The organism is Methylobacterium sp. HJ2 (genome assembly GCF_056431005.1).
The window spans coordinates 330201-385378 of record NZ_JBWJYM010000004.1 but is presented as its reverse complement, the minus strand read 5'-3'; the positions used below and the strand labels follow the sequence as shown (position 1 = coordinate 385378).

General features: G+C 70.5%; 49 protein-coding genes (2 of these 49 cut by a window edge). 23 read left to right on the top strand and 26 right to left on the bottom strand.

The window, feature by feature from the left end; genetic code table 11:
- Together ACS5RC_RS12995 and ACS5RC_RS12990 are read right to left on the bottom strand one after the other, a co-directional pair.
- Window positions 1-2293, bottom strand: partial view of a circularly permuted type 2 ATP-grasp protein gene (locus tag ACS5RC_RS12995; RefSeq protein WP_478344277.1) — the 5' portion only. 230 nt of this gene lie to the left of the window's left edge; only the first 2293 of its 2523 coding nucleotides appear in the window; it begins with the start codon at window positions 2291-2293; the stop codon falls past the left edge of the window.
- Window positions 2290-5673: a transglutaminase family protein gene (locus ACS5RC_RS12990; protein WP_478344276.1), complete on the bottom strand. Its 3384-nt coding sequence runs from the start codon at window positions 5671-5673 to the stop codon at window positions 2290-2292. The genes ACS5RC_RS12995 and ACS5RC_RS12990 overlap by 4 nt, the downstream gene beginning before the upstream one ends.
- A 277-nt stretch (window positions 5674-5950) precedes the next feature.
- Here ACS5RC_RS12990 and ACS5RC_RS12985 point away from each other — a divergent pair, with 277 nt between their 5' ends.
- Window positions 5951-7138 (top strand): zinc-binding metallopeptidase family protein, encoded by a 1188-nt coding sequence (locus ACS5RC_RS12985; protein WP_478344275.1) that lies wholly within the window; start codon window positions 5951-5953, stop codon window positions 7136-7138.
- Between the two features lie 16 nt (window positions 7139-7154).
- Here the strand turns inward: ACS5RC_RS12985 and ACS5RC_RS12980 are convergent, their stop codons facing one another.
- Window positions 7155-8828, bottom strand: coding sequence for a lysine--tRNA ligase (locus tag ACS5RC_RS12980; RefSeq protein ID WP_478344274.1), 1674 nt, complete (start codon window positions 8826-8828; stop codon window positions 7155-7157).
- Between the two features lie 119 nt (window positions 8829-8947).
- The gene (locus ACS5RC_RS12975; RefSeq protein WP_478344273.1) at window positions 8948-9805 is read right to left on the bottom strand and encodes a transporter substrate-binding domain-containing protein; all 858 of its coding nucleotides are present in this window, start codon (window positions 9803-9805) and stop codon (window positions 8948-8950) included.
- 108 nt (window positions 9806-9913) lie between these two features.
- Here ACS5RC_RS12975 and ACS5RC_RS12970 point away from each other — a divergent pair, with 108 nt between their 5' ends.
- Window positions 9914-11164, top strand: coding sequence for a glycosyltransferase (locus ACS5RC_RS12970; protein WP_478344272.1), 1251 nt, complete (start codon window positions 9914-9916; stop codon window positions 11162-11164).
- A 33-nt stretch (window positions 11165-11197) separates the two neighbouring features.
- The gene (locus tag ACS5RC_RS12965) at window positions 11198-11650 is read left to right on the top strand and encodes a hypothetical protein (protein ID WP_478344271.1); all 453 of its coding nucleotides are present in this window, start codon (window positions 11198-11200) and stop codon (window positions 11648-11650) included.
- On the opposite strand, the gene ACS5RC_RS12960 is transcribed toward ACS5RC_RS12965, so the two are convergent.
- Together ACS5RC_RS12960 and ACS5RC_RS12955 are read right to left on the bottom strand one after the other, a co-directional pair.
- On the bottom strand, window positions 11640-12275 hold the full coding sequence (locus ACS5RC_RS12960; protein WP_478344270.1) for an NYN domain-containing protein: 636 nt from the start codon (window positions 12273-12275) through the stop codon (window positions 11640-11642). The genes ACS5RC_RS12965 and ACS5RC_RS12960 overlap by 11 nt on opposite strands.
- 211 nt (window positions 12276-12486) lie before the next feature.
- Window positions 12487-13458, bottom strand: coding sequence for an IS1595 family transposase (locus tag ACS5RC_RS12955; RefSeq protein WP_478344269.1), 972 nt, complete (start codon window positions 13456-13458; stop codon window positions 12487-12489).
- A gap of 107 nt (window positions 13459-13565) precedes the next feature.
- Here ACS5RC_RS12955 and ACS5RC_RS12950 point away from each other — a divergent pair, with 107 nt between their 5' ends.
- Window positions 13566-13796, top strand: a complete 231-nt coding sequence (locus ACS5RC_RS12950) for a DUF6471 domain-containing protein (RefSeq protein WP_478344268.1) — start codon at window positions 13566-13568, stop codon at window positions 13794-13796.
- Window positions 13797-13807: 11 nt separating this feature from the next.
- On the opposite strand, the gene ACS5RC_RS12945 is transcribed toward ACS5RC_RS12950, so the two are convergent.
- The gene (locus tag ACS5RC_RS12945) at window positions 13808-14878 is read right to left on the bottom strand and encodes a hypothetical protein (RefSeq protein WP_478344267.1); all 1071 of its coding nucleotides are present in this window, start codon (window positions 14876-14878) and stop codon (window positions 13808-13810) included.
- A 197-nt stretch (window positions 14879-15075) separates the two neighbouring features.
- On the opposite strand from ACS5RC_RS12945, the gene ACS5RC_RS12940 reads away from it, so the two are divergent.
- A complete protein-coding gene (locus ACS5RC_RS12940; protein WP_478344266.1) occupies window positions 15076-15708 on the top strand; it encodes a glycosyltransferase family 2 protein in 633 nt (210 codons plus the stop codon).
- A gap of 54 nt (window positions 15709-15762) precedes the next feature.
- Here the strand turns inward: ACS5RC_RS12940 and ACS5RC_RS12935 are convergent, their stop codons facing one another.
- On the bottom strand, window positions 15763-16344 hold the full coding sequence (locus ACS5RC_RS12935) for an SCO family protein (protein WP_478344265.1): 582 nt from the start codon (window positions 16342-16344) through the stop codon (window positions 15763-15765).
- 223 nt (window positions 16345-16567) lie between these two features.
- A complete protein-coding gene (locus tag ACS5RC_RS12930; RefSeq protein WP_478344264.1) occupies window positions 16568-16978 on the bottom strand; it encodes a phosphomannose isomerase type II C-terminal cupin domain in 411 nt (136 codons plus the stop codon).
- Between the two features lie 177 nt (window positions 16979-17155).
- On the opposite strand from ACS5RC_RS12930, the gene ACS5RC_RS12925 reads away from it, so the two are divergent.
- The 4 genes from ACS5RC_RS12925 to ACS5RC_RS12910 all read left to right on the top strand — a co-directional run bounded on the left by ACS5RC_RS12925 (window position 17156) and on the right by ACS5RC_RS12910 (window position 20488).
- Window positions 17156-17350: a hypothetical protein gene (locus ACS5RC_RS12925; RefSeq protein ID WP_478344263.1), complete on the top strand. Its 195-nt coding sequence runs from the start codon at window positions 17156-17158 to the stop codon at window positions 17348-17350.
- 345 nt (window positions 17351-17695) lie between these two features.
- A complete protein-coding gene (gene hslU / locus ACS5RC_RS12920; protein WP_478344262.1) occupies window positions 17696-19009 on the top strand; it encodes an ATP-dependent protease ATPase subunit HslU in 1314 nt (437 codons plus the stop codon).
- Window positions 19010-19070: 61 nt separating this feature from the next.
- Complete coding sequence (locus tag ACS5RC_RS12915; protein WP_478344362.1) at window positions 19071-19895, top strand: EamA family transporter; 825 nt, start codon at window positions 19071-19073, stop codon at window positions 19893-19895.
- Window positions 19896-20191: 296 nt separating this feature from the next.
- Window positions 20192-20488 carry a hypothetical protein gene (locus tag ACS5RC_RS12910; protein WP_478344261.1) on the top strand — a complete coding sequence of 99 codons (297 nt, stop codon included), beginning with the start codon at window positions 20192-20194 and terminating at the stop codon, window positions 20486-20488.
- A 185-nt stretch (window positions 20489-20673) separates the two neighbouring features.
- Here the strand turns inward: ACS5RC_RS12910 and ACS5RC_RS12905 are convergent, their stop codons facing one another.
- Complete coding sequence (locus tag ACS5RC_RS12905) at window positions 20674-20859, bottom strand: hypothetical protein (RefSeq protein WP_478344260.1); 186 nt, start codon at window positions 20857-20859, stop codon at window positions 20674-20676.
- Window positions 20860-21293: 434 nt separating this feature from the next.
- Here ACS5RC_RS12905 and parE point away from each other — a divergent pair, with 434 nt between their 5' ends.
- Window positions 21294-23357 carry a DNA topoisomerase IV subunit B gene (gene parE / locus ACS5RC_RS12900; RefSeq protein WP_478344259.1) on the top strand — a complete coding sequence of 688 codons (2064 nt, stop codon included), beginning with the start codon at window positions 21294-21296 and terminating at the stop codon, window positions 23355-23357.
- A gap of 450 nt (window positions 23358-23807) precedes the next feature.
- On the opposite strand, the gene ACS5RC_RS12895 is transcribed toward parE, so the two are convergent.
- On the bottom strand, window positions 23808-24689 hold the full coding sequence (locus ACS5RC_RS12895; protein ID WP_478344258.1) for an outer membrane protein: 882 nt from the start codon (window positions 24687-24689) through the stop codon (window positions 23808-23810).
- Between the two features lie 397 nt (window positions 24690-25086).
- Between ACS5RC_RS12895 and ACS5RC_RS12890 the strand changes: the two genes are divergently transcribed.
- From ACS5RC_RS12890 to ACS5RC_RS12880, 3 genes are all read left to right on the top strand, one after another.
- A complete protein-coding gene (locus ACS5RC_RS12890) occupies window positions 25087-25410 on the top strand; it encodes a hypothetical protein (RefSeq protein ID WP_478344257.1) in 324 nt (107 codons plus the stop codon).
- Window positions 25411-25651: 241 nt separating this feature from the next.
- Window positions 25652-27319, top strand: a complete 1668-nt coding sequence (locus ACS5RC_RS12885; RefSeq protein ID WP_478344256.1) for a DEAD/DEAH box helicase — start codon at window positions 25652-25654, stop codon at window positions 27317-27319.
- 231 nt (window positions 27320-27550) lie between these two features.
- On the top strand, window positions 27551-28615 hold the full coding sequence (locus tag ACS5RC_RS12880; protein WP_478344255.1) for a GGDEF domain-containing protein: 1065 nt from the start codon (window positions 27551-27553) through the stop codon (window positions 28613-28615).
- Window positions 28616-28660: 45 nt separating this feature from the next.
- Here the strand turns inward: ACS5RC_RS12880 and ACS5RC_RS12875 are convergent, their stop codons facing one another.
- The 7 genes from ACS5RC_RS12875 to ACS5RC_RS12845 form a co-directional block, all read right to left on the bottom strand.
- A complete protein-coding gene (locus tag ACS5RC_RS12875; RefSeq protein ID WP_478344254.1) occupies window positions 28661-29035 on the bottom strand; it encodes a HesB/IscA family protein in 375 nt (124 codons plus the stop codon).
- A gap of 209 nt (window positions 29036-29244) precedes the next feature.
- Window positions 29245-29628 carry an SUF system Fe-S cluster assembly protein gene (locus ACS5RC_RS12870; protein WP_478344253.1) on the bottom strand — a complete coding sequence of 128 codons (384 nt, stop codon included), beginning with the start codon at window positions 29626-29628 and terminating at the stop codon, window positions 29245-29247.
- A 52-nt stretch (window positions 29629-29680) separates the two neighbouring features.
- Window positions 29681-30925 (bottom strand): cysteine desulfurase, encoded by a 1245-nt coding sequence (locus ACS5RC_RS12865; RefSeq protein WP_478344252.1) that lies wholly within the window; start codon window positions 30923-30925, stop codon window positions 29681-29683.
- A gap of 216 nt (window positions 30926-31141) precedes the next feature.
- Entirely contained in the window at window positions 31142-32464 is a 1323-nt protein-coding gene (locus ACS5RC_RS12860) for a SufB/SufD family protein (RefSeq protein WP_478344251.1), read from the bottom strand.
- 3 nt (window positions 32465-32467) lie between these two features.
- On the bottom strand, window positions 32468-33220 hold the full coding sequence (sufC, locus tag ACS5RC_RS12855) for a Fe-S cluster assembly ATPase SufC (RefSeq protein ID WP_478344250.1): 753 nt from the start codon (window positions 33218-33220) through the stop codon (window positions 32468-32470).
- Window positions 33221-33438: 218 nt separating this feature from the next.
- Window positions 33439-34908: a Fe-S cluster assembly protein SufB gene (gene sufB / locus ACS5RC_RS12850; RefSeq protein WP_478344249.1), complete on the bottom strand. Its 1470-nt coding sequence runs from the start codon at window positions 34906-34908 to the stop codon at window positions 33439-33441.
- Window positions 34909-34976: 68 nt separating this feature from the next.
- Complete coding sequence (locus tag ACS5RC_RS12845) at window positions 34977-36146, bottom strand: cysteine desulfurase family protein (RefSeq protein ID WP_478344248.1); 1170 nt, start codon at window positions 36144-36146, stop codon at window positions 34977-34979.
- Window positions 36147-36454: 308 nt separating this feature from the next.
- On the opposite strand from ACS5RC_RS12845, the gene ACS5RC_RS12840 reads away from it, so the two are divergent.
- Window positions 36455-37111: an alpha/beta hydrolase gene (locus tag ACS5RC_RS12840; protein WP_478344247.1), complete on the top strand. Its 657-nt coding sequence runs from the start codon at window positions 36455-36457 to the stop codon at window positions 37109-37111.
- 64 nt (window positions 37112-37175) lie between these two features.
- Here ACS5RC_RS12840 and ACS5RC_RS12835 read toward each other — a convergent pair whose 3' ends face one another.
- A complete protein-coding gene (locus ACS5RC_RS12835; protein WP_478344246.1) occupies window positions 37176-41240 on the bottom strand; it encodes a Pls/PosA family non-ribosomal peptide synthetase in 4065 nt (1354 codons plus the stop codon).
- Between the two features lie 154 nt (window positions 41241-41394).
- Window positions 41395-42000, bottom strand: coding sequence for a histidine phosphatase family protein (locus tag ACS5RC_RS12830; protein ID WP_478344245.1), 606 nt, complete (start codon window positions 41998-42000; stop codon window positions 41395-41397).
- A 113-nt stretch (window positions 42001-42113) separates the two neighbouring features.
- Between ACS5RC_RS12830 and ACS5RC_RS12825 the strand changes: the two genes are divergently transcribed.
- Window positions 42114-43100, top strand: coding sequence for a polyphosphate kinase 2 family protein (locus tag ACS5RC_RS12825; RefSeq protein WP_478344244.1), 987 nt, complete (start codon window positions 42114-42116; stop codon window positions 43098-43100).
- A gap of 112 nt (window positions 43101-43212) precedes the next feature.
- Window positions 43213-44379: an AAA family ATPase gene (locus ACS5RC_RS12820; RefSeq protein WP_478344243.1), complete on the top strand. Its 1167-nt coding sequence runs from the start codon at window positions 43213-43215 to the stop codon at window positions 44377-44379.
- 6 nt (window positions 44380-44385) lie between these two features.
- Here the strand turns inward: ACS5RC_RS12820 and fabI are convergent, their stop codons facing one another.
- The 3 genes from fabI to ACS5RC_RS12805 form a co-directional block, all read right to left on the bottom strand.
- Entirely contained in the window at window positions 44386-45243 is an 858-nt protein-coding gene (fabI, locus tag ACS5RC_RS12815; protein ID WP_478344242.1) for an enoyl-ACP reductase FabI, read from the bottom strand.
- Between the two features lie 157 nt (window positions 45244-45400).
- Window positions 45401-46321, bottom strand: coding sequence for a DnaJ C-terminal domain-containing protein (locus ACS5RC_RS12810; RefSeq protein WP_478344241.1), 921 nt, complete (start codon window positions 46319-46321; stop codon window positions 45401-45403).
- 139 nt (window positions 46322-46460) lie between these two features.
- Window positions 46461-46970 (bottom strand): RT0821/Lpp0805 family surface protein, encoded by a 510-nt coding sequence (locus ACS5RC_RS12805; RefSeq protein WP_478344240.1) that lies wholly within the window; start codon window positions 46968-46970, stop codon window positions 46461-46463.
- Window positions 46971-47058: 88 nt separating this feature from the next.
- Between ACS5RC_RS12805 and pdxH the strand changes: the two genes are divergently transcribed.
- On the top strand, window positions 47059-47691 hold the full coding sequence (pdxH, locus tag ACS5RC_RS12800) for a pyridoxamine 5'-phosphate oxidase (protein ID WP_478344239.1): 633 nt from the start codon (window positions 47059-47061) through the stop codon (window positions 47689-47691).
- Window positions 47692-47782: 91 nt separating this feature from the next.
- Here pdxH and ACS5RC_RS12795 read toward each other — a convergent pair whose 3' ends face one another.
- The gene (locus tag ACS5RC_RS12795; protein WP_478344238.1) at window positions 47783-48358 is read right to left on the bottom strand and encodes a carboxymuconolactone decarboxylase family protein; all 576 of its coding nucleotides are present in this window, start codon (window positions 48356-48358) and stop codon (window positions 47783-47785) included.
- A gap of 252 nt (window positions 48359-48610) precedes the next feature.
- On the opposite strand from ACS5RC_RS12795, the gene ACS5RC_RS12790 reads away from it, so the two are divergent.
- The 5 genes from ACS5RC_RS12790 (at window position 48611) to ACS5RC_RS12770 (ending at window position 51866) form a co-directional block, all read left to right on the top strand.
- Window positions 48611-49333 (top strand): SDR family NAD(P)-dependent oxidoreductase, encoded by a 723-nt coding sequence (locus ACS5RC_RS12790; protein ID WP_478344237.1) that lies wholly within the window; start codon window positions 48611-48613, stop codon window positions 49331-49333.
- Window positions 49326-50438 (top strand): hypothetical protein, encoded by a 1113-nt coding sequence (locus ACS5RC_RS12785; RefSeq protein WP_478344236.1) that lies wholly within the window; start codon window positions 49326-49328, stop codon window positions 50436-50438. Before ACS5RC_RS12790 ends, ACS5RC_RS12785 begins: the two co-directional genes overlap by 8 nt.
- A 46-nt stretch (window positions 50439-50484) precedes the next feature.
- On the top strand, window positions 50485-50964 hold the full coding sequence (locus ACS5RC_RS12780) for an NUDIX hydrolase (protein WP_478344361.1): 480 nt from the start codon (window positions 50485-50487) through the stop codon (window positions 50962-50964).
- Window positions 50965-51017: 53 nt separating this feature from the next.
- Complete coding sequence (locus ACS5RC_RS12775) at window positions 51018-51431, top strand: TIGR02301 family protein (RefSeq protein ID WP_478344360.1); 414 nt, start codon at window positions 51018-51020, stop codon at window positions 51429-51431.
- 180 nt (window positions 51432-51611) lie between these two features.
- Complete coding sequence (locus tag ACS5RC_RS12770; protein ID WP_478344235.1) at window positions 51612-51866, top strand: hypothetical protein; 255 nt, start codon at window positions 51612-51614, stop codon at window positions 51864-51866.
- Between the two features lie 66 nt (window positions 51867-51932).
- Here the strand turns inward: ACS5RC_RS12770 and ACS5RC_RS12765 are convergent, their stop codons facing one another.
- Window positions 51933-53285 (bottom strand): dihydroorotase, encoded by a 1353-nt coding sequence (locus tag ACS5RC_RS12765; protein WP_478344234.1) that lies wholly within the window; start codon window positions 53283-53285, stop codon window positions 51933-51935.
- A 123-nt stretch (window positions 53286-53408) separates the two neighbouring features.
- Between ACS5RC_RS12765 and ygfZ the strand changes: the two genes are divergently transcribed.
- A complete protein-coding gene (ygfZ, locus tag ACS5RC_RS12760; RefSeq protein ID WP_478344233.1) occupies window positions 53409-54251 on the top strand; it encodes a CAF17-like 4Fe-4S cluster assembly/insertion protein YgfZ in 843 nt (280 codons plus the stop codon).
- 36 nt (window positions 54252-54287) lie between these two features.
- On the opposite strand, the gene ACS5RC_RS12755 is transcribed toward ygfZ, so the two are convergent.
- On the bottom strand, window positions 54288-55178 hold the 3' portion of the coding sequence (locus tag ACS5RC_RS12755; RefSeq protein ID WP_478344232.1) for a protein meaA. 1140 nt of this gene lie beyond the right edge of the window; 891 of the gene's 2031 nt are visible here — the last part of the coding sequence; the start codon falls outside the window, past its right edge; its stop codon occupies window positions 54288-54290.

The following is a 55178-nucleotide window of genomic DNA, read 5'->3' as shown; positions in this document are numbered from 1 at the left end:
GCCGGCTGATCGCTTCGGCCTGGAAGGCGATCGAGCGCGGGTTGTAGGGATCGAGCAGCACCATGTCGCGCACGGGGTCGAGGGCGACCCCCTGCATGTAGCGCCCGCCGTAGCTCACCTGGGAGTCGCACAGGGCCAGCATCACCCCGAGGCTCTCGGCGCTCGCCTCGTCGTGGGCGAAGGCCAGCGCGAAGTCGCAGGTGTTGATCGCCCGCTCCATCCGGCGCCCGAGATCGACGAAGTGCCAGCCCGCCGCGCGGCTCATGTTCTCCTGGCTGAGGCCCGAGAGGGCGGCGAGATGGCTCAGCGCCCGCTCGGCCCGACCGAGGAGCTGCGACTCGGTGAAGGTGCGGCCCCCGTCGAGGGCCAGGAGGTCGGCGAGGTCGGCCAGCACCCGCCACGCCTCGCCGGAGAGCCGGTTGCGCAGGGTCGCGGCGTTGCGGCGCGCCGAGTCGATGTGCTGGCGGGCCGAGCCGCGGATGTCGCGGCCGGCCAGCGCCTCCTGGGCCAGGGCCGCGGTCGGCAGATCGGCGGCGCTCGCCGCGCCCCATTCGTGCAGGAGCGCGCGGATGCGCTTGGCGGTGGGCGCGTGGGCGCCCCCCGCGATGTCGGTGACGACGGCGTCGCCGACGCTGCGCAGATGCGCGAGCACGAGCCGGATCACCGCCTCGGCCCGCTCGGTGTAGCGGCCGAACCAGAAGAGCCCGTCGGCGGCGCGCGAGGGCAGGTGCCCGGCGATCCGGCGCACCCGCGGCACCTTCTGCTGCACGAGGTTGGTGCCGTCGACGGGCGTCTCCGACAGGATCCAGACGTCGGCCGCGCGGATGCCGAGCCGCATCTCGGTCGGGTCGACGTTCTCGCGCTCGGAGACACGGCAGAAGCCGCCGGGCATCACCTGCCAGCCGGTCGCCGTGCGGGCGGCGAAGACGCGCAGCACGAAGGGCCGCGGCACGAGGCGCAGGCCCGCGCCCGTGCGCTCCCAGCCCGGCATGGTCGAGAGCGGGCTGAGGTCCTGGGCGACGTAGTCGAAGGGCCGGTCGTTGAGTGCCGCGAGGGTGCGGGCGCGCTCGGCGGCGAGCGCCTGCGGCCCGAGGATCGCGTCGCGCCCGGCCCCGCGCTGGGGCGTGGCGGCCGGGCGCAGGGTCAGGCCGTCGAGATGATCGCGCACGTAGGCGAGCATGCCCGGGTCGCCGCACCACCATGTCGGCGGGCCGGCCAGCGTCAGCGGCTCGCCGAGCAGGCGCTCGGCGATGGCCGGGAGGTAGGCGCCGATCGCCCCGGATTCGACGACGCCCGAGCCCGGCATGTTGGCCATCACCAGGCTGGCGTTGCGCAGTGCCTCGAGGATGCCCGGCACGCCCAGCCGCGAGGCCGGGTTCAGCTCCAGCGGATCGAGGTAGTCGGCGTCGATCCGGCGCCAGAGCGCGTCGGCGCGCTTCAGGCCGGAGACCGTGCGCACGTGCAGGCGTCCGTCCTGCATCACGAGGTCGTCGCCCTCCACCAGCAGCAGGCCGAGGTAGCGCGCCAGCGCCGCCTGCTCGACATAGGTGCTGCTGTAGGGACCCGAGGTCAGCAGGCAGATGCGCGGATCCGCCCGCTCGGCGCCGGCGGCCAGCCCTTCGCGGAACGCCTGGAAGAAGGGCGGGAACCGCTCGACCTGCAGCTCCTCGAAGAAGTCCGGGAAGGTGCGGGCGAGAACCATGCGGTTCTCCAGGGCCCAGCCGAGGCCGGAGGGCGCCTGCGTGCGGTCGGCCAGCACCCGCCAGCGCCCGTCCGGGCCCCGGCCGATATCGGCGGCGTAGAGCTTGAGGTAGCGCCCGCCCGGCGGGGTGACGCCGTGCAGCGGGCGCAGGAACTCGGGCGAGCCCGCCACCACGGCGGCCGGCAGCAGGCCCAGCGCCACGAGGTCGCCCGGTCCGTAGACGTCGGCGAGGATCGCCTCCATCAGGTCGGCGCGCTGCGCGATCCCCGCGCTGAGGTCGCGCCACTCGGCGGCCTCGATCACCAGGGGGAGCGAGCCCAGCGGCCAGGCGTGCTCGCGCTGGTCGCCGTAGATCCGGAAGGAGATGCCGGCGTCCCGGATGTGCCGCTCCGCCGAGACGAAGCGGGCCATCATCTCGGGCTCGCTCAGGCGGCCCAGCCGCGCCAGCAGGCGCGGCCAGGCACCGCGCGGGAAGCCGGTCGGGTCGAGGTACTCGTCGGGCCGCCCGGCCAGGGGCCGGTACCCGCCGGTCCAGCGGGCGAGCCGCTCGGCATCGCCCGCCTCCTCGTCGCGGCCCCCGAGCGGAATCATTGCGGGGCCGGCGTCCGCAGATCCAGGGTCAGCGGGAACTCGGGATTGACCTCCTCGCGGGGCATCGCCACCGGGCCGGGCGTGTGCCCGTGCGCCTGGAAGCGGGCGGTGCGGCGCCCCTCCGCCTCGTAGGCGTTGACCGGGTGGGTCTCGTAGTTCCGGCCGCCCGGATGGGCGACGTGGTAGCGGCAGCCGCCGAGCGACCGCCCGCTCCAGGCATCCAGGATGTCGAAGGTGAGCGGCGAATGCGCGGGGATCGTCGGGTGCAGCGACGAGGCCGGCTGCCACGCCTTGAAGCGCAGGCCCGCCACCGCCTCGCCGGCGGTGCCGGTCGAGGTCATTGGGAGGCGGCGGCCGTTGCAGGCGATGACGTGCCGCCCGGGCACGAAGCCCGCGACCTTCACCTGCAGGCGCTCGACGGAGCTGTCGACGAAGCGCACGGTTCCCCCGCTCGTCCCTTCCTCACCCATCACGTGCCAGGGCTCGAGTGCCTGGCGCAGTTCGAGATGCACGCCGCCGTGCTCCACCTGCCCGAAGACGGGGAAGCGGAACAGGCTCTGCGCCTCGAAGGCCGTCCGGTCGAAACCGTACCCGGCGCGGCCCAGGTCTTCCAGCACGCCGAGGAAGTCGGCCCAGAGGAAATGCGGGAGCATGAAGCGATCGTGCAGGCCCGTGCCCCAGCGGACACAGCCGCCCGCCTGCGGCTCGCGCCAGAGCCACGCGATGATCGCGCGCAGCAGGAGCTGCTGGGCGAGGCTCATGCGCGGATCCGGCGGCATCTCGAAGGCGCGGAACTCCACGAGGCCGAGCCGGCCGGTGGGGCCGTCCGGGGAGTAGAGCTTGTCGATGCAGATCTCGGCCCGGTGGGTGTTGCCGGTGACGTCCACCAGGATGTTGCGGAACAGCCGGTCGACGAGCCAGCGCGGGATGTTCGGCGTGTCGGGCGACGGCACTTGGGCCAGCGCGATCTCCAGCTCGTAGAGCCCGTCGTGCCGGGCCTCGTCCATGCGCGGCGCCTGGCTCGTCGGGCCGATATAGAGGCCCGAGAACAGGTAGGAGAGCGCCGGGTGGCGCTGCCAGTAGAGCACGAGGCTCTTCAGCAGGTCGGGCCGGCGCAGGAACGGCGAATCATCGGGCGTGGCGCCGCCGACCACCACGTGGTTGCCGCCGCCCGTGCCGGTGTGGCGTCCGTCGGTCATGAACTTCTCGGCGCCGAGCCGGGTCTGGCGCGCCTCGTCGTAGAGGCCGGCGGTGATGGCGACGGCCTCGCGCCACGTGGTGGCCGGATGGACGTTCACCTCGATCACGCCGGGATCCGGGGTGACCTTGATCAGGCTGACGCGCGGGTCGTAGGGCGGCTCGTAGCCCTCGATGTGGATCGCCACCCCGCAGGCCGCGGCGGCGGCCTCGAGATGGCCGACGAGCTCGAAATACTCGTCGATCCGCTGCAGCGGCGGCATGAACACCCGCACCACGCCGTCGCGCGGCTCGACCGCGAGCGCGGTGCGGACCGCGACCCCCGCGATGCCGCCGGCGCTCCCGGCTCCGGTCCGGCCCGTCGGCGCGGCCTTGGGCGTCTCCGTGCCGGCGCTCGCCTTGGCGGCAGCCGTCTTGCCCGCACCCGTCTTGCCGGCGCTCGTGTCGCCGCCCGCACCCGTGCCCGGCGCGTCGGCCAGGGCCCCGCGCGCCTCCAGCGGGTCCTGCGGCTGGTAATAGGGGTAGCTCTCCGGCGGGACGAAGGGGAGCGAGGAGAGCGGCAGGCGGTAGCCCGCCGGGGAATCGCCCGGCACCAGGAAGGCGTGGCCGCGGCGGAATTCCCAGGCCTCCGAGATCCAGACCCGGTCGGAATCGCCGTCCCTGCCGGTGGGCAGGCTCGCGAGCGGCAGGACGTAGGCGGTGGCCTCGCCCAGGCCGCGCTCGAACACCCGCGCGATCCGGGCGTCGAACTCCACCGAGCCGCTCTGCGCCTTCGCGGGCGTGACGTTGACGGGCAGCTCCTCCCGCTTCTCCTCCCAGAACCGCGGATCCTCGAAGGCCGGGAGCACGTAGTCGCGCAGGCCGAGCCGCTCGGACAGGGTCTCGAGCAGGGTGCGGGCCTGGACGATGGTCGCCCCGCCGGCATCCTCCGCGGCGATCAGCGCGGGATCGTTCCAGACCGGCTTTCCGTCGCGGCGCCAGTACAAGCCGAAGGCCCAGCGCGGCAGGCTCTCGCCCGGGTACCATTTGCCCTGGCCGTAATGCAGGAAGCCGCCCGGCCCGAAGCGCGCGCGCAGGCGGCGGATCAGCTTGTCGGCGAGGCCGCGCTTGGTCGGGCCGACCGCCGCGATGTTCCACTCCGGCCCCTCGAAATCGTCGATCGACACGAAGGTCGGCTCGCCGCCCATGGTCAGGCGCACGTCCTGCGCGGCGAGGTCGGCGTCGATCCGGTCGCCGAGCGCGTCCATGTCCGACCACACCGCGTCCGAGAACGGCTTGGTGATACGCGGGGTCTCGGCGACGCGGGTCACGCCCATCTCGAAGCCGAACTCGGTCTGGGCGGGCTCGGAGAGGCCCGAGATCGGGGCGGCGGTGCGGTAATGGGGGGTCGCGGCCAGCGGGATGTGGCCCTCGCCGCAGAGCAGGCCCGAGGTGGCGTCGAGGCCGACCCAGCCCGCGCCCGGCAGGTAGACCTCGGCCCAGGCATGCAGGTCGGTGAAGTCGGTCTTCGTCCCCTCCGGACCGTCGACGGCGGTGGTGTCGGGCACGAGCTGGATCAGGTAGCCCGAGACGAAGCGGGCGGCGAGGCCGAGGCGGCGCAGCACCTGCACCATCAGCCACGCCGAATCGCGGCAGGAGCCGCTCTTGAGCGTCAGGGTCTCCGCCGCGCTCTGCACGCCGGGCTCCATGCGTACGCCGTAGGCGACCTCGCGGGCCACGACGCCGTTGAGCGCCACCAGGAAGCGGACGGTGTTGGTCTCGCCCGCGGTCTTCTCCGGCAGGTTCGCCAGGAAGGCGTCGATCTCCGGGCCCATCGCCGCGTCGAGGACGCGGTAGGGCGTCAATTCGGTCTCGAGGTCCGGCTCGTAGGCGAAGGGCAGTTCCTGGGCGTAGTCCTCGACGAAGAAGTCGAACGGATTGATCACCGACATGTCGGCGGTCATGTCGATCTCGATCTTCAGCTCGTCGGTCTTCTCCGGGAAGACCAGGCGGGCGAGCCAGTTGCCGTTCGGATCCTGCTGCCAGTTCAGGAAGTGGTTCTGCGGCGTCACCTTCAGGGCGTAGGACGGGATCTTGGTGCGCGCGTGCGGCGCCGGGCGCAGCCGGATCACCTGCGGCCCGAGGCTGATCGGCCGGTCGTAGCGGTAATGGGTGACGTGGTGCAGGGCAGCTTTGATCGACACGGTCTCTCTCGTCTTGAAGGTCGGACGCGAACGCCGCGGCGGCTCGGCGCGAAAAGCCTCGCGGTGTCCTATGCAGCACAGGGCAGGCCCGAAGCAATTTCCATGCGGCGCCCGGGCCGGCGGCCCGCCCGCTCCCCGCTCGATCCCCGCTCCGCGCCGCGGGCCGGACGGGAACTTTGGCCGTCAAGCTCCTTTGTCGCTTGAAGGGCAGGCCCCGGACGCGCTTGCCTTTTCGGGCCCGATTCCGCAGCGGAGAGGGTTCGGCGACGGGACTGCCATGAAGATCTTCCAGTGCCAGGCCTGCGACCAGCCGGTGACGTTCGAGGCGACCGCCTGCGAGAGTTGCCAGCGCAGCCTGGGCTATGTCTGCGACCGGCACGAGATCTCGGCGCTGGAGCCCTCCGCCCTCTCGTCCCACCCGATGCTGTCGCAGACCCAGACCTTCCACGCCTATGCCCATCCGGGCCGGCGCTACCGGTTCTGCACCAACGCCGTCCACGGGGCCTGCAACTGGCTGGTGCCGGATGATTCGCCCGAGACCGTCTGCGTCACCTGCCGCCACAACCGCGTGGTGCCCGACCTGACGATCCCCTGGAATCTCACCCGCTGGCGCCAGATCGAGGCCGCCAAGCACCGGCTGTTCTACTCGCTGCTGCGCCTCGACCTGCCGCTCGCGACTCGGGCGCAATACACCGACGGGCTCGCCTTCGACTTCCTGGTCGATCCGGCCGAGAGCTTCCTCAACGGGCCGCCGGTGATGACGGGCCATCTCAACGGCCTGATCACCATGAACATCGCGGAGGCCGACGACGTCGAGCGCGAGCGCCGCCGGATGCTGTTCGGCGAGCATTACCGCACGCTGCTCGGGCATTTCCGGCACGAGATCGGGCATTATTTCTGGTATCTTCTGGTGCAGAACAGCCCGCACCTGTCGGCGTTCCGGTCGCTCTTCGGCGACGAGCGGATCCACTATTCAGGGGCGCTCCAGGCCCATTACGCCCACGGCGCGCCTCCGGACTGGGAGGAGTCCTACGTCTCGACCTACGCCACCAGCCATCCCTGGGAGGATTTCGCCGAGACCTTCGCGCATTACCTGCACATCGTCGACACGGTGGAGACCGCCTCGACCTTCGAGCTGCACGTGCGCCCGCGCCTGCGGCACCCCCCGCCCGAGGCGGTGGTGATCGACTTCGACCCCTACAGGACAGCCGACCTCGACCGCCTGATCGAGGCGTGGCTGCCGCTCACCTACGCGATCAACTCGCTCTCGCGCTCGATGGGGCAGAACGCGCTCTACCCCTTCGCCCTGACGCCCGCGGTGATCGCCAAGCTCGCCTTCGTGCACGAGCGGATCTACGGCGTGCGCGGCGACATCGCGGCCCAGACCGGAGACGAGGCCGAGGCCGACATCCTCAAGGCGGTGATCACGGGCCTGCGCCAGCGCGTGCCCGCCCCGATCCGCTGACGCGCGGCGCCCGGTCTCAGGCGGCCCCCGCCGCGGCCCCGCCGACGAGCGCGCCCGCGAGCGCCCGCGCGATCAGCGCCCGCGTCTCCGCCACGCCGTAGAGCGCCACGAACGAGCCGAAGCGGGGGCCGCGCGCCTCGCCGAACAGCACGTTGTAGATCGTGGTGAACCACGCCTGCGACACGCCGGGCCGCCCGTCCGGGCTCTTGGCCTTGCCGGAGAGGTCGGGGAAGTGGCGCCGGCCGACCTCGTAGATCGCGGCCTGCAGCGCCTCGGCATCCGTCGAGCCCGCATGGTCGGCCAGCGTCGCCGAGAGATCCTCCAGGGCCGCCCGCTCCGCCTCGGTCGCCGCCCGGTAGGTCTTGGCCGGCAGCACGAAGTCCCGGAAATAGGCGAGCGCGTGCCCGACCAGCCGGTCGAGGCCCGGATGCGTCTCCGGTCCGACCGCGGGGGCGTAGCGGCGGATGAAGCCCCAGAGCACCGCCTTGTCCTCGGTGTTGGCCACCGCCGCGAGGTTCAGCAGCATCGCGAAGCTGATCGTCCCGCCCTCGACCCGCTCCGGCTCCGGCGGGGCGCCCGCATGGATGTGCCAGACCGGGTTGCCGAGGCGGAGCTTGGCGTCCTGGCCCTGATAGCGCTCGGCGAAGTTCAGGTACTCGTCGACGTGGCGCGGGATCACGTCGAAGAACAGGCGCTTGGCCTCGCGCGGCTTGGCATACATGTAGAGCGCGAGCGATTCCGGCGTGCCGTAGGCGAGCCACTCGTCGATCGTCAGGCCGTTGCCCTTCGACTTCGAGATCTTCTGGCCCTTCTCGTCGAGGAACAGCTCGTAATTGAACCCCTCGGGCGGCTCGGCACCGAGCGCGCGGGCGATCTGGCCCGAGAGCTTGACCGAGTCGATCAGGTCCTTGCCGGCCATCTCGTAGTCGATGCCGAGCGCCACCCAGCGCATCGCCCAGTCGGGCTTCCATTGCAGCTTGGCATGGCCGCCCGTCACCGGCGTCTCGTAGGCCTCGCCGGTCTTCGGGTCGCGCCAGACCAGGGTGCCGGCCGCGGCCCTGACCTCGTCGATGGCCACCTGCATCACCTCTCCGGTGACCGGGTGGATCGGCAGGAAGGGCGAGTAGCTCGCCGAGCGCTCGGCCCTGAGCGACGGCAGCATGATCTCCATCACCGCGTCGTAGCGCTCGAGCACCAGCATCAGCGTCGCGTCGAAGGCGCCCGAGCGGTAGCAATCGGTGGCCGAGCGGAACTCGTAGTCGAAGCCGAAGGCGTCGAGGAAGCGGCGCAGCTCGGCGTTGTTGTGCGCTCCGAAGCTGTCATGCGTGCCGAAGGGATCGGGCACCCGCGTCAGCGGCTGGTTGAGGGCGCCCGCCAGCATCGCGCGGTTCGGCACGTTGTCCGGCACCTTGCGCAGGCCGTCCATGTCGTCCGAGAACGCGATCAGCCGGGTCGGCACCGCGTCCCGGGTCAGGACCCGGAAGGCGTGACGGACCATCGAGGTCCGCGCCACCTCGCCGAAGGTGCCGATATGGGGCAGGCCGGACGGTCCGTAGCCGGTCTCGAACAGGACCTCGGCCTTGGGCTTGCGCTCCAGCCGCGCCACGATCTTGCGCGCCTCCTCGAACGGCCAGGCGGCGGCATTAGCTGCGGCCTCGATGAGGTCGGGGTCGAGGGTGAGGGCGGACATGACGGCACGCGGGGCTGGCGGACGGCGCTCGGAGGCGGATCCGGCCCTGTCTACGGAGGGGGCGCAAGGGGGTCAACGCGATGCGGGAGGTGCCGTGGCTCTCCGCCCGACCGCGACCGTCAGAACGGACTGACCGGGAAGAAGCGCAGGTAGAGCTCGGTGTACTTGCCCTCGTCCCACAGGCGCTGCAGCGCGTCGTCGAGGGCGCGGGCGAGGGCGGCGTCCTCGGGCCGGGTGACGAGGCCGATACCCTCGCCGAAGAAGCGGTTCTCCAGGTAGTCGCCGCCGACGAAGGCGCAGCAATCGGCCGATTCCTGGCCGCCGATCCAGAGCGCGAGGTTGAGGCCGTCGGCGAACAGGTAGTCGGTCTCGCCCCGGCGCAGCGCGCCCTCCGCCGCGCCGATCTCGGTGAAGGGCTTCGGCACCGCCTTGGGGAAGAAGGCCTTGAGATAGGCCTCGTGCGCGCTGCCCGCGAGCACGCCGACGGTCCGCCCCGCGAGCGCCTCCGCGGAGGGCGCCGGCAGATCCTGGCCCTTCCGGGCGGCGAAGCGCGCGGGCCAGCGGAAATAGGGGCGGGTCGCCAGGAACTTCGCCCGCAGCGTCGGCGTCAGCGGGATTGCCGCGGCGACGACGTCGCCCTGACGCTCGTTCAGCGCGTCGAGCAGGGTGTCGAAGCGGCGCGCCTGGACCGTGCAGGTGATGGCGAGCCGCTCGCAGACCGCGCGGGCAAGCTCCACCGAGAAGCCCGTGGGCGTGCCGTCCGGCCCGGCGAAATGCAGCGGCGGGAACTCGTCGTCGGTGAGGAAGCGGACGGCCCGACCCGTCTGCGGTGCCTCGACCCGCTCCCCCCGCGCCCGCGGGTTCCAGAAATTCGGCACCCGAACCGCGGCCGTCGAGCCCGTTTCAGCAGACGACGTCGGCGCTATAGAGCTGAACAGGAAAAATGCGCTGCAGATCAGTCTGAGGGTTGTTGTCATGCCGGCCGCGTCTTGACGGATGGACTGTATTGGTGTCCGTTGAGTCCCGACAGTCGGGCTGCTCGCCCGACTGTCTAGCACGTTCCGCGGGCAGCGTGAGCGCAGCCGATGTCCTTCCTGCGCCTCCCCATCCCTGCGGACGTCCACGCCCTGCCCCCCGAGATCGGATTCCTGCTGGCCGAGGGCGTGCCCGTCGCCCTGCTCGCGCAGGCGGCGTCCCTGGCGCGCGACAGCGGCACCGACGCGGCGACCGCCCTCCTGAATGCCGGGCTGATCGCCGAGGACGCCTATTACGCCGCGCTCGCCCGCGCGCTCGGCGCGCCCTTCCTCGACGGTCCGATCCCCCTCGGTCCGGGCCTGCGCTTTCCCGACTGCCTCGTGATCGGCATGGTGCCGCTGGTGACGGGAGCCGTCGCCCCCTGCGCGCTCGCGCCGCGGGGCGCGCAGATCGCTGAGCTTCTCGAGGGGGCGGGCGCGCCGCGGATCCCCGCGATCGTCACGCCGACCCGGCTGCGGCAGGCGGTCTTCGCCGCGCGCGGGCCGGAGATCGCGGCCTTCGCCGCCGACGAGCTGAGGCGGCACGCGCCGCATTGGGCGGTCGGCAGCGAGCCGGTCCAGAGCTGGATCCTGTTCCTGGCGCTCGTCGCGCTGACGGGGACCTGCCTGTTCGCGTCACTGCCGCCCGGACCGACGCTGGCCGTCACGGTTCTCGTGCAAGTGCTCTTCCTGGCGATCACCGGTCTGCGGATCGGTGCCCTCGTCGTCGGCGCCGACGCGCCGTCGGATTCGCAACCGCACCTGCGCGACGCCGACCTGCCCGGCTATACCGTCCTCGTCGCCCTCCACCGCGAGGCGCGCGTCGTCGATCGCCTCGCCGTCGCGCTCGCCCGCCTGGACTACCCGGTGGCCAAGCTCGACCTGAAGTTCCTCGTCGAGGCCGACGACGACGAGACCGCCGCGGCGCTCGCGCGCATCCCGTTCCCGGCCCGGTTCGAGATCGTGACCGTGCCGCCCGGCCTGCCGCGCACGAAGCCGCGGGCGCTCAACGTCGCCCTGCCCCTGGCCCGCGGCAGCCTGCTCGTCGTCTTCGACGCCGAGGACGTGCCGGAGCCGGACCAGCTGCGCCGGGCCGCCGAGATCTTCGCGCGGGAGCCCGGGACGGTCGCGGCGCTCCAGGGACGGCTCCTCGTCGACAACCCGGACGATTCCTGGTGCGCCCGCGCCTTCACGCTGGAATATGCCGGCTTGTTCGGCGTGCTGAACCCGGCGCTCGCGCGCCTGCGGCTGCCGATGCCGCTCGGCGGCACCTCGACGCATTTCCGCGGCCTTATGGAGCAAATGCACCAGAAAGCACCCTAGGTCAAGGCATACGCCATCGTCTACGATGGCAAAATGGATGATCAGACCCTCATCAATGGCCTACTCGCAAAGCGCGAGGAATTGCAGCGTGAGAACGCGGAACTTCGCGAGCGCATGGCGATCCTCGCCAACGACATAGAGGCCCTAGACAGGGTGCTCGATACCTGCGGCTACAAGGGCGATCTGGTGGGCTCCACGCCCCGCGCAGCCCGCATCGTCCTGTTCTACCGCAACGAGCTTCGGGATTACCTCTTGGCCGAGCTACGCAAGGCAGAGGGCCCTTTGACGGCCCGCCAGTTGGCGATGCTCGTGTGCCAGACGGAAGGGAAGGACAGCCGGGATCGGCGGCTACTGACGGACGTGACCCGTCGCGTCGGCTGCGCGCTCAGGAAGATGCGCGCGAGCCGGATGGTGGAGGGGGAGCGGACGCAGGCGGGGCAGTTGTGGCAAGCAGTTATGACAAGTGTAACATCAACTACGTCTTAGGCCGATAATCATGAGGATCAAGGCATGCGTCGTAAAAGGCCTTGTCCATCTTAATCCAATTGGTCTTGTCAATTCCACGTTTGCTTGATGCCGTAGGGCTCGTAGGATATGCGCAAGCAACAATAATGTTGCGCCCCTGTTCTTTTCCAATATCTTTTACTTCCTGAGCCAATTCAGATAAATCTTGATCTTGACTGTAAATTACCGCAACATCGTACTGAAATTTTCTGGCAGTTGATACCACATCGAGAGCCAAGCGTACATCAATGCCTTTTTCGTGGGCGGTAGTGACAGTCTTGACGCTCCCGTCAGGTTGTTCAACATCCTCCTTTTGATATCGCACCGGCCGGGTTGTTACGACGACGCCAGCTCGCTTCATGGCAAGAACGCGATTGGACCAATAGCCGCTCCACATAGGCGACTCAGCTACGCTGGGCGTTCCAGTGTAGAAGCGGATCAGGTTAGGCACCCAACCCTGTTGCGCGCAGATGGCCGCATGAAGTTTGGAGACATCATAGTTCGGATGGTAATATCCAAACGCCTCTTTCGCGTGGCGAAAAAGGTTCTGTCCGTCGAAGAATGCCATGGCGTACAGGGGCTTCGCCTGCGCGTCGGCTTCGGACATGTTTTCTCATGTATAAATTAAAACCCCGCCGGGGACCGCGAGCGGCCAGGTCCGGCGGGGGGCTAGTTCGAGAGATTAGATGGGCGGGGAATTCCTGGCTGTCAACGGGCGTTTGAGACATAGAGCGGCAGGCCATCGCTCAAAGCGTGCCCGAACTGGGCAGAAAGTGGCTCGCCTGCAATCACTTAAGCTCCGCTGTGTCGCTGTGGCATCAAATCACAGCTTCGTGCCGCTGCCAGTAGCCCTTCCAATCCCGGCTAACGCCCGACGCCATCGCCAGCCGGATTACGCCTGAGTAGGCAGCACCATTCGGAAGGCGGCGGTTGTCCTCCTTCCATGCGGCCTCGGTGGCGTACTGGTGGAGGTAGCGGGCCGTGACGAAGTGGTGCTGGCCGCTCACCATGCGACGCAGGCGGGCGAAGTAGCTCTCGGCTTGGTTCGTGTTAGCGCCGTCCGCCGAGTACGCCTCAGAGTGATTGATGCGGCCGGCATCGGGGAACTTGGCCTCAAGCTCGTCCCAGTGGGTCGCCTCGTCGGCATAGACCTTGGAGCCGTGCACAACGTGCGCCTCGGCCAGCTTCACGCCCTCGGCCTCCTTCTTGGCCACAAAGGTCAGTGTGCGGCCCTTGCGCTGGCGCATGACAATGACGACGCGGCGGCCATCCGACAGGTTGGCCTTGAGGCGGCGATCCTTGCGGTCCTCCTTGCGGTTCTCAGGGCGCACGATGCCGCCGAAGTAGGCGCCGTCGATCTCGACCTCGCCGGAGAGCGTGGCGTCCTTCGTCTCAAGCGACAGGGCCTCGCGCAGCTTGTGAGCGAGCACGAAGGCCGTCTTGTAGGACACGTCCAGATCGCGGCCGAGCTGAAGCGCCGAGAGGCCCTTTACCGCGTTCACGAAGATGGCCACGGCTCCGCACAGGTCCATGAACGACAGCTTGCGGCTGGCGAAGATGGTCCCGCTGGTCACGCTGAACTGCGTGCCGCAGCCGGCGCATTTGAAGCGACGGCGGGTCGTGATGTTGTAGTGGTCCAGGCAGCCGCACTTCGGGCACACGGGCTCGCCATCCGTCTCAGGCCAACGAAGGCGCCGGAAGGTTGCGTAGGCCGCGTCCTCGCCACCCTTGTAGATCGCCTTGAGCGAGAGGGTGCGAGCGGCTGAGGACAGGAGGAAGTGGGAGGGCATTGCCATCGTCTTGCGTGCTTATGCATCGCATATGATGGCATGCCGGCCCTATGGTCAAGCGAAATCGCATCGCATATGATGGCATGCGCCATTGCATGGGATGCATCATGTCTGAGGGAACCGAAGAGGCTTGGGATGCGCGAGTTAAGGGTATCCTCAAGGCCGAGCTAAAGCGGAAGGGCGTGACCTACGCGCAGCTCGTCGAAAAGTTAGCAGCCATTGGCGTCAAAGAAACCGAGCCCAATATCCGCAACAAGCTCGCGCGCGGAAAGTTTACGGCCGTCTTTTTTTTACAATGTCTTGAGGCAATAGGCGTTGATTACGTAAGCATTAGATAGTCACCTTATATCTAATCCATTTTGAGCCCCACATGCGCCCCACATGATCCGCCACCTGTCACAAACCCTCCGCCCAATATGCTCGTGGTATTCAATGAAAATGCGACCCCATTCTCGAAGAAAACACCCGTAAATCTTATCGTTTTTTCGTTGGCAAAATATGCGCTGAAAATTATATTCCCGCCTGTGTCCAATACCTCAATGTTGTGTAGATCCTTGCGCGGAACCATGGTAGCAAATTGAGGGGGAACAAAGACTTCGTTTTTGGTCACGCGGACCATCAGTTTCCCATCTCGATTGTGAACGTCGAATGAGACGAGTGGATAGCCGTCAGGCCCAACATCGACCAAGATTGCTGCCTTCCCTTTGATTTCAACTGCCGTGTATGGGAATGTGGTGGCTCCATAGCTCGTTGAACCAAGGATAACATTTACAAAGCCATCACCGCGACATGCCCCTTTTAAACTATAGTCTCCTGCGGGCAGCAAAGGTGCAGGATTTTGGGAAAGCCTCTGCTTTCTCTCTTGCGCCTCTCGCCAAGATTTTTGCTCAAGCAATTCATTTGCTGTTTCGCGCAAGCGATTACGGACTTCTTTTAGATCGCCGGCCAGTTTTATTTCCCTGTCAGCGCGCTGCTGGTCTTCATCTTGCTTGGTCAAAGCCTGATTGTAAACAAAAACTCCTATTGCGCCAAAGGCAAGCAACACACCAGCAAGATAAACTGCTCTAACCCAAATAGGTTTATTGAGAGATATTATAAAGGTAAACGCCAAGAGCGTTCCGAGCGCAATCTGAGCAATGGCGATATTCATATCGCCGCTCGACGAAATTGCGCTGGTTGCGCACCCGAAAACGAGAGCGAACGCGCCACCAGCGAGGCCGCCTCGCAGCCCCGCTCGGGAACCAATGCTTCCAAAGCGTCGGGCTGCCACGCCCAGCAGCCGCTTAAATATCTGCGGTTTGATAACTGCAGACGGATCTTGCTTGGCGACTTGAGGATCAACCGGAGTCGGATGACCGCTCGTAGCATCGGGCGCAGATCGGGTGCGCGCTTTCTCTCGCCGCTGCCTGCGCTTCGACATGCGATCCGTGCCCGCGCCAGATCGGCAGCCTTGTGGCTGCCACCTGCGGGATAGCTCATTTCTGCTAAGCTAGACAATGAACTGCCGCTCGCAAAAACCAAGCGTGCATCGCCTATGATTGCAAATAGCAACGCATGCGACGGCATCCGCCATCGCCCTGGTGCATTTGCTCCATAAGGCCGCATTTCCGCACTCGCGTGCTGCGGGAACTGCACGGCTGGGATGCCTGGAACGTCACGGAGGACGCCGATCTCGGCATCCGCCTCGCCCGGGCCGGGTACGAGGTCGGCGACCTCGCGAGCGGGACGATCGAGGAGGCACCGGTCCGCTGGCGGGCCTGGATCCGCCAGCGGGTGCGCTGGATCAAGGGCTTCCTGCAGACGAGCCTGACCCATGGCCGGACGCCGATCGCCACGATCCGCCAGCTCGGCCTCCTGCGCGGCCTCGCGGTGCTCGCCCTCGTGCCCGGCACCGTCCTCTCGGCGCTGCTCTACCCGCCCTACCTCGTGCTGACGCTGCGCGACCTGCTGCTGCGGGAGGTGCCGGCGGAACCGAGCTTCTGGGCCAACCTGCCCCAGGGCCTCGCCATCACCCTGTTCTGCAGCGGCCTCGCCGCCCTGACGCTGCCCGCGGCGCTCGGCTGCCTGCGCCGGGGCTGGCGCGACCTGATCCCGTTCGTGCCGGCGCTGCCGCTGTACTTCTGCTGCGTCGGTCTGGCGGCGTGGCTCGCGGTGATCGAGCTGGTCCGCGCCCCGAACCGCTGGAACAAGACCGAGCACGGGCTGGCGCGCAGCTCGCGCAGCGGCCTGCTGCGGCCGGGCGGGCGCTGACCGGTCCGGGGATCCGCCTGCGGATCCCCGTTCCATGCGCTCTCAGACGCGTGCTCAGATGCGCTTGGCGAGCTCCGCGGCGGTCTCGTCGGCCGGGCGCATCAGATTGAGGGCGCCGAGGAAGCGGTTCTGCCCGTCCATCACGTAGACGAGGGCGGTGTGCTCCATGGTGTAGTCGCCGTCCTTGGCCGGGACCTTGCGGCTGTACGCGCGGTAGCCCTTCACGGCGGCGGCGACCTGCTCGGGGCTGCCGGTCAAGCCGACGATGCGCGGATCGAAGCTCGACAGATAGGTCTTGAGGCTCTGCGGCGTGTCGCGCTCCGGGTCCACGCTGATGAAGGCGACCTTCATCGCCCGGGCTTTCGGCCCGAGCGCCGCCATCACGTCCGAGATCTGCTGGAGCGTGGTCGGGCAGACGTCCGGGCAGTGGGTGAAGCCGAAGAAGACGAGATGCGTGGCGCCCGCGAAGTCCCGCTCGGTGACGGTCTTGCCGTCCTGGTCGACGAGGGTGAACGGTCCGCCGACGCCGGCCACCGCCTGGGGCGCGCGCTCGGGCATCAGGGTGAACACGGCCGCCCCGGCGATGCCGACGAGGCCGAGGCTGAAGGCGATGAGGGGCACGAGGGCGCGTCGCATGACATCGGCACCGGTCAGCGCGCTGGCGCGCGGGAGCGCCGCAACAGCACGGGACGCGCCGCGAGGCAACCCGGCACGACGCCGCCCGGGCCGGCACAGGCCGGGCCGCGCTCTGCGCCGATCCGCGATGGGGCGCCGTCCGGGATCGCGGAACGCGGCGCCGCGGAGAGCCGGGCGACGGCCTGGCCGCCGCTCTTGTCCGTGCGGGGACGGAAGCCGGGTCTCAGGCCGGGACGCAGCGGCCGTAATCGTCGGTGACGCGGACGATGTCGTTCTCGTCGAGCAGCGCGCCGTACTGAACCTCGATGAAGACCAGCTCGGTCTCCCCGGCGTTGCGGATCCGGTGCGTCGCGTTCAGCGGGATGTGGGTATGGTCGCCATCGGTCAGCGCGGTGATCTGCCCATCGATCTCGACCTCGGCCTGGCCGCTGACAACAGTCCAGTGCTCGGCCCGATGATGATGATACTGCAGCGAGAGCCGCTGTCCGGGAGCGACGGTGATGCGCTTGACCGTATAGCCCGCGCCAGTCGCCAGAACTTCCCAGGTTCCCCACGGTCTCTGATCGCGTTCTCCCGCCTGATAACGGACTGCTTTCGCGTCCGAGAACGATTGGGCAGGAGGAATCACTGTCATCGTCTTTCCCTGTCTCGAGTAGCCGCAATATTGTTCCCGATTCCCCGCTGAATGTCTGTGGCTTCCGCGTCACAGCTGCCGCAGTGCAACATGGCGAGACCGTGACGACCTGGGGTCCGAAAGGGAGCTTTGAACCTTGAGCGTAGCTGCGCGTTGGCACCGCGCAGGAGTTGATCAATGCCGAACGGTCTCTGGGTCCATCTGTGTGAGACATCGCGCGAGCTGACCTGGGTCGGCTCAGGCGAGTGCTGCAACTGGTGCGACGTGAAGGAGCTTCGCTGCGACGCCGTCGCGGACGAGGATTTCGCCTCGGCCTCCGAGATCTTGGTTTCGGACGAGCGCCGCCTTGACTGGCGCCCCGGCGGGCGCTGATCGGCTGCGGCCCGTCCTGGGCGTCTGCGCGAACTGACGGCGCCTGCTCCGTAAGGCCTCTGAATACCCGGCCGGTGCGCCTGTCGCCCCGCCGATCAGCCCTGGCGCAGCGCGATGGCGGCGTCCTCTCGGGTCGCGGACCCGACGCCGCCTCCCGTCCGGGACGCCGCGTCGGGCATGCCCGCCCGCCCCGGCCCTGGAAAGCGGTCGCGGCCGCGCTTAGATCGTCGGGATGCGCGAGCCCGCCGACCTTTCGACCCCGGCTCGGTCCGGACGGTGCCGGACCGCCGGCCGATCCGGTCGGGATCGTCGGGTACGCGCGCGGCTCGATCCGGCTGGAGTTCGATGACGACCTTCTCTCCCCGCGAAATCGTCTCCGAGCTCGATCGCTTCATCGTCGGGCAGCACGAGGCCAAGCGCGCGGTGGCGATCGCGCTGCGCAACCGCTGGCGCCGACAGCAGCTCGAAGGGCCGCTGCGCGAGGAGGTCGCGCCCAAGAACATCCTGATGATCGGCCCCACGGGCTGCGGCAAGACCGAGATTGCCCGCCGGCTCGCGCGGCTGGCCGGTGCGCCCTTCCTCAAGGTCGAGGCGACCAAGTTCACCGAGGTCGGCTATGTCGGCCGCGACGTCGAGCAGATCGTGCGCGATCTCGTCGAGGTGGCGATCGGGCTGACCCGCGCCGAGAAGCGCAAGACCGTGAAGGCCAAGGCCGAGGCGGCGGCCGAGGGACGCATCCTCGACGCCCTCGTCGGCCCGACCGCGAGCCAGGCCACCCGGGACAGTTTCCGCAAGAAGCTGCGCAACGGCGAGCTCGACGACAAGGAGGTTGAGCTCGAACTCGCGGGCGGCTCTCCATCGGGCCTACCGATGTTCGAGATCCCCGGCATGCCCGGCGCCTCCATGGGGGCGATCAACATCGGCGACGTGCTCGGCAAGGCGCTCGGCGCCCAGCGCGGCAAGCCGCGCCGCATCACCGTGCGCGACGCGCACGCGCCGCTGCTCGCCGAGGAGAGCGACAAGCTCGTGGACGACGACGCGCTCGTGCGCGAGGCGATCCGCGAGGTCGAGAACAACGGCATCGTCTTCCTCGACGAGATCGACAAGATCTGCGCCCGCGAGGGCCGCGCCTCCGGCGACGTCTCCCGCGAGGGCGTGCAGCGCGACCTGCTGCCGCTGATCGAGGGCACCACGGTGGCGACCAAGCACGGCCCGGTGAAGACGGATCACGTGCTGTTCATCGCCTCCGGCGCCTTCCACGTCTCGAAGCCCTCCGACCTTCTGCCCGAGCTGCAGGGCCGCCTGCCGATCCGGGTGGAGCTGCAGCCGCTGACGGTGGAGGATTTCAAGCAGATCCTGACCGCGACCGAGGCGAGCCTGATCAAGCAGACGGTGGCGCTGATGCGGACCGAGGGCGTCACCCTCGACTTCTCGGAGGATGCGATCGACGCGCTGGCCCGCGTCGCCGTCGAGGTCAACGGCTCGGTGGAGAATATCGGGGCCCGCCGCCTCCAGACCGTGCTGGAGCGGGTGATCGACGAGATCTCCTTCACGGCGACCGACCGCGCCGGCGAGACGGTGCCGATCGACGCCGAATACGTGCGCGCCCGGGTGGAGAGCCTCGCGGCCAACGCCGACCTCAGCCGGTTCATCCTGTAGCGGCGTGCCTGCTCCGCCCCCCTCCGGCGCGCTGCTCCCGGTCCTGGCCCTCGTCGCCGGCATGGTCTCGCTGCAGAGCGGGGCGGCCATCGCCAAGGGGCTGTTCCCGCAGGTCGGCGCGGCCGGCGTCTCGGCCCTGCGCGTCGGGTTCTCGGCGCTGATCCTCGTCGCGGTCTGGCGGCCCTGGCGGCGTAGCCTGCCGCCGCGCGAGGGCGGGTTCATCGCCGTCTACGGCGCGGCCCTCGGGACCATGAACCTGATGTTCTACCTCGCGCTCCGCACCATCCCGCTCGGGCCGGCCGTGGCGATCGAGTTCACCGGACCCCTCGCCGTCGCCCTCTCCGCCTCGCGCCGTCCGGCCGATCTGCTCTGGATCGCTCTCGCGGTGGCGGGGCTCGCCCTGCTGCTGCCCTTCGGCGGGACCGGGGAGGCGGCGGGACTCGATCCCGCGGGCGTCGCCTTCGCCCTCGGCGCCGGGCTGGCCTGGGCGCTCTACATCCTGGCGGGCCAGCGCGCCGGGCGGCACGACGGCGGGCAGGCGGTGTCGCTCGGCATGCTCGCGGCCGCGATCCTGGTCGCGCCCTTCGGTCTGGCGGAAGCGGGTCCTGCCCTGTTCGCCCCCGGAATCCTGGCGGCCGGGCTCGCCGTCGCGCTCCTGTCGAGCGCCCTGCCCTATTCCCTGGAGATGTTCGCCCTGCGCCGCCTCGACCGGCAGGCCTTCGGCGTCCTGATGAGCCTGGAGCCGGCGATCGCCGCGCTCGCGGCCCTCGCGCTCCTCGACGAGCGCCTCGGGCCGCCGCAATGGCTCGCGATCCTCTGCATCATCGCGGCCTCGGCCGGCGTCACGGCCGGTTCCCGCCGCCGCAAGCAGGCCCCCACCCCCTGACCTCAGCGCATGGGTGGATGCTGCGCTGCACATGCGCGGGCGGCAATGCGCCTGGAACCCATTGTTAACAATGAACTATGAGATCCAGGCACGATGCCGCAGTGCAAAATATCCGCCCTCGGTTAGGAATTTTGAACTATAAATCCGGAGCTTCTCGGCGGGCGCCGTGTTGGTCAGTCACGAAACCCAATCGATCCTGTCGTTCGACGGGACATCATCCGAACAGGCCGCTGCAACCCAGGTGCATCGCGCATCTGGATTGCCGTTGCCGGATCGGACAGCGTGAAGGAACGACCATGACCCATCGTACCCGCTTCGTCGCTGGCCTCGCCCTGGCCCTCGGCCTCGCCGCCTCGCCGAGCTTAGCGCAGACGTTCGACACCGACAGCGCCAGCTACAATCGCGACGGCACGCTGAACGTTTGGGGCGCCCACATCACGCCCACCTCGCCCCGCGGCGGCCTGCTTGGCGGCGTGACCGGCCTCGTCGGCGGCGTGGTCGGCGGCACCGTCGGCGCGGCCGACGACATCGTGACGGGCTCGATCGCGCCGCGCCGCGCCGGCCCCGCGACGGGTTACGGCTACGGCTACTGAGACCCGCGTCGATTCGGGCGGATCGCTGGATCCGTCACGGGTCGTAGCCCCTGATACAGGGCTGTCGATGGCGGGGCGCCGAGCCCCGCCATTGTCATGAGAAGCCGTCGCACGCCGGATGCTGGGCCCCGGACCAGGCCGGACGCCGGATGTTCGGGAATGCCTTCCGCCGCGGCGGTCTGGCGTCAGACGAAATAGGTGATCGTCGCCGCAACGGTGGTCACCGCGGTCGCAGCCGCGATGACGCCCGGGGAGAACAAGAGCGAGCGCCGCAATGCCGTCGGCGCATCGGGCCACCCGAATGCTTCGCCGGCAGCGCGCTCCGCACGCACGAGGCTGGCGTGGCGGGTGAGGGCGTCGGGCTTGCTCATCGCATCGGGCTCCCGAGTCTGGCCCCGTCTCAGGTCTCCGACCCCGGAGAAACGGCAGAGCTTAGCTTGCAAGATAACGTACGGCGTTCGCGCCGGTTCCCGGACGCGAGCCGGGATGCGAGCCATCGTATCCGCGCGATGCTGTAGAGGACGTTGACGACGATCCGGCGACGGCCGAGACGCGCACGAGGCGTCGGCCCTGCCCGGCCGTTGCCGCTCCCCTGCCCGATCAGGCCTTCTTAACCAACCCCGTCCCATGTCATGGAACGGTCTCCGCGACGGAGGGCCCCGAGTGCGAACCGGGCCCTGCGCCGCGATAACCCCTTTCTGTTTCCGGTTTGTTCCGGTACGGTAAGAGGATGAAGGCGCATGCAGCACGGTCTCGTTCCCAGGCGGCTCCCTCTGCCGCCAAGCCCCGATCGCGGAGCGCTCGCGTGAGCGACCCCGCACGCGATCTCTTCGTCGGGGCCAAGCCGTCGATCGACGGCAGACCCGCGCCCGACCGGCGCAAGCTCATAGACGGCGTCGCCGCGGCGCCGATCGCCGCCGTGCAGGCTGCCGAATCCGGCTACGACGCCTCCGACATCGAGGTGCTGGAGGGACTGGAGCCGGTCCGACGCCGGCCCGGCATGTATATCGGCGGCACCGACGAGCGGGCGCTGCACCATCTCTTCGCCGAGGTGATCGACAACTCGATGGACGAGGCGGTGGCCGGCCACGCGAGCTTCATCGAGGTGGAGCTCGAGGAATCGGGCGCTCTCGTCGTCACCGACAACGGCCGCGGGATCCCGGTCGACCCGCACCCGAAATTTCCCGGCAAATCGGCGCTCGAGGTCATCATGACCACGCTGCACGCCGGCGGTAAGTTCGACTCGAAGGTCTACGAGACCTCCGGCGGCCTGCACGGCGTCGGCATCTCGGTGGTGAACGCCCTCTCGGACCTCCTCGAGGTCGAGGTCGCCCGCAACCAGACGCTCTATCGCCAATCCTTCTCCCGCGGCCTGCCGCTGGGCGCCCTGGAGCCCGTCGGCCGGGTGCAGAACCGGCGCGGGACGCGGGTGCGCTTCCACCCCGACGCCCAGATCTTCGGCGCGCTGCGCTTCGACCCGCGTCGCCTGTTCAAGATGGCGCGCTCGAAGGCCTACCTGTTCGGCGGCGTCGAGATCCGCTGGCGCTGCGCCCCCGCCCTGCTGGAGGGCGTCGAGGACGTGCCGGCCGAGGCGGTGCACCGCTTCCCCGGGGGCCTGCGCGACTATCTCGCCCGCGACATCGCCGGCAAGGAGCTCGTCACCGATGCGATCTTCTCCGGCAAGGTGACGAAGCCGGGCTCGCACGGCTCCCTCGAATGGGCGGTCGCCTGGATGGTGACGGAGGACGGCGTCTCGGCCTCCTATTGCAACACCATCCCGACGCCGGAGGGCGGCACCCACGAGGCCGGCCTGCGCGTCGCTCTGCTGCGGGCGTTGCGCGAGCATGCCGAGCGGGTGAACCAAGCCAAGCGCATGAATGCCGTCACCACCGACGACGTGATGGCGACCTGCGCGTCGATGCTCTCGGTCTTCATCCGCGAGCCCGAGTTCCAAGGCCAGACCAAGGACAAGCTCGCCACCGTCGAGGCCTCGCGCATCGTCGAGACGGCGATCCGCGACGCCTTCGACCATTGGCTCGCCGCCTCCCCGGCCCAGGCCAACAAGCTCCTCGATTGGGTGATCGACCGGGCCGAGGAGCGCCTGCGCCGCCGCCAGGAGAAGGAGGTCGCCCGCAAGAGCGCGACGCGCAAGCTGCGGCTGCCGGGCAAGCTCGCGGATTGCTCGGCCGCCGGCACCGCCGGCTCCGAGATCTTCATCGTCGAGGGCGATTCGGCCGGCGGCTCGGCCAAGCAGGCCCGCGACCGGGCCACCCAGGCGATCCTGCCGCTGCGCGGCAAGATCCTGAACGTCGCCTCGGCGAGCCGCGACAAGCTCGGCGCCAACCAGCTGATCGGCGACCTGACCCTCGCCCTCGGCTGCGGCACCGGGGCGAACTTCCGCGAGGCGGACCTGCGCTACGACAAGGTGATCATCATGACGGACGCCGACGTCGACGGCGCCCACATCGCTTCCCTGCTGATCACCTTCTTCTACCGGCAGATGCCCAAGCTGATCGACCGCGGGCACCTCTACCTCGCGGTGCCCCCGCTCTACCGGCTGCAGCAGGGCACCAAGACCGCCTACGCCCGGGACGACGCCCACAAGGAGCAGCTGATCAAGACCCTGTTCAAGAACGGCAAGGTCGAGATCGGGCGGTTCAAGGGCCTGGGCGAGATGATGCCGGCCCAGCTCAAGGAAACCACGATGGACCCCAAGAAGCGCATCCTGCTGCGCGTCGCGGTCCTGGACGAGGCGCGGGAATCGACGGGCGACACGGTGGATCGCCTGATGGGCAACAAGCCCGAAGCCCGCTTCGCCTTCATCAGCGAGCGCGCCGCCTTCGCCGAAGGCGCCGACCTCGACATCTGAACCGGCCGGTAGGACCGAGGCGGAGGCCGCCTCGGCGAGCGGCGCCCCGTTCCGCTCCCCCGCCAAGATCGGTCGTGCCCGGTGCGAGGTCGGTCCCGCGCCCGCGGATCGGGATGTGGGGTCGGTGTTCGGGGCCGATTGCCCCGACCGGGAGCCGCAGGAGCGGCACCTTGCCGTCGCCGGCTTGTCCTCGATGGACGAGCGATCGCTGTGCCCTCCAGGGATACGTCCGGCCCGGCGGCCTCGCCGCGAGCGGGCGGGCGACCGCCTCACGCAACTGCCCCTGATCGTCGGGCCGCTTGATCGGCGAGGCTCGGACGAGGTCCGCGCGACGGGGGCCGGGCTCAGGGCCGCGCGGCTCGCTTGAACGCGAAAAGCCCGGCCTTTCGGCCGGGCTTCCCACTGGCTTTGCTGGGTTCGGGCGGGCCGGAGGCCCTCCCGGATCGGGTCTTAGTACGAGCCGAACTTGTAGTTGATGCCGGCGCGGACGACGGCGAACTCGGTGTCGTTGCGGCGGTTGCCGCCCGAGACGACGCCGACGCCGAGGCTGTTCACGCCGACCTGGGTCCCGGCCGCGTTGACGCCGAAGACGCCGTTGTTGCGGTTGCCCTGGTCGAGGTTGACGTAGAGGCCTTCGACCTTGAGCGTCACGGCCGAGGAACGGAAGAAGTTCAGGAAGGAGTCGGTGGGGAGCGCGTACTCGACGCCGCCGCCGGCGGCCCAGCCGGTCTGGAAGCTGTCGGTGCTGGCGTTCGGCAGGCCGAACTGGCGCCCGCCGCCCGAGCCGTAGGCGAAGCCGCCGGTGCCGTACACGAGGGTGCGGTCGAAGGCGTAGCCGAGGCGACCGCGGACGGTGCCGAAGTAGTCGAGGCTGGAGATGCCGTTCGGGTTGAAGATCAGGGCGCCGGGGGCGACCGTGGCGCCGGCGGGGGCCAGCGAGTAGGTGTTACGGCTGCGGCCGAAATCGACGTACTGGGCGTCGGCCTCGATGCCCACCACCACGCCCGAGCCCGGGGTGAACTGGTAGTTGTAGCCGATCTGGCCGCCGCCGACGAAGCCGTCGCTCGAGCGGTCGCTCGGGAAGGCGATCAGGTTGGGGCCGGCAGCCGTGGTCAGGCCGTAGGAGCCCGGCACGGCGACGAGCGTGCCGTTGCGGTTGTCGTTGGTGCCGAAGCCGTAGCCCGCGTTGAAACCGGCGTAGAAGCCCGTCCAGGTGAAGACCGGCACCGGCTGGAACACCGGCGGCGGAGCCGCGCGGCGCGGAAGGTCGGCCGCGGAGGCGGCGACGGTCATGCCGGCGAGAACGGTCGATGCAAGGAGAAGCTTGTTCATTGTGTCTTGGTGTCCTGGGTCCTGTTTGGCAAAGCCGGGCCGCTTGTAGGTGCTGGGGGCCTGCGGGTCTGTCGCTTTCCTGCAACAAGCCGGGGTAGATAAAATCCGAGCTGTCAACGAAAGGTGAAAGTCACCGCGCGCGCGGCGGCAGTTCCGTCTTGATGTGCTGTGGCGCACATCAAGATCTCGCCGCCGATACAGCGGGGCTTTCAGGCGCTCGAGCCGCCGAAATGCGGCAGAACCTTGGCGGGTCCGGCTGGATCACCGGAACGACATTTCCCGCCCGCTCATGGGGAGGCTCCGAGGTGGTGTTTTATTGCCGGTCCGCGCCTGCGCGCGTCCAGCGATGGGACTTGCGGCGGCGCCCGTCTTAAGGGGACGCTAACCGCGATCCGGGATGCTCGCGGCAAGGCTGCTGCGAGGGCGTGGGGTGCAGGATCAGGATCTCGACGCCGGGCGCCCGCGCCGAACGGCGATCGTCTGGGCGCTGAAGGTGGCGGCCGCCACGGTCGTCGGCGCCTTCGCCCTGACCCGGCACCTCGCGGGCGTCGCGCCGGAGGAGCGCGCCGGCCCGACCCGGATCGTGTCTCAGCTCTCCGGGCCCGGCTTCATCGAACCCGAGACCACCGGCGCGCTCGGTCCGCGGCGCGAGACGGCCAACGCCGTCCGTCTCGATCCCTGCGCGACGCACGGATTGCGCGGCGGCACGGCGGTTCGCTGACCGGAGGTCCGCGCCGCAAACCTGTTCAGAACGGGGCGCACCCCGCCGGTCCAGATTGACAAGCGGCGGTAGGGCTCTAAGTGTCCCGCACAACCGCGTGCATGCCGGACCCGAGGCCAGGGTTCTGCCGCGACAGACTGAAGCCGCTACGGTCCGGCCGCGATCGGCTCTTCAGCCGTCGCCGCGACCATCCCCTCCGCGCCGGCCGGTCCGATCCCGCGCGCAACGGTACCCGTATCGAATGCCCTTCTCCGACCTCGGATTGAGCGACAAGGTCCTGCAGGCGGTCACCACGGCCGGCTACACCGAGCCGACCCCGATCCAGGCCCAGGCCATCCCCCACGTGCTGGCCCGGCGCGACGTTCTCGGAATCGCCCAGACCGGGACCGGCAAGACGGCGGCGTTCACGCTGCCGATGCTGACCCTTCTGGAGAACGGGCGCGCCCGCGCCCGCATGCCCCGGACGCTGATCCTCGAGCCGACCCGCGAGCTCGCCGCGCAGGTCGAGGAGAATTTCGAGCGCTACGGCACCAACCACAAGCTCAACGTCGCGCTGATCATCGGCGGCGTTTCCTTCGCCGACCAGGACGCCAAGCTGACCCGCGGCACCGACGTGCTGATCGCGACGCCCGGCCGCCTGCTCGACCATTTCGAGCGCGGCAAGCTGCTGCTGACCGGCGTCGAGCTTCTCGTCATCGACGAGGCGGACCGGATGCTCGACATGGGGTTCATCCCCGACATCGAGCGCATCGTGAAGATGGTGCCCTTCACGCGCCAGACCCTGTTCTTCTCGGCCACCATGCCGCCCGAGATCGAGCGGCTGGCCGACATGTTCCTGCACAACCCGCAGCGCATCGAGGTGGCCCGGGCCGCCTCCACCGCCGACACCATCGTGCAGCGCCTCGTGGCCGTGGGTGCCGAGGGCCACGCCAAGCGCGACCGCCTGCGCCGGCTGATCCGCGGCGAGGCGGATCTCAAGAACGGCATCATCTTCTGCAACCGCAAGCGCGACGTCGCCCTGCTGCAGAAATCCCTGGTGAGCCACGGCTTCGACGCCGCGGCGCTCCACGGCGACATGGATCAGCGCGCCCGCACCACCGCCCTCGACGCCTTCCGCAACGGCGAGACCGCCCTGCTGGTGGCGAGCGACGTCGCCGCCCGCGGGCTGGACATTCCGGCGGTCAGCCACGTCTTCAACTTCGACGTGCCGCACCATCCGGAGGATTACGTCCACCGGATCGGACGCACCGGCCGGGCCGGCCGGGCCGGGCACGCCTTCACCCTGGTGAGCCGCGCCGACAGCCGCTCGCTCCAGGCGATCGAGAGTCTGATCGGCAAGCCGATCCCGTGGCTCGACGGGGATCTCGCGGCGGTCCCCGAGGAGGGCGACGCCGAGCCGGAGGCCCGCACCCGGCACCGCGGCACCCGTTCGACCGGGACCGAGCGCCGCAGCCGCGCCAAGCCGGCCGGCGAGGGCCGCGGAAAATCCTCCGACGGGGCCCGGACCAAGCCCGCTGGCGAGACCGCCGCTAAGCCTCCGCGGGAGGCACGCGCCAGATCGGCCGATGAGGGTCGCGACGAGCGCGCCGGATCCCCGGAGGGCCGCCCGCGGTCCTCGGAGGGGCGTGTCAGGTCCGAAGCGCGCGCCAAGTCCGGCGACGGGCGTGCCAGATCCGGCGAGGGCCGGTCCGGGGCTGCGGACGACGCGCCGCGGGAGGCGCGCCCGCCGCGCGCGGCCGGTCCGCGGGAGCGCGATCCGGCGCCGCGCGAGACGGCCTCCGCCCTGCGCGAGGACCGGTCCTCGAACCGCCGTCGCGACCGGGATCCCGACGGCGAGACGCCGGTCGGTCTCGGCGCCCATGTCCCGGCGTTCCTGCTGCGCCCGGCCGCGGTCAAGAAGGCCAAATGACCGGGCTGGGTCGGGCCCGGCGCGAGCCGGCCTGATCTGAGGTTTCAGCGCCCTGAACAGTCTTTGTCCCTCAGCGTCGCAACATCTGGACAGATTGTGCGAGGTTTGAGGCCAGGAATCGCCGGCCGGCGGCCGCCCCGACTTAACGCTCCGTCCACGACTTGTGCTTAGAGTGCCGCAGGGTCGCGCACCGTCATCGGCGCCGATCGGAGCCGAGCGCAAGGTCCTAGGATGAGTCAGGCGCAGAACGCGGATCGGGATCGGAGCTTCGCCCTCGCACAACGGGTGCAGGATCTGATCCGGGATTACGGACCGTCGGCGACGCCGCGCGCCTACGGCGTCTGGTACGCCTACGTGGCCGGCGACAAGCCCCTGCTCAACGACGCCGTCAAGCGGCTGATCGCGCAGAATCGCAGCCTGACGGAGGCGGATACCGACGCGCTGCACGAGCAATATCTCGCCGACGGCCGTCTCGCGATCGTCGCGGGCGAGACCAGCGCCACGATGCTCAGCGAGATCGCCAGCTTCATGGAGATGCTCGACCTCTCCGTCGGCTCCGCGGCCCAGTTCGGGGAATCGCTGCGCGTCCTCACCCAGAACCTGTCTCTGGCCTCGCTGACCCGCGAACAGATGCGCGAGATCGTCGGCGGCCTCGTCTCGACCACGCGGGAGGTCGCGGCGACCAACCGGGTCCTTGAGGCGCGCATGCGCGAGAGCCGCGCCGAGATCGAGGTGCTGCGCGAGACCCTGGAGGCCACGCGGATCGAGAGCCTCACCGATCCGCTGACCGGGTTGTCGAACCGCAAGCACTTCGAGGCGATGCTCGAGGCCGCCGTCGAGAGTGCCGCGCGCACGGGCGCGCCCTCGAGCCTGATCGTGCTCGACATCGATTTCTTCAAGCGCTTCAACGATCTCTACGGCCACCTGACGGGCGACCAGGTGCTGCGCCTGGTGGCCGTGGTGATGCGCGAGACTGCCGGCGGCGGCGCCACGTTGTCGCGCTTCGGCGGCGAGGAGTTCAGCATCGTCCTGCCGGGTCGCGACGGCGCCGCGGCGCGCGCCATCGCCGAGCAGGTCCGGATCAGCGTGATGGGCCGCGACCTGATCAAGCGCTCGACCGGCGAGTCGCTCGGCAAGGTCACGATCTCGGTGGGCGTCGCGGTCTGCCGGCCCGGCGACACGGCCGTGTCGATGCTGGAGCGGGCCGATCTCTGCATGTTCGCGGCCAAGCGCGCCGGCCGCAACCGCACCATCGACGATACGGTGCCGGCCTCCGTGCTCCAGGACGTCGCCTGATCGGGCGCGCGCGAGGCGCGCCGATCCCGCGACCGGCCGGCGGTGCTAGGCCGGGGCGTGCAGGCGCTCGGGGTTCACCGGCGTGATGGCGACGGACTCGCCGCACCCGCAGGCCGAAGTCTGGTTCGGGTTGTTGAACACGAATTGCGAGGCGAGCTTCGAGGTCTGGAAGTCCATCTCGGTGCCCAGCAGGAACAGCAGCGCCTTCGGATCGACGAACACCGTCACGCCCTTGTCCTCGACCATGTCCTCGCCGGGATTGCGCCCCTCGGCGTATTCCATCGTGTAGGACATTCCGGCGCAGCCGCCGTTCTTCACGCCGACCCGGAGGCCCGCGAGCGGCTTCTCCGCATCGGCTAGGATCGCCTTGATCCGGTCCGCTGCCGCGTCGGTCAGCGAGATCACTTTGAAACCTGCCATCACTTCTCTCCTGCGGCCGGGTTCAAGGCCCGGGCGGACGAGTCCCTATACACGGCAAAAGATAAGCATCCGTCCTGCGCGGGTCCACTGTCCCGCGCGCACGGCGGAGGCGCCGTCGACAGGGGCGGCCCCTGCCTGCGGACGACGCCGACGGCCGCGCGGCCGGCCCTCGGCGGCACCGGCCGGACGGACCGGTCCCGCCCGCGGGGCTACCACATGTCCAGGGCGACGCGGGCCTCGTCCGACATCCGGCTCTGGTCCCACGGCGGATCGAACACCATCGTGACGCTGCAGGATTGCACGCCCGGCACCGCCGAGACCGCGTTCTCGACCCAGCCCGGCATCTCGCCGGCCACCGGGCAGCCCGGCGCGGTCAGCGTCATGTCGATCGCCACCGCCCGGTCGTCGGCGATGTCGACCTTGTAGATCAGGCCGAGCTCGTAGATGTCGGCCGGGATCTCGGGATCGTAGACCGACTTCAGGGCCGCGACGATGTCGTCGGTCAGGCGGTCGAGCTCGGCCGGGGGGATGGCCGAGGCCGCCGCGACGGCCGGGGTGTTGGCACCTCCGGTGATGGCTGCGTCCGTACTCATTGAGTCCTCCTCCGGCCCCGCTGCGCGGTGCCGAGCATCCGGTGACGTCGGTTCAGGCGAACAGCATCTCGGCCCTGGCCAGGGCCGCGGCCAGCGCGTCGATCTCGGCCTTCGTATTATACAACCCGAACGAGGCGCGGCAGGTCGACGTCACGCCGAAGCGGTTGAGCAGCGGCATGGCGCAGTGTGTGCCCGCCCGCACGGCCACGCCCTGCCGGTCGATCACCGTGGCGATATCGTGGGCATGCGCCCCCTTCACCTCGAAGCTGATCACCCCGCCCTTGCCCTTGGCGGTGCCGATCATCCGGATCGCGTTCATCGCGCCGAGCCGCTCCTGCGCGTAGGCGGTGAGCCCCGCCTCGTGCGCCGCGATCCGCTCGCGTCCGAGCCGCATCATGTACTCGAGCGCCGCGCCGAGGCCCACCGCCTCGACGATCGCCGGCGTGCCGGCCTCGAAGCGGTGCGGCGGGTCGTTGTAGGTGATCGCGTCCTCGCTGACGGTGCGGATCATCTCGCCGCCGCCCTGGTAGGGCGGCAGCCGCTCCAGCCATTCCTTCTTGCCGTAGAGCACGCCGATCCCGGTCGGCCCGTAGACCTTGTGGCCGGTGAAGACGAAGAAGTCGCAATCGAGCGCCTTCACGTCCACGGGCTGATGCACCGCGCTCTGGGCTCCGTCGAGCAGCACCGGCACGCCGTGGGCGTGGGCGATCCGCACGATCTCGGCGGCGGGCGTCACCGTGCCCAGCACGTTCGACATGTGGGTGATCGCCACCATCTTGGTGCGGGGCGAGAACAGCTTCTCGTATTCCTCGACGAGGAAATTGCCCTCGTCGTCGACCGGCGCCCACTTGATCACGGCTCCGCGCCGCTCGCGCAGGAAGTGCCAGGGCACGATGTTGGAATGGTGCTCCATGATCGAGAGGATGATCTCGTCCCCCTCCCCGATCATCCCGGCCCAGCCCATGCTGGAGGCCACGAGGTTGTAGGCCTCGGTGGCGTTGCGGGTGAAGATGATCTCCTCGGTGGAGCCCGCGTTGAGGAACTGGCGCGTGGTCTCGCGCGCGCCCTCGAACCCCTCGGTGGCGGCGTTGGCCATGTAGTGCAGGCCGCGGTGGACGTTGGCGTAGCCGGTCTCCATGCAGGCGACCATCGCGTCGATCACGGGCTTCGGCTTCTGCGCCGAGGCCGCGTTGTCGAGATAGACCAGCGGCTTGCCGTAGACGGTCTGCGACAGGATCGGGAAATCCCCGCGGACCGCCTCGACGTCGTAGGGCGTGTTGAGGACGGGTGCGTTCATCGGGTCACGCTCGCGGTTCGCCCTCCCCCTCGGCGGGGGGAGGATGGCCCCTGCCTCATGCAGGGGTGGGTCGGGACGAAGTCCCACGGAGAGGGGAGCGACGGTGCGGGGCGAGGCTGGGCCTGCACCCCGCTCCGCACGAATCTGAAGCGGTGTCCCCTTGCCCGCCTCACTGCGTTCGGCACCCCTCCCCGCAGGGGGGAGGGGCTCGCCGGATCAGCCCCGCGCCGCCAGCCAGGCCTCGATCTCGCCGATCAGCGCGGCGCGCGCGCCCTCGTGCGTGACCGATTCCACCGCCTCGCCGACGAAGGCCTGGACGAGCAGGCTCTCGGCGACGGTGCGGGGCAGGCCGCGGGCCATGAGGTAGAACAGGAGGTCCTCGTCCGGCGCGCCGCAGGTGGCGCCGTGGCCGCAGGCGACGTCGTCGGCGAAGATCTCGAGCTCGGGCTTGTTCATCATCTGCCCCTCGTCGGTGAGGAGGAGGCAGTCCGATTTCATCTTGCCGTCGGTCTTCTGCGCGATCTGCCGGACGATGATCTTGCCCTGGAACACGCCGGTGGCGTCCCCGTCGATCACCGTCTTGAACATCTCGCGGCCGACGCCGCCGACCGCGGCGTGGTCGGCCAGCAGCGTCGAATCGGCGAGCTGGCCGTTGCCGAGCATCGCCGCGCCGTTGACCACCGCGTTCACGTCGTCGCCCGCCACGTGCAGGTAGATCTGGTGGCGGGACAGCACGGCGCCGGTGACGAGGTTCACCGTCTCCAGCTGCGCCTCGGCCTCGAGCCGTACCGAGAGGGTGGAGAGCGCGATCGCCGCCTTGCCCTCGATGTTCAGACGGGTGTGGCGGAAGACGGCGCCCGGGCCGACGATGACATCGAGGGCGTCGTTGGGCTGGTAGGACACGCCGTCCGGTCCCTCGTGGCTCTCCAGCAGCGGGAACTCGGCGCCCGCCCCGAGATCGACCAGCACGCGGGTCGCCGTCGAGAAGGCCTGATCGCCCGTGCCGACGAAGCGCAGGTGCAGCGGCCGCTCGACCTTGGCGCCGGCCTCGACACTGATCAGCGCGCCGTCGGCGAGGAAGGCGGTGTTGAGCTGGTAGATCGGGTTCTCGCGGACCTGCGGGACCGGCGCCAGCTTCTTCAGGCCGGGATGGTTGCCCGAGAGCGCGGCGTTCAGCGGCGTCACGGTGACGCCCGCGGGCAGCCTGTCGAGATCGGACAGGGCCTGCACGAGGTGGCCGTTGACGAAGGTCAGGCGCGCGGCCTCGATGCCGGCGAAGCCGCGGGCGCTCTCGGAGGCCGCCTTGGCGACGTCGGCGGCGGGCGCCTCGGCCGGCGGGGCGGCTTCCTGGATCGCGGCGCGCAGGTCCGTGTACTTGAAGGCCTCGACGCGGCGGCTCGGCAGGCCGGTGGCCTCGAAGAAGCGGAACGCCTCCTCGCGGCTGATGGCCTCCTCGGTGGCGAAGCCCTTGCGGGCGGCCTCGAACAGGCTCGACAGGCCGGCCTCGGCGGGGGAGCGGAGGTTGGTGACGTCGGCCATGACTTACGCCGCCTCGCTCGTGCTGTACTCGGCGTAGCCGGAGGCTTCGAGCTCCAGCGCCAGCTCCTTGCCGCCCGACTTCACGATGCGGCCCTTCGACATCACGTGCACCACGTCGGGCACGATGTGGTTGAGGAGCCGCTGGTAGTGGGTGATGACCAGGAAGGAGCGGCCCTGCGCGCGCAGCGCGTTCACGCCCTCGGAGACGATGCGCAGCGCGTCGATGTCGAGGCCGGAATCGGTCTCGTCGAGGACGCAGAACTTCGGCTGCAGGAGCGCCATCTGCAGGATCTCCATGCGCTTCTTCTCGCCGCCGGAGAAGCCGACGTTGAGGGCGCGCTTGAGCATGTCCTTGTTGATCTCGAGCTTGTCGGCGGCCGCGTTGACCTGACGGATGAAGTCGGGGGTCGCGATCTCGCCCTCGCCGCGGGCCCGGCGCTGCGCGTTGAGGCAGGCCTTGAGGAAGGTCATCGTGCCGACGCCCGGGATCTCCAGCGGGTACTGGAAGGCCAGGAAGATGCCGGCGGCGGCGCGCGCGTCCGGATCCATCTCCAGCACGTTCTGCCCGTCGAGCAGGATCTCGCCGTCGAGGACCTCGTAGTCCTCCTTGCCGGCGATGACGTAGGAGAGCGTCGACTTGCCCGAGCCGTTCGGGCCCATGATGGCAGCGACCTCGCCGTCCTTCACCGTGAGGTTCAGGCCGTTCAGGATGCGGTTGTCCTCGATCTGCACGACGAGGTTCTTGATCTCAAGCATATCTTCGTAGTCCTGTTCGATTCCGGTCTCCCTCCCCCCTCTGCGGGGGAGGGTGGCCCCTGCGTCGGCAGGGGTCGGGAGAGGGGAGCGCCCTTTCCGGAGAGGATGCGCTGGGTGCCGCCTCCGGCCCCGTCGCGGTGCCCCTCTCCCGCCTCGCGTTCGCTCGGCACCCTCCCCCGCAGAGGGGGGAGGGAGAGGGCGTGCTACTGGCTGAACCGTCAGCCCACCGAGCCTTCGAGGCTGATCGAGATCAGCTTCTGGGCCTCCACCGCGAACTCCATCGGGAGCTGCTGCAGCACGTCGCGGACGAAGCCGTTGACGATGAGGGCGGTCGCCTCCTCCTCGGTCAGGCCGCGCTGCTGGCAGTAGAACATCTGGTCCTCGGAGATCTTCGAGGTGGTGGCCTCGTGCTCGAACACCGCGGACGCGTTCTTCGACTCGATGTAGGGCACGGTGTGCGCCCCGCACTGGTCGCCGATCAGGAGCGAGTCGCAATTGGTGAAGTTGCGCGCGCCCTTGGCCTTGCGGTGGGCCGAGACGAGCCCCCGGTAGGTGTTCTGCGAGCGCCCGGCCGAGATGCCCTTCGAGATGATCCGGCTGGTGGTGTTCTTGCCGAGGTGGATCATCTTGGTGCCGGAATCGACCTGCTGCATGCCGTTCGAGACCGCGATCGAGTAGAACTCGCCGCGGGACTCGTCGCCGCGCAGGATGCAGGACGGGTACTTCCAGGTGATGGCCGAGCCGGTCTCGACCTGCGTCCACGAGATCTTCGAGCGGGCGCCGCGGCAATCGCCGCGCTTGGTCACGAAGTTGTAGATGCCGCCCTTGCCCTCGTTGTCGCCGGGGTACCAGTTCTGGACGGTCGAGTACTTGATCTCGGCGTCGTCGAGCGCCACCAGCTCGACCACGGCCGCGTGGAGCTGGTTGTCGTCGCGCTTCGGGGCGGTGCAGCCCTCGAGATACGAGACGTAGGAGCCCTTGTCGGCGATGATCAGGGTGCGCTCGAACTGGCCGGTGTCGCGCTCGTTGATGCGGAAGTAGGTCGACAGCTCCATCGGGCAGCGCACGCCCGGCGGGATGTAGACGAACGAGCCGTCCGAGAACACGGCCGAGTTCAGCGTCGCGAAGAAGTTGTCGGTCACCGGCACGACCGAGCCGAGGTACTTCTTCACCAGGTCGGGGTACTCGTGCACGGCTTCCGAGATCGGCATGAAGATCACGCCGGCCTTGGAGAGCTCCTTCTTGAAGGTCGTCGCCACCGAGACCGAGTCGAACACGGCGTCGACCGCGACGCGGCGCTCGGGAGCGATGCCCTCCAGCACCTCGACCTCGCGGAGCGGGATGCCGAGCTTCTCGTAGGTCTTCAGGATCTCCGGATCGATCTCGTCGAGCGACATCGCGGCCGGGCGCTTGGGCGCGGCGTAGTAGTAGATGTTGTTGTAGTCCACGCGGTCGTAGGACACGCGCGCCCACTCGGGCTCCTTCATGGTGAGCCAGCGCCGATAGGCGTCGAGGCGCCACTCGAGCAGCCAGGCCGGCTCGTTCTTCTTGGCCGAGATGAAGCGGACCACGTCCTCGGAGAGCCCCTTCTCGGACTTCTCCATCTCGATCGTGGTCTCGAACCCGTACTTGTACTGGTCGAGGTCGATCGAGCGCACCCGATCGATGGTTTCCTGCACGGCAGGCATCAGCGTCTCCTAAGCATCTCCGGCGTCAAGGGCCGGGGCTGTCTCATGGATGGCGGCGGGAATACGGCTCAGGCCGCTTCCCCTCGCCGCTTATATAGGGTGCGGATCACCCGTTCGAAGGCGTGGAGGAAGCGGGTCACGTCCGCGTCCTCCGTATTCCAGCCGAGGCTGACCCGGAGCGCCCCGGCGGCGAGGGCCGGATCGACCCCCATCGCGGCGAGCACGGGGGAGCGCGCCACCTTGCCGGAGGCGCAGGCCGAGCCCGACGAGACCGCGACCCCGGCGAGGTCGAGGGCGATCAGCGCCGTCGGCGCGTCGAGCCTCGGCACCGCGAAGCTGAGGGTGTTCGGCAGCCGCGGCGCCCCCGCGCCGAACACCACCGTGCCGGGCGCGCGGTCGAGGACGTGCGCCTCCAGGCGGTCGCGCAGGGCGGAGAGCCGCGCCGCCTCCCCGTCCAGAGCCTCGGCCGCGATCTCGGCCGCCGCCCCGAGTCCGCACAGGGCGGGCAGCGCCTCGGTGCCGCAGCGCAGGCGCGCTTCCTGGCCGCCGCCCCGCACGAAGGCGTCCGCCAGCGTCACGCCCTCGGCGAGCACCAGCGCGCCGACGCCCTTCGGGGCCGCGAACTTGTGGCCGGAGAGGGTGAGCGCGTCGAGGCCGAGGGCGGCGAAATCCAACGGGATCTTGCCCACCGCCTGCACCGCGTCGCTGTGCACCAGGGCGGCGCCGTGGGTGCGCGCCAGGGCGACGACCGCGGCGAGGGGCTGGATCACCCCGGTCTCGTTGTTGGCGGCGTGGATCGAGATCAGCACCGGCTCCCCGGCGAGCGCCGCGAGGCGATGCGCGAGCGCGTCGAGGTCCAGCACCCCGTCCGGCGCCACGGGCAGCGTCTCCACCGCGTCGGCCGGGAAGCGATGGCCGGCCGAGACGCAGGGATGCTCGGTGGCCGAGATCAGCAGGCGGCGGGGCGCCTCCGTGCCGCGGCGTCGCAGGGCGCCGGAGAGCGCGGCATTGGCCGCCTCGGTGCCGCCGCTGGTGAACACGACCTGCGAGGGCCGCGCCCCGACCAGCCGCGCGAGCCCGGCCCGGGCCTCGTCGAGGGCGGCGCGGGCGGCGCGCCCCTCCCGATGGACCGAGGACGGGTTGCCGGGGAGCAGCAGCGCCCGCGCCACGGCCGCCGCCACCTCGGGACGAACCGGGGCGGTGGCGTTGTGGTCGAGATAGGCGCGGTCGAGGCTCATGCGAAGTCCGTTGCGGGGTCGGTCATCGGGTCGGCGGGCGACATTTCCTTGCTTTCGCACCCGGTCGTCGTGCTAAGGCCCCGCGGGAACCCGAGCCGAATGCCGAACTGCAGGTGCGCGAGCCGGCCGAATGCCGTCCCCCTGGACGGCGCAGGGCCGAGATACGATCTTTAGAATAGTTCTAATCGCCTAGAACCATTCTAAGCGCTTGTACGGCGCATGCGGGCCGAGTCAAGGCGCCGGGCCCGCGCGGCGCGGCGTGAGTCGGCTGGCGGCATTCGCGCCGGCCATAGGAGTCTGAGACGAACATGCCCGAGGTCATCTTCACGGGTCCCGCTGGCCGGCTGGAAGGCCGCTACCAGGCGCCCAAGAAGCGCGGCGCGCCGATCGCGATCGTGCTCCATCCGCATCCCCAGTTCGGGGGTACGATGAACAATCAAATTGTGTACAACTTGTTCTACACGTTCGCCAACCGCGGCTTCGCGGCCCTGCGCTTCAACTTCCGCGGGGTCGGGCGCAGCCAGGGCGCGTTCGATCACGGCTCGGGCGAGCTGTCGGACGCCGCCGCCGCGCTCGACTGGGTGCAGTCGGTCAACCCGGAGGCGAAGTCCTGCTGGATCGCAGGCGTCTCGTTCGGCTCCTGGATCGGCATGCAGCTATTGATGCGCCGCCCCGAGATCGAGGGCTTCATCTCGATCGCCGCGATGGCTAACCGCTACGACTTCACCTTCCTGGCGCCCTGCCCCTCTTCCGGCCTGTTCGTGCACGGCTCCGAGGACCGGGTCGCGCCCGCCCGCGAGGTGATGCCGGTGATCGAGAAGGTGAAGACCCAGAAGGGCGTCATCATCGAGCACCAGATGGTCGAGGGCGCCAACCACTTCTTCGACGGCAAGGTCGACGAGCTGACGCAGACGGTCGACACCTATCTCGACAAGCGCCTGGGCCGGAAGGACGAGGTGGCCTGAGAGACCTCCTGGGCCGGGACCCGGTCCCGGCCCGCGACCGTCCGATCCGGGGGCGGCCCGCACACTATGTCGCGGCGTGGACCACCGGCACCGCCGGCGCGCCCTCCCACTCCGAGTTCGCTGGGATCGATTCGCCCTTCATCACGATGGTGAGGGGGCGCAGCCGGGCGTAATCGCCGACCTTGGTGTCGTACAGCACCGTCGAGAAGGCGCCGACCGAGACGCCGCGGCCGACCTTGACCAGGCCGATCTTCATGATCCGGTCCTCGTAGAGATGGGTCTGGAGCGCCGAGGTCCGGTTGATCACCGAGAAGTCACCGATCTCGACGCAGTCGAACTCGGTGATGTCGGTGGTGAGCATGCAGACGCCCTCCCCGACCTTGACCCCGAACAGCCGCAGGGCCCAGGGCAGGAACGGCGTGCCCTGGAGATGCTCCAGCAGCACCTTGCCGGCGAGCCCCCAATAGGCCACCGCGATCGCCTCGGTCCGCATCGCCCACCACGACCACATCGGCTGCATGCCGGGCTTGTAGACGCCCATCAGCAGCCACTTCATGGCGATGACCGCGGAGGACTGGATCAGCGCGATCACCACGCTGACCGTGACGAAGCAGACGGCCAGCCCCCACCAGTCGCGCTCGAGGATCGCCGGGTAGAAGTACCAGTCGATCGCGGTGATCGCGAGGGTGATGTAGAGCATCGGCGAGAACGAGGTCGCGAAGGCCTCGAAGATGCCGCGCCGGACCTTCGGCCACAGCCCGGGCTCGTAGGTCTGGGCGAGCGAGCCGAGATCGACGCGCTGGCGCGCGGGCAGACGGATCGGCGGCGAGCCGAACCACGTCTCGCCGGGATGCATCGCCGCGTTCTCCGGCGGCTTCGACTTGATGCCGATCAGCACGTCGTCCGGGATGTCGGCGCCGGGGGGCACCACGGCGTCGTTGCCGATGAAGACCCGGGCGCCGGTCCGGGCCGGCGCGAGGTGCATCCAGCCGCGCCGGATCTCCTCCTCGCCGTACACCACCTCGTCGGCCACGAAGTTGCGGGCGCCGATCTCGGCGAGGTCGTAGCGGCCCGCGAGGTTCGTCGAGATCTCCGCCCCCTGGCCCATCCGGGTGCCCATCAGACGGTACCAGGCCCGCATGTAGACGGTGGCGAAGAGGGAGGAGAGCGTCTCCAGCGTCACCTCGACGGCGAGCGCGAGCGACCATTTCCGCAGGTAGAACCAGGAATGGACCGAGTGGGTGCCCGAGCGCGTCCGCGGCAGCACCAGCCAGCGGATGCCCGCGATCAGCAGCACCGTGCCGGCCGTCATCAGCATGGCGGTGGGCCATGTCAGCAGCGGCAGGTACCAGTGGTAGTCGACGTCGGTGAGGTCGCCCAGCGAATCCGAGATCTGGTCGAAGATGAAGAAGGCCGGGAAGATCGGCAGCAGGCCGACCGCCGGGATCGCCGCGAGAAGCGCCACGTAGATCGCCAGGAACAGGGCCCGGCGACCCGGTGCGGCCTCCGCCGGCGCGGGCAGCTCGGACGGGTCCGCCGTCCCGACCTTGCGGCCGGGCGAGCCGTCCCAGCGCTCGGCCGCCCCGACCCGTGTGCCGGCCGGGATCGTGGTCAGGTCGGCGATCTCGGCATGGTCGCCGATCACCGCGTCGTGGCTGATGACGCAGGAGGTGCCGACCGCCGCGTCCGCCCCGATCGACACCGAGCCGATGACGAGCTCGTTGCCCACCACCTCGGCGTTGGCGATCACGAGCCGGCCGCCGAGCGAGGCGCCCGCCCCGATGCTGAGGAGGTCCGGCGCGCCGACCTCGATGTCCGAGATGAGGGCATCGCGCCCGATGCTGGCGCCCATCAGCCGCAGGTAGATGGCGATGGCGGGCGAGCCCTGGAGCCATTTCACGTGGACGAGCGGGGCGAGGCGCTGCGCGAGCCACCAGCGGTAGTAATAGGCGCCCCAGAGCGGGTAGCGGCCGGGCTTCGTCCGTCCGAGCACCAGCCATTTGCCGGCGACCGCGATGCAGGCGGTGACCGCGTTGATGCCGACATAGACGAGGAGCAGCACCGCGAGCTCGCCGAAGAAGCCGAGCCCGCCGCCCGTCAGCAGCAGGTAGGTCACGAAGATGCCCAGCCACTGGGCGGTGGCGAGCGCGATGATGAACGGCAGCGCCACCGCCTGCGCGAGGCCGCAGAGCGCCCGGCGCAGCAGCGGGGGCGGCGCGAAGGAGAGATCGCGGATGGCGGCTTCCGTGCCGACGCCGCCGCTGCGCGCGATCAGCGCGTCGGACATCGCCCGCAGGGAGCGCAGGCCGTAGACGTCCTGCAGGGTGATGGCGGCGAGGGCCGGCACCTCGCGCACCGCCGAGACGAAGCGGGCGGCGAGCAGCGAGTGGCCCCCGAGGTCGGCGAAGAAGTCGCCGGCGAGGTCGAGGGGCTGGTTGCCGAAGATCTGCTTGGCGGCGGCGAGCAGGGCCGCCTCGGTCTCGTTGGCCGGCGGCTCCTGGTCGGCGTCGGCCGCCACGATGGTCAGCGGCGCGATCCGCAGCGCCTTGCGGTCGACCTTGCCGGAGGTGAGGCGCGGCAGCGTCTCGACCGCCTCGTAATGGCCCGGCACCATGTAGGGCGGCATCTGTCCGGAGAGCGTGCGGCGCAGCTCGGCCCGGTCGATCGCGTGGCCGCGCTCGGGCACCAGGAAGGCCACGAGCCGGTCGACGCCGTCGTCGGCACGCAGCACCACGGCCGCCTGGTTGATCCCCGCCTGCGCCCGGATCCGGGACTCGATCTCGCCGAGCTCGACCCGGAAGCCCCGGACCTTGACCTGATCGTCGATGCGGCCGTGGAACAGGATGTTGCCGGCCTCGTCCATCGAGACCGCGTCGCCCGAGCGGTAGAGCACCGGATCGATGCCGCCGGCGGCGAAGGGGTTCGCCACGAACTTCTCGGCCGTCAGCTCCGGCCGCTGCAGGTAGCCCGCCGCGACCCCGGGGCCGCCGATGAGCAACTCGCCCTGCTGGCCGCGCCCGAGCAGGGCGAGGCCCTCGTCCGCCACGTAGACGGAATAGTTCGCGATCGGCCCGCCGATGGTCACGGGCTCGCCCGCCCGCATCTCGGCGGCGGTGGCCACCACCGTCGCCTCGGTCGGTCCGTAGGTGTTGAAGAGCTGGCGCGCGGGCGTGGCCCAGCGCGCGACCAAGGGCTCGGGCAGCGCCTCGCCGCCGAGCAGCACGAGCCGCACCCGCGGCAGGTCGCCGGAGATCATGGCGAGCAGCGTCGGCACCGTGTCGAGCACCGTCACGCCCGCCGCCGCGATGATCCCGGGCAGGGCCTCGACGTCGCCCATCATGGCGGGCGAGGCCACGAACAGCGTCGCGCCCACGAGGTAGGGGACCCAGATCTCCTCCATCGAGAGATCGAAGGCGACGGAGGCGCCCTGGAACACCACGTCGTCCTGCCGCATGCCGTAGAGGGCGTTGGCCGAGCGCAGGAAGTGGCAGATGTTGGCGTGGCTGATCACGATGCCCTTGGGCATTCCGGTCGAGCCCGAGGTGTAGATCAGGTAGGCCGGGTGCTCCCGCGTCAGCCCGGCCGCGCGCGGATCCGGGACGGGAGCGTCGGCGGGCGCGCCCGCCAGGAGCGCGGCCTCGGTGAGCGCCGGCGCGGCGTCGGGGGCGCCCGATGCCAGCGTCTCGGAGACGAGCAGGGCCCGGGCCTCCGCGTCGCGCAGGCACACGCCGACGCGCTCGGCCGGCGCCTCGGCGTCGAAGGGGAGCCAGGCCGCGCCCGACAGGGTGATGCCGATCTGGGCGATCAGCAGATCGGGCCCGCGCGCCATCCAGAGGCCGACGACGTGGCCCGGCCCGATGCCGCGGTGGCCGAGCGCGGCGGCGATGCGCTCGGCGCGGGCGAGGACCTCGGCGTAGCTGAGGCTGGGGTGATGGCCGTCCGGCCCGGTGGAGGCCCCGTCGATCAGAGCCGGATGCCCGCCCCTGGCGCGCACCGTCTCGCGGAAGATCTCCGCCAGCACCTCGTCGCGGATCAGGTCTGGCCGGGCGGGACCGTGCAGCACGGCGCGGTCGGACCGTGTCCCGGTCCGATTGGCCTCGGGCCGGGTCTTCTCGGCGAGACTGCTCATCCGCTGCTCCGCTGCCGGCTCCGTTCCGGGTCATGACCCGGCGCCGTAGATTCCCCGATCACGCCGTTTCCGGGGCAGGCGCCCGGAGATAGGCCGGAGCGCGAGAATGCACCATACCAAGTCCGGTTGAATCGCGGTTGAACGGATCCCGGCCTCAAGCCCAGCGCCAGCCGGCCTCGTCGAGGACCAGGACATGGCCCTGGCGCACGGCGATGCGGGGCGCGGCCTGCACGTCGAGATGGCCGAGCGCCACGAGCAGCGCCCGGGCGACGCCGCCGTGGGCGACCATCACGGTCGTGGGTCCGAGATCGGCGAGGACCGGGGCGACGCGCTCGGTCAGCATGGCGTAGCTCTCGGCCGATTCGCCCGGCGGGCGGTAGGTCCAGCGGGCGCGGTCGCGCGCGGCGGCGCCGGCCGGGTCGCGGCGGCGGATCTCGGCCCAGGTCGAGCCCTCCCAGGCGCCGAAATTGATCTCCTTCAGGCGCGGGTCGAGGCGGTAGGCCGCCGGGTCGAGCCCGAGCCGGTCGCGCAGGATCTCCATGGTGCGGCGGGTCCGGGTGAGCGGGCTCGCCACGAAATCCGCCTCCGCCAGCGCCGGCCCGGCGGTCGCGCGCAGGCGCTCCCCGACGCCCGCCGCCTGCTCCGCTCCGAGGGGGTTGAGGTCCACGTCGCGCTGGCCCTGCAGGCGCCCCTCGGCGTTCCAGCCGGTCTGGCCGTGCCGGATGAAGTAGATCGTCCGCCCGCGCCTCACGCGCCGCACCCGCTGCGATCGGAACGGCGCGTCCTTCCGGTCGTTGCCAAGCTCACGTCTCCTCTGCTCGATGGCGGGTGCGGGCCCATTCGGGCCCAGCCGCGATCTACGACGAGAATTTCATGCCGAAGAAGCACGCCCGGCGCCGCTCCGCCCAGGCCGGCGACCATTCTCCCGTGACAAAGCCGCACGGATCCTCAGAGGGGAGCGACCATCCGCCCTCCGTTTCGCGCTGGGTCGGGGCAGCCTCCGGGATCGAGGCGCGCCGCGACGGCGCCTGGGCGGAGATCGCGCCGGTCCGAGCGGCCGAGGGGATCGTGCGGGTCGAGCCCGGCCGCCCGTTCCGCCTCGGCGAGGTCGACCCGGACGCGGATGGCGGGCTCGACAAGGAGGCCGGCAAGGCCGCGCTCGCGGCCGAGCACGCCCGCATCCGCCGCCTGCAGGAGCGGCTCTACGCCGAGCGGCGCCGCAGCCTGCTGATCGTGCTCCAGGCGATCGACACCGGCGGCAAGGACGGCACCATCCGGGCGGTGCTGGAGGGGGTGAATCCGCAGGGCTGCACGGTGGCGTCGTTCAAGGTGCCGAGCGCCGAGGAGCTCGATCACGATTTCCTCTGGCGCTACCATGCCCGGGCCCCCGCACGGGGCATGATCGGGGTGTTCAACCGCAGCCATTACGAGGACGTGCTGGTGGTGCGGGTGAAGGGCCTCGTCCCCGAACCGATCTGGCGCAGCCGCTACGACCTCATCAACGATTTCGAGCGGCTGATGACGGCGACCGGAACGACGGTGCTGAAGTTCTTCCTGCACATCTCCAAGGCCGAGCAGAAGGAGCGGCTCGAGGCCCGCATCGCCGATCCGGAGAAGCACTGGAAGTTCGACCCCGCCGATCTCGTCGAGCGGAAATCCTGGGACGCCTACCAGACCGCCTTCAACGACGCGCTGAACGCCTGCTCGACGCCGCAGGCGCCCTGGCTCGTGGTGCCCGCCAACCGCAAATGGTTCCGCAACCTCGTCGTGGCCCGGACCATCGCCGACACGCTGGAGGCGATGGATCCGCAATTTCCCGAGGCCGCGAAGGGGATCCAGGACCTGACGGTGCCGGACTGATCCGGCGTCCCCGGTCGACGCGCGCCGCGCGACGGCCCGCGCGCGTCGATCTTGCTGGCCTCGGGGGAGACCCGCACAAGGGGGAGATCGGTCCGATTGAGAGAATCGTCCCATGCATACCGTGCGCGAGATCACCGCGGCCGGTTACCGCTCCCTGCGCCACATCCGCTTCCCGGTCGGGCCGCTCGGCGTCTTCATCGGGGGCAACGGCGTCGGCAAGACCAACCTCTACCGCGCCCTCGAACGGCTGCAATCGGCGGCCTTGGGCACGCTGACGCGCGACGTGGCGGCCGAGGGCGGGATGGACTCCGCGCTCTGGGCCGGCAAGCGCGGCAAGGGCGCGCCAGCGCGGATCCGCCTCGCGGTCGGCCTGAGGAACGACGAGGCCGGCCACGATCATCTCTACGAGGTGGAGATCGGGCTCGTTCCCCAAACCAGGGACGGGTTCGGCGGCGTCACGGTGCTGGGTGCCGGATTCGCCCAGGAACCGCAGGTGAAGCTCGAGCGGCTCACCCTCACCGCCGGCCGCAGACCCGTCGTCATGCTCGGGCGCGACGGTGCGTCGGGCTTCGTGCGCGACGAGGAGGGGCGCAAGCGCGATCTCGGGACCGGCCTGCTCGCGACGGAGACGGCGCTGGCCGCCATGCAGGACGCCCTGCGCTTCCCCGAGATCCAGCTCGTCCGCCAAGCGATGACGGCGTGGCGCTTCCACCACGATTTCCGCACGGATGCCGGCTCACCCCTGCGCAGGCCCTGTCTCGCGGTGACGACGCCGACGCTGGCCTCGGACGGCGCCGACCTCGCCGCCGTCTTCGCGACCCTCCGGCACATCCGCCAGGACACCGCCGATCTCGATGCCGCGATCGACCACGCCTTTCCGGGCGCGCGCCTCGCGGTGCCCGAGCCGGGGCGGAATGCGAGCTTCGGCCTGATCTTTCCCGATTATCCCAAGCGCGTCTTCGAGGCCTCCGAACTGTCGGACGGCACCCTGCGCTTCCTGGCCCTCGCCGGCGCCCTGCTGGCCTACCGCCTGCCGCCGTTCCTCGCGCTGAACGAGCCCGAGACGAGCCTGCATCCCGATCTGCTGGATCCGCTCGCCCGGATGATCGCGCGGGCCGCCCGCAGGACGCAGGTCTGGCTCGTCACGCATTCCGAGCGCCTCGCGGCGGCGCTCGCGCGGGAGGCCGGGGCGCGCCCGCACGTGGTGATCAAGCGGGCGGGCGAGACCTGGATCGAAGGATTGCGGCTCGCCGGCGATTTCGGCGACGCGGACGACTGACCGACCTCAATCCTTGTCGAGGCTGAGGTCGGGCGCCTCGGGATTCTTCATGCCGACGACGTGGTAGCCGGCGTCGACGTGCAGGATCTCGCCCGTCATGCCGCGGGACATGTCGGAGACGAGGTAGGCCGCCGTCTCGCCGACCTCGTCGATCGTCACGGTCCGGCGGAGCGGAGCGTTGTACTCGTTCCACTTCAGGATGTAGCGGAAATCGCCGATGCCGGAGGCGGCCAGCGTCTTGATCGGGCCCGCCGAGATCGCGTTCACGCGGATGTTGCCGGGGCCGAGATCGGCCGCGAGATAGCGCACCGACGCCTCCAGCGCGGCCTTGGCCACGCCCATGACGTTGTAGTGCGGCATCCACTTCTCGGCGCCGTAATAGGTCAGCGTCAGGAGCGAGCCGCCGTTGCCCATCAGCTTCTCGGCCCGCTGGGCGATCGCCGTGAAGGAGTAGCAGGAGATCAGCAGCGACTTGGTGAAGTTGCCCTCGCTGGTCTCGATGTAGCGACCGGTGAGCTCGTCCTTGTCCGAGAAGGCGATGCAGTGGACGACGAAGTCGATGCCCTCGGGGAAGACCCGCGCGGCCTCGGCGAAGACCGCGTCGATCGAGGCCGGGTCGGTGACGTCGCAATGGCCGATCACGTGGGCGTCGAGCTCGCGCGCCAGCGGCTCCACCCGCTTCTTCAGGGCGTCGCCCTGGTAGGTGAAGGCGAGCTGCGCGCCGTGGGCGTGCACGCTCTTGGCGATGCCCCAGGCGATCGATCGGCTGTTGGCGACGCCGAGCACGACGCCGCGCTTGCCGGCGAGCAAACCGGTTCCCTGGGTGGGTCCCCCGCGATCCGCACCCGCGCCGTTATCCGCCATGATTCACCAGACCTTGCCGCCGCCGCCCACCCGCGGCGGTCCCGCCCGCAGGGGCGAGGCCGCCCGCGTGCCGCGAGCCTCCTTAGCGGAGGCGGGCCGATGACGGAAGCCTCGCCCCGTGCACCCGGAAACGCTCCGGTGCCCGCTTTCCGCCGGATCAGGCCGCGCGGGCGGCGCGGCGCGCGCGGGCGAATTCGGTTAGCGCCGCCTCGTCGGCCGCCGGCAGGACGATCGCCGTCGTGGCGAACAGGTCGCCGCGGCTGCCGTCCTTCTTCGGAAGGCCCTTGCCGCGCAGACGGAAGGTGCGGCCCGAACTCGTCATGGCCGGCATCTTCATCTCGACGGCCCCCGTCAGCGTCGGCACCCGGATGGTGCCGCCGAGGATCGCCTCCTCGAGGGGCACCTCGACACTGGTGCGCAGATCGGCGCCCTCCACGGTGAAGCGCGGATGCGGCTGGATCCGGATGGTCAGCAGCGCGTCGCCGGGCTCGGCGCGCGGTCCGCCCGGATGGCCGAGGCCGCGCAGGCGGATCGTCTGCCCGTCGACGACGCCCCTGGGCACCATCACGTCGACCTCGCGCCCGCTCGGCAGGGAGAGGCGGAGCTTCTCCTCGCTGGCGACCTGCTCCAGGGTGACGCTGAGCTCGGCCGCGACGTCGTCGCCGCGCGCGGGCTGGCGCTGGAAGCCGCCGGGCCCGGCGCCGCCCGCCCGGAAGGCTTCGCCGAAGATGTGCGAGAAGATGTCCTCGCCCATCCCGCCGCCCATGCCGCCGCCGCGCGCGCGGCCGCCGAGGTCGAAGTCGAACCCGCCCCCGCGGCCGCCGCCGCCGAAGCCCTCGAAGCCGGTGGCGCGCGGCTTGCCGTTGGCATCGATCTCGCCGCGATCGAATTGCTTGCGCTTGTCGGTGTCGCCGATGATCTCGTAGGCGGAATTCGCCTCGGAGAAGCGGTCCTTCGCCTTGGCGTCGTCCTTGTTGCGGTCGGGATGGTAGGCCTTGGCGAGCTTGCGGTAGGCCTTCTTGATGTCGGCCTCGCTCGCGTCCTTGGGGACGCCCAGCACGTCGTAGGGATTGCGCATCGGTTTCTGAGACTTGCCTGTCGTGCACCGTCGCCGGGTCGGCGATCTCGACCCGGATGTGGTGCGTGTGTTGCATCCCTGCAACGGATCTGCGCGCAAAACTCGGCGCGATCCGCGGTCCCGTCAAGCGGGGATGCGGTCAGGCCGGTTTGGCCGGGCGCAGGCGCTGCAATTCCCAGGCGCCGCCCGAGGGCCGGCAGCCCGTGCCGCGCACGAAGCGGCTGCGCGCCGGCGCGATCACCGAGGCCAGGAAATCGCGGCAGATCAGGTCGTTCTCGACGTAGGGCAGGCCCGTCGGGTTGACCGTGCCGCGCAGGCTCGTCTCCGGGTTGTCCCATCGCACCGGCTTGCCGTTGCCCTGCGGATCGAGGGCGACGGCGAGCGCGGCCCGGGCACGGCGCCAATCCTCGTCCCCGAGATCCGGGCCGAAGCTCGAGGGGCGCTTGGCGATGCTGCCGGTCTCCGTCGGCTCCGGCACGGGCGGGGGCTCCGCCTCGGCCTGATTGCGGAACACCAGGAGCGGCTGGCTGCAGCCTCCCAGCACCGCCAGAGCGCCGAGGCCCGCCAGGAGCGGGGCCAGGATATGCGCGGCGGGCCGGCGAACGGGCCGCACGCCGCAACTCGGGACTTTACACGCGCGACGACGCATTACACCTCAACCCACGACCGTGCGGGGCCCCACTGCTGGCCCCACATCGGTTGCCCCCGACCCGGTTGCCGCAAGCGAGGACTAAGCCGTGGACGCGTTAAGGATCGGTGATGCGCCCGATGGGGCGGTGTCCGACTTCACCCTGAGCGAGGATCCGTTCGCGCTCTTCTCCGCCTGGATGACGGAGGCGGAGGCCTCCGAGCCCGAGGACGCGAACGCCATGGCGCTCGCCACCGCCGGCAGCGACGGGCTGCCCGACGTGCGGATGGTGCTGCTCAAGGGCTTCGACGCGCGGGGCTTCGTCTTCTACACGAATGTCGAGTCGATGAAGGGCGAGGAGCTGGCGCAGAACCCGCAGGCCGCCCTGGTGCTCCACTGGAAAAGCCTGCGCCGCCAGGTCCGCGCCCGCGGCCCCGTGACGCGGGTCACGGCCGAGGAGGCGGACGCCTATTTCGCGAGCCGGCACCGCGACAGCCGCATCGGCGCCCATGCGAGCCGCCAGTCGCGTCCGCTCGCCGACCGCGCCACGCTGCTGGCGGAGGTGGCCGACCTCGCCGCGCGCTACGAGAACCAGCCGGTGCCGCGGCCCGAGAACTGGACGGGCTTCCGCATCGCGCCCGTCAGCATCGAGTTCTGGCAGAACGGCGATTACCGCCTGCACGACCGGGTGCGCTTCACCCGCGACGGGGCGGGCTGGGCGCGCGCGCGTCTCTATCCCTAGGCGGAGGATTCCGCCCGAGGCGGAGGCCCGTGGTCCTGGGTGGTCCCCCCTGCCCTCGGCGGACCGCCCGAGGCGGAGCCGCCCCGGACGATCACGGGATCAGCGGCTTCAGCGGCGGCTCCGCCCCGTCCGGCAGGGCGGTGCGGGCCACGTTCATCGTCATGGCGAGCAGCGCGTAGTAGCCGTTGATGCCCGCGAGATCGATCGCGCCGCGCTCGCCGAAGCGCGCCACGACGGCCGCGTAGGTGGGGTCGCTCACCGCGCGGTTCGTCTGCAGCTCGGTCGAGAAGGCGTAGACGATCGCCTCGTCGGGCGTCATCGTCTCGGGGCGGCGGCCCTCGGCGATCGCCTGCGCGGTCTCGGGCGCCACGCCCGCCTTCAGGGCGATCGGGTGATGGATGTGCCACTCGAGCTGCTGGCTCCAGGCGCGGGCGACGAGCAGGATGGCGAACTCGCTCAGGGCCAGCGGCAGGGCGCTGCCGTAGCGCAGGTAGAGCCCCATCTCGCTCGCGCGCATCATCAGGTCGGGGCTGCGCAGCAGGGGCACGAATGGCCCGAAGACCGGGGTGCCGCGGCTCGACAGGAAGGCCGCGGCGGCCGTGCGCTGCTCCGGGCTCAGCGCGGCCTCCGGGATCTCGGGTAGGCGGTCCGTCGGCCTGTCGTCCATCTGGGATCTCCCGGCGGCGCCTGCCGCGCCGCGGCCCTCGGCAAAGCGTACCCACCGGGCCCGGGTCAAGGGCCCCGATCCCGCGCGCCCGCCTGCTGCAGCGCAACGGCGACCCTGGATTTTCACCCCCGCACCGCTTAGACCACAGGGCGCGGCCGGGCCTGCGCGCGCCGGCGGACGGCGCGGCCTGCCGGCAGCCGTGGATCGAAGCGAGGCACGGCCGTGGCCCAAAGCAATGAACGCCGCAGGATCATGCTCCTCACGGGGGCGAGCCGCGGCATCGGCCACGCCACCGTGAAGCGGTTCTCCGCGGCCGGCTGGCGCGTGATCACCTGCTCGCGCCACCCCTTCCCGGAGAACTGCCCCTGGGAGATGGGCCCCGAGGATCACCTCCAGGTCGATCTCTCCGACGCCGAGGACACGGTGCGCGGCGTGCGCGAGGTGGCCGAGCGCCTCGCCGCCGAGGGCGGCGTGCTGCACGCCCTCGTCAACAACGCCGGCATCTCGCCCAAGGGCCCGGGGGGCGAGCGGCTGGGGGCCATCGGCACGGTCTTCCCCGACTGGCAGCGGGTGTTCCAAGTCAATTTCTTCGCCCCGATCCTCCTGGCGCAGGGCCTGCGGGACGAACTCGCCCGGGCCAAGGGCTCGATCGTCAACGTCACCTCCATCGCGGGGTCGCGCGTCCATCCCTTCGCGGGGGCGGCCTACGGCACCTCGAAGGCGGCGCTCGCCGGGCTCACCCGCGAGATGGCCGCGGATTTCGGCCCGCTCGGCGTGCGGGTGAACGCCATCTCGCCCGGCGAGATCGACACCTCGATCCTGTCGCCCGGCACCGAGAAGATGGTCGAGCAGATTCCGCAGCGCCGCCTCGGCACCCCGGACGAGGTCGCCAAGGCGATCTACTTCCTGTGCACCGAGGCCTCCTCCTACGTGAACGGGGCCGAGCTTCACATCAACGGCGGCCAGCATGTCTGACGCCTTGCGGCGGAGCGCGCTCGCCCTCGGCCTGTCTCTCGCCTGGGGGGCTCCCGCCCGCGCCGAGCCCGCGGTGACGATCCTCGACCTGCCCTTCCGGGTCACCGCGATGCGCGGACCGGCGAGCGAGGTCGCGGTCGCCGTGGCGACCTCCGGCCTGCTGCCGCTCGCCCGGCCGAAACCCGGCGATCCGGCTCCCGAGGCGGGTGAGGAGGAGCGCGCCCCGGTGGTCGTGGTCTGGGGCGAGGGCGGCGGCGCGGCCCTCGGCCTCGGCGACGGCGCGATCCGCACCACCCTTCTCGGCGCCGAGGCGATCGAGGGGCTGGCCGCCGCCGAGACGCCGCGCGGCGCCCTGCCCGGCTCGCGCCGCGCCCTGTCGGGCGCCTTGAGCGCCTATCTGACCGGGCCGACCCGGGCGGACGGCAGCTCGGGTGCGGCGGGCCTGACCATCCGCGAGCGCCAGCCGATGGCGGTGAGCGCCGAGCCCAAGCCCGTCCCGATCACCACCGTCACGGTCGCGCCCGGGCCGGATTCCGTGTTCGCCGCCGCCCGCCCGCGGGCCCTGCGCCTCGGCGGCCGGCCGGCCTTCCTCGCGGCGACGCTCAGCGGCGATGCGGGCGGCCTCGCGCTGATCGGCCGCCGCGAGGGCGGGCCGGCCGAGTGGTCCGTCCTGGCCCGCAGCCCGGCCATTCCGGGCGGTCCCTCCAAGATCGCCGCGCTCGCCGCCTTCACCGCAGCCGGCGCGACCCAGGCCGCGACGGTGCGGTCCGACGGCCTGCTTCAGGTCTGGACGCTCGCCCCCGACGCCCTCTCGCTCGCCGTCGAGGCGCCGGGCTACGCCGCCGGCCCGGCGGAGGCGGACCTCGCCGCCCCCGTCGAGCCGGAGCGCGACGGTCCCGCCGATCTCGCCCTGCCGGTGGCGGGAGGCGGCGCGCTGGCCCTGGTCTCCCTCGACGGCGGCGTCCGCGAGGTGATGCGCGCCGCCCTCCCCGCTCCCGCCGCGACCGGGATCGCCGCCCTCGGACGCGGGCCGCGCGCGCTGCTCCTCGTCGGCCTCGCCGACGGGCGCGTCGCCGTCGTGGCGCCGGACGGTGCCAAGCCTTGATGGGTGCGAAGCGGTGAGCGGTCCCGAGATTCCGAGCGTCCCCGAGGTGGCGAGCCGCCCCGAGAGCGGCAGCGGCCCTGAGACGCGCCTCTTCCCGGTGCGCCCCTTCGTCGGCGCCTCGATCGCGGTGATCCGGGATGGCCGGGTGCTGCTCGCCGCCCGCGCGAACGAGCCGATGCGCGGCGTCTGGACCCTGCCCGGCGGTCTGGTCGAGGCCGGCGAGACGCTGGCCGGCGCGGCGTTGCGGGAATTGCGCGAGGAAGTCGGGCTCGAGGCCGTGGTCGTCGGCGTTCTCTCTCCCACAGAGATCATCGAGCGCGCCCCGGACGGCCGGACCCGGCACCATTACGTCGTCCACCCGCACGCGGCGCTCTGGCGCGGCGGCGAGCCTGCGCCGAGCCCGGAGGCGCTGGCGGTGCGCTGGGCCCGCCTCGACGAGGTGGCCGACCTCGCCACCACGCCCGGCCTCGTCGACACCCTGGCCGAGGCGTTCGCCCGCGTCGTCGCCCTGGAACCGGCTCCGTGAGCGGCGGACGAGGCCCGACCCTCCGGCTCGGCACGCTCGGCCTCGGCCTCCTCCTGGGCGCGGCGCTCGTCGCGCCGGGCCTCGCCCAGCAGCCGCGCGGCGGCCGACCGGCCCAGAAGCCGGCCGAGAAGGAGGCGCCCGCTCCGGCGCCGCCGCCCGACCAGCCCGCGCCCTACGACCGCGACCTGATGCGCCTCTCCGAGATCATCGGATCCCTCGCCTTCCTGCGCAGCCTCTGCGCCGCCCCGGACGCGGCGGAGTGGACGAACCGGATGAAGGCGCTGATCGATGCGGAGGGCGTCACCCCCGCCCGCCGCGACCGGCTCGCCGGCGCGTTCAACCGGGGCTACCGCGGCTACGCCGTGACCTACCGGGTCTGCACGCCGTCGGCCCAGGAGGCTGCCTCCCGCTTCGTGGCGGAAGGCGAGCGCCTGTCCCACGGCCTGGCCGGACGCTTCGGGGGATGAGCGCGCGAATCCACCCGATGATGCCGATCCGCCACAGGTGCGCACCATCCGGGAAAACCCTGCAAATCGACCGGTCGCGTTAACCCCTTCGCAATTCCCGGCTGGCCCGTCCGCCCGGAGCCGCCTATCATCCTCGTCGAACGCCGGGCTTCAGGCCCGGCGCGAAGGATGTGACGTGCCATGCTCAACACTTCTCAGACTGCCCCGATCGAGGCCGATGTGGAGGAGAAGCGCGTCGCGTTGAGCTACGTCTCGGAAGCCTTCGCCGAGGGCTGTCTCGACGGGCTGGACGCCGATTGCATGGCGCAGGCGGCGCTCTTCGCCGCCTTCCAAGAACTCGTCACCACCTATGGCGAGGAAGCCACCGCCCGCTACGCCGAGGGTTTCCCCGAGCGCATCCGCGGCGGCGCCTTCACCACGACACTGCATCACTGACGGGTCGAGCCGGAGGGATGTCCCCGCCACGACCCCGGTCGATCCGGCTCCCGCCGGATCGGCGCCTCAGCGCGGGCTCGCGAGCGATTCCTCGAACACCACGGGCTCACCGCGCCCCGGTGCGGTGAGCGCGCCCTCCCACATCACGCGGGTGCCACGCACTACGGTGCCCACCGGCCAGCCGGTGACGGCGACACCGTCGTAGGGTGTCCAGCCGCATTTTGAGGCGATCCAGCCGTTGCGGATGGTCTCGCGCCGCTTCAGGTCGACCACCGTCACGTCCGCGTCGTAGCCGACCGCGAGCCGGCCCTTCCGGGCGATCCCGAACAGGCGCTTCGGCCCAGCGCTCGTCAGGTCGACGAAGCGGGCGAGCGAGAGCCGGCCTGCCGCGACGTGGTCGAGCATGATCGGCACCAGCGTCTGCACCCCGGTCATGCCCGAGGGCGAATCCGGGTAGGGCTTGGCCTTCTCCTCCAGGGTGTGCGGCGCGTGATCCGAGCCGAGCACGTCGGCGATGCCCTGGCTCAGCCCGCGCCAGATGCCGTCGCGATGGGCGGCGTCGCGCACCGGGGGGTTCATCTGCACCAGCGTGCCGAGGCGTGGGTAGGCCTCGGTGCCGTCGAGCGTGAGGTGATGCGGCGTCACCTCGCAGGAGACCAGATCCTTGTGGGCGGCGAGCACCGCCATCTCGTCCTGCGTCGAGATGTGCAGGATGTGGATGCGCGCGCCCGTCTCCTGCGCCAGCGCCACGAGGCGCCGCGTCGCCTTCAGGGCGACCTCCGGCGAGCGCCAGACCGGGTGGGAGGACGGGTCGCCCGGCACCCGCAGATCCTTGCGCGCCCGCAGCATCGGCTCGTCCTCGGCGTGGAAGGCGGCGCGTCGGCGGATGCGCTGCAGGATGGCGCGCACGCCCGCATCGTCCTCGACGAGGAGCGCCCCCGTCGACGATCCGATGAAGATCTTGATGCCGGCCGAGCCCGGCAGGCGCTCCAGCTCGGCCACCTGCTCCACGTTCTCGTGCGTGCCCCCGACCCAGAAGGCGAAGTCGCAATGCATCCGGTGATGCGCGCGGGCGACCTTGTCGGCGAGCGTCTCGCGGGTCGTGGTCAGGGGGTTGGTGTTCGGCATCTCGAACACCGCCGTGACACCGCCCATCACCGCGGCGCGGGAACCCGATTCGAGGTCCTCCTTGTGGTCGAGGCCGGGCTCGCGGAAATGCACCTGGCTGTCGATCACGCCGGGCAGGAGGTGCAGCCCCGTGCAATCCTGCCGCTCGCGGGCCGGCGCGGCGGCGAGATCGCCGATGGCCGCGATGCGCCCGTCCCGGATGCCGAGATCCGCGGCGTGCGCACCGTCCTGATTCACCACCGTGCCGCCCGTGAGCACGAGATCGAGGGGCTGGTCTGCGCGCGGGTCCATGCGGGGCTCCGGATCGGGCGAGGGCGTGCCGCCCTCGGTTGAGGCCGTGTCGACCGCGGCTTATGTCACCGGGGCGCGCCGTGCAAAGGCCCGGGCCCGGGCGGGCGCGCCGATGGAGTTGCCATGCCGATCGCGCTTCTGCCCGACCGCGCCCTCGTCACCGTCACGGGGGAGGACGCGACCGACCTGCTCCAGGGGGTGCTGACCTGCAACGTGGCGACGCTGCCCGAGGGCGAGGCGCGGCTCGGCGCCCTGCTCACGCCGCAGGGCAAGATCCTGTTCGATTTCCTGATCTCGCGCCTGCCCGACGGCTTCCGCCTGGACTGCCCGGCGGAGAAGGCCGCCGACCTCGCCAAGCGCCTGACCTTCTACCGCCTGCGGGCCAAGGCGGTCATCGCCGCCGACCCGACGGTCGCCGTCGCCGCCGCCTGGGACGGGGCGGCGACGGCCGCCGAGGTGGCGCGGCTGGAGGATGCGCGCGTGCCGGGGATCGGTGCCCGGCTCTACGCGGCGGAGGGCGCCTTCTCGGCCGACGCCGCGCCGGAGGATTACCACGCCCACCGCATCGCCCTGGCCCTGCCCGAAGGCGGGCGCGACTACGCCTACGGCGACGCCTTCCCGCACGAGGCGCTGATGGACCAGCTCGGCGGCGTCGATTTCAAGAAGGGCTGCTACGTCGGCCAGGAGGTGGTCTCGCGCATGCAGCACCGCGGCACAGCGCGCACCCGGCTCGTGGCCGCGCTCTATCCCGAGGGCTCGGCGGCGGCGCCCGGCTCCGAGATCACGGCCGGCGGCAAGGTGCTCGGCGCCAGCGCCAGCGCGGCGGGCGAACGCGGGCTCGCCATGCTGCGCCTCGACCGCCTGGGGGACGCGCTGGCCGCCGGCGAGACGCTGCGGGCGGACGGGAAGCCGCTCGCGGTCGAGCGCCCGGCCTACGCGCGCTTCGCCATGCCGGACGCCGCCTGAGGCCGGCGCCGGACGCCGCCTGAGACCGGCCTCCGCTCAGTACACCGTCCCGCCGGCCGGCTCCGCCACCTTGGCCTCTCGGCCGTCGAGCGACTTCTCCACCACCTTGGCCAGACCGATCATGATCTGGTCGATGACATAGTCCTTCGGCGTGTAGACGGCGCGCACGCCCATGTTCTTCAGGACCAATTCGTCCTCGGGCGAGATGATGCCGCCGACGACGACCGGGATGTGGTCGAGCCCGGCCTCGCGCATCTTGGCGCGCACCTCGCGCACCAGCGGCACGTGGCTGCCGGAGAGGATCGACAGGCCGACCACGTGGGCGCCGGTCTCCTTGGCCTTCGCGACGATCTCGGAGGGCGTCTGGCGGATGCCGTCGTAGGTGACGTCGAAGCCGACGTCGCGGGCGCGCAGCGCGATCTGCTCGGCGCCGTTCGAGTGCCCGTCGAGGCCGGGCTTGCCGACGACGAGCCGCGGCGTCTCGCCGAGGCGCTCGCCGAGGTCGGCGATCAGGAGCTTGGCGTCCTCGGCCGCGCCCGACGAGACCGTCTCCAGGGTCACGCCGGTGGGCGCCCGGTACTCGCCGAACACCTCGCGGAGCCGCTGACCCCACTCGCCCGTGGTGACCCCCGCCTTCGCCGCGGCGATCGAGACCGGCATGATGTTGGCGCCCGAGCGCGCCGCCGCCTCGAGGTCGGCGAGCGCCTGGCCCACAGCCCGGTCGTCGCGCTCGGCCCGCCAGGCGCGGATGCGGCCCTCGGCCTCCATCTCCACGGTCTCCGAGACGGTGAAGATCGCGCCCTCCCCCGCGGTCAGCGGCGAGGGCTCGCCTTGCTGCCACTTGTTGACGCCGACCACGATCTGGTCGCCGCGCTCGATCGCGGCGATGCGCTGGGCGTTCGACTCGACGAGCGCCTGCTTGAGCGC

Excerpts from the sequence above, each read along its gene's own strand:
- ACS5RC_RS12985 (WP_478344275.1), top strand. The coding sequence starts at position 5,951 with ATGAAGATCTTCCAGTGCCAGGCCTGCGACCAGCCGGTGACGTTCGAG.
- ACS5RC_RS12980 (WP_478344274.1), bottom strand. The coding sequence starts at position 8,828 with ATGTCCGCCCTCACCCTCGACCCCGACCTCATCGAGGCCGCAGCTAAT.
- ACS5RC_RS12975 (WP_478344273.1), bottom strand. The coding sequence starts at position 9,805 with ATGACAACAACCCTCAGACTGATCTGCAGCGCATTTTTCCTGTTCAGC.
- ACS5RC_RS12970 (WP_478344272.1), top strand. The coding sequence starts at position 9,914 with ATGTCCTTCCTGCGCCTCCCCATCCCTGCGGACGTCCACGCCCTGCCC.
- ACS5RC_RS12965 (WP_478344271.1), top strand. The coding sequence starts at position 11,198 with ATGGATGATCAGACCCTCATCAATGGCCTACTCGCAAAGCGCGAGGAA.
- ACS5RC_RS12960 (WP_478344270.1), bottom strand. The coding sequence starts at position 12,275 with ATGTCCGAAGCCGACGCGCAGGCGAAGCCCCTGTACGCCATGGCATTC.
- ACS5RC_RS12955 (WP_478344269.1), bottom strand. The coding sequence starts at position 13,458 with ATGCCCTCCCACTTCCTCCTGTCCTCAGCCGCTCGCACCCTCTCGCTC.
- ACS5RC_RS12950 (WP_478344268.1), top strand. The coding sequence starts at position 13,566 with ATGTCTGAGGGAACCGAAGAGGCTTGGGATGCGCGAGTTAAGGGTATC.
- ACS5RC_RS12945 (WP_478344267.1), bottom strand. The coding sequence starts at position 14,878 with ATGTCGAAGCGCAGGCAGCGGCGAGAGAAAGCGCGCACCCGATCTGCG.
- ACS5RC_RS12935 (WP_478344265.1), bottom strand. The coding sequence starts at position 16,344 with ATGCGACGCGCCCTCGTGCCCCTCATCGCCTTCAGCCTCGGCCTCGTC.
- ACS5RC_RS12930 (WP_478344264.1), bottom strand. The coding sequence starts at position 16,978 with ATGACAGTGATTCCTCCTGCCCAATCGTTCTCGGACGCGAAAGCAGTC.
- ACS5RC_RS12925 (WP_478344263.1), top strand. The coding sequence starts at position 17,156 with ATGCCGAACGGTCTCTGGGTCCATCTGTGTGAGACATCGCGCGAGCTG.
- hslU (WP_478344262.1), top strand. The coding sequence starts at position 17,696 with ATGACGACCTTCTCTCCCCGCGAAATCGTCTCCGAGCTCGATCGCTTC.
- ACS5RC_RS12915 (WP_478344362.1), top strand. The coding sequence starts at position 19,071 with ATGGTCTCGCTGCAGAGCGGGGCGGCCATCGCCAAGGGGCTGTTCCCG.
- ACS5RC_RS12910 (WP_478344261.1), top strand. The coding sequence starts at position 20,192 with ATGACCCATCGTACCCGCTTCGTCGCTGGCCTCGCCCTGGCCCTCGGC.
- ACS5RC_RS12905 (WP_478344260.1), bottom strand. The coding sequence starts at position 20,859 with ATGAGCAAGCCCGACGCCCTCACCCGCCACGCCAGCCTCGTGCGTGCG.
- ACS5RC_RS12895 (WP_478344258.1), bottom strand. The coding sequence starts at position 24,689 with ATGAACAAGCTTCTCCTTGCATCGACCGTTCTCGCCGGCATGACCGTC.
- ACS5RC_RS12890 (WP_478344257.1), top strand. The coding sequence starts at position 25,087 with ATGCTCGCGGCAAGGCTGCTGCGAGGGCGTGGGGTGCAGGATCAGGAT.
- ACS5RC_RS12885 (WP_478344256.1), top strand. The coding sequence starts at position 25,652 with ATGCCCTTCTCCGACCTCGGATTGAGCGACAAGGTCCTGCAGGCGGTC.
- ACS5RC_RS12880 (WP_478344255.1), top strand. The coding sequence starts at position 27,551 with ATGAGTCAGGCGCAGAACGCGGATCGGGATCGGAGCTTCGCCCTCGCA.
- ACS5RC_RS12875 (WP_478344254.1), bottom strand. The coding sequence starts at position 29,035 with ATGGCAGGTTTCAAAGTGATCTCGCTGACCGACGCGGCAGCGGACCGG.
- ACS5RC_RS12870 (WP_478344253.1), bottom strand. The coding sequence starts at position 29,628 with ATGAGTACGGACGCAGCCATCACCGGAGGTGCCAACACCCCGGCCGTC.
- ACS5RC_RS12865 (WP_478344252.1), bottom strand. The coding sequence starts at position 30,925 with ATGAACGCACCCGTCCTCAACACGCCCTACGACGTCGAGGCGGTCCGC.
- ACS5RC_RS12860 (WP_478344251.1), bottom strand. The coding sequence starts at position 32,464 with ATGGCCGACGTCACCAACCTCCGCTCCCCCGCCGAGGCCGGCCTGTCG.
- sufC (WP_478344250.1), bottom strand. The coding sequence starts at position 33,220 with ATGCTTGAGATCAAGAACCTCGTCGTGCAGATCGAGGACAACCGCATC.
- sufB (WP_478344249.1), bottom strand. The coding sequence starts at position 34,908 with ATGCCTGCCGTGCAGGAAACCATCGATCGGGTGCGCTCGATCGACCTC.
- ACS5RC_RS12845 (WP_478344248.1), bottom strand. The coding sequence starts at position 36,146 with ATGAGCCTCGACCGCGCCTATCTCGACCACAACGCCACCGCCCCGGTT.
- ACS5RC_RS12840 (WP_478344247.1), top strand. The coding sequence starts at position 36,455 with ATGCCCGAGGTCATCTTCACGGGTCCCGCTGGCCGGCTGGAAGGCCGC.
- ACS5RC_RS12835 (WP_478344246.1), bottom strand. The coding sequence starts at position 41,240 with ATGAGCAGTCTCGCCGAGAAGACCCGGCCCGAGGCCAATCGGACCGGG.
- ACS5RC_RS12825 (WP_478344244.1), top strand. The coding sequence starts at position 42,114 with ATGCCGAAGAAGCACGCCCGGCGCCGCTCCGCCCAGGCCGGCGACCAT.
- ACS5RC_RS12820 (WP_478344243.1), top strand. The coding sequence starts at position 43,213 with ATGCATACCGTGCGCGAGATCACCGCGGCCGGTTACCGCTCCCTGCGC.
- fabI (WP_478344242.1), bottom strand. The coding sequence starts at position 45,243 with ATGGCGGATAACGGCGCGGGTGCGGATCGCGGGGGACCCACCCAGGGA.
- ACS5RC_RS12810 (WP_478344241.1), bottom strand. The coding sequence starts at position 46,321 with ATGCGCAATCCCTACGACGTGCTGGGCGTCCCCAAGGACGCGAGCGAG.
- ACS5RC_RS12805 (WP_478344240.1), bottom strand. The coding sequence starts at position 46,970 with ATGCGTCGTCGCGCGTGTAAAGTCCCGAGTTGCGGCGTGCGGCCCGTT.
- ACS5RC_RS12795 (WP_478344238.1), bottom strand. The coding sequence starts at position 48,358 with ATGGACGACAGGCCGACGGACCGCCTACCCGAGATCCCGGAGGCCGCG.
- ACS5RC_RS12790 (WP_478344237.1), top strand. The coding sequence starts at position 48,611 with ATGCTCCTCACGGGGGCGAGCCGCGGCATCGGCCACGCCACCGTGAAG.
- ACS5RC_RS12785 (WP_478344236.1), top strand. The coding sequence starts at position 49,326 with ATGTCTGACGCCTTGCGGCGGAGCGCGCTCGCCCTCGGCCTGTCTCTC.
- ACS5RC_RS12770 (WP_478344235.1), top strand. The coding sequence starts at position 51,612 with ATGCTCAACACTTCTCAGACTGCCCCGATCGAGGCCGATGTGGAGGAG.
- ACS5RC_RS12765 (WP_478344234.1), bottom strand. The coding sequence starts at position 53,285 with ATGGACCCGCGCGCAGACCAGCCCCTCGATCTCGTGCTCACGGGCGGC.
- ygfZ (WP_478344233.1), top strand. The coding sequence starts at position 53,409 with ATGCCGATCGCGCTTCTGCCCGACCGCGCCCTCGTCACCGTCACGGGG.